The sequence below is a fragment of the Pseudoxanthomonas sp. F37 genome (genome assembly GCF_022965755.1).
In the GTDB taxonomy this organism is placed as follows: Bacteria; Pseudomonadota; Gammaproteobacteria; order Xanthomonadales; family Xanthomonadaceae; genus Pseudoxanthomonas_A.
The window spans coordinates 1,078,891-1,136,171 of sequence record NZ_CP095187.1 but is presented as its reverse complement, the minus strand read 5'-3'; the positions used below and the strand labels follow the sequence as shown (position 1 = coordinate 1,136,171).

Below are 57,281 nucleotides of genomic sequence, written 5' to 3'. Positions count from 1 at the left end.
AGACCGAATCAGGCATTACGGATTGACCCCACCGGCGCGCGGGAGGACCCTACCCCGGTTCTCCCTGGAGGTGTGCTTATGAAGGGTCTGTCCAAGCTCGGCTGGGCATTGCTTGCGGTGGCGGGCGCGTTCGCGCTGGGCACGGTGGCACTGCGGCGCGGCGAGCACATCAACGCGCTGTGGATCGTGGTCGCCGCGGTGTCGATCTACCTGATCGCCTACCGCTTCTATGCGATGTTCATCGCGCGCAACGTCATGCAGCTGGACCCCCTGCGCGCCACGCCGGCCGTGCTGAACAACGATGGCCTGGACTACGTGCCGACCAACAAGCAGGTGTTGTTCGGCCACCACTTTGCGGCCATCGCCGGCGCCGGCCCGCTGGTGGGTCCGGTGCTCGCCGCCCAGATGGGCTACCTGCCCGGCCTGCTGTGGCTGGTCGTGGGCGTGGTGTTCGCGGGCGCGGTGCAGGACTTCATGGTCCTGTTCCTGTCCAGCCGGCGCAACGGCCGTTCGCTGGGCGACCTGGTGCGCGAGGAGCTGGGGCCCATTCCCGGCACCATCGCCCTGTTCGGCGCGTTCCTGATCATGATCATCATCCTGGCGGTGCTGGCGATGGTGGTGGTGAAGGCGCTGGCGGAAAGTCCCTGGGGCATGTTCACCGTCATCGCGACGATGCCCATCGCCCTGCTCATGGGCGTCTACATGCGCTACATCCGCCCCGGCAGGATCGGCGAGATCTCCGTGGTGGGCCTGATCCTGCTGCTGGGCGCCATCTGGCTGGGCGGCAAGGTGGGCGCGCACCCCACCTGGGGCCCGGCCTTCACCTTCACCGGTACCCAGATCACCTGGATGCTGATCGGCTACGGCTTCGTCGCCTCGGTGCTGCCCGTGTGGCTGCTGCTGGCCCCGCGCGACTATCTGTCCACCTTCCTCAAGATCGGTACCATCGTCGGCCTCGCCATCGGCATCCTGATCGTGATGCCCGACCTGAAGATGCCGGCGCTGACCCAGTTCGCCAGCACCGGCGATGGTCCGGTGTGGAAGGGCGGCATCTTCCCGTTCCTGTTCATCACCATCGCCTGTGGCGCGGTTTCGGGCTTCCATGCGCTGATCTCGTCGGGCACCACGCCCAAGCTGCTGGCGAACGAGTCGCACATGCCGTACATCGGCTACGGCGGCATGCTGATGGAATCGTTCGTTGCGGTCATGGCGCTGGTCGCCGCCGCCATCCTGGAACCGGGCATCTACTACGCGATGAACAGCCCGGCCTCGGCGATCGGCACCGACGCCGTCGCCGTGGCCGCCAAGGTCAGCGAGTGGGGCTTCCACATCACGCCCGAGGTGCTCGAAGCGACCGCCCGGGACATCGGCGAGCACACCATCCTTTCGCGTGCCGGCGGTGCGCCCACGCTGGCCGTGGGCATCGCGCAGATCCTGCACCAGGTGCTGCCCACCGCGAACAGCATGGCGTTCTGGTACCACTTCGCCATCCTGTTCGAGGCGCTGTTCATCCTGACCGCGGTGGATGCGGGCACGCGCGCCGGCCGTTTCATGCTGCAGGACCTGCTGGGCAACTTCATCCCGGCGCTGCGCAGGACCGAATCGTGGACCGCCAACATCATCGCCACCGGCGGCTGCGTGGCGCTGTGGGGTTATCTGCTCTACACCGGCGTGGTGGACCCGTTCGGGGGCATCCAGACGCTGTGGCCGCTGTTCGGCATCTCCAACCAGATGCTCGCCGGCATCGCCCTGATGCTGGGCACGGTGGTGCTGTTCAAGCTCAAGCGCGACCGCTATGCGTGGGTGACGGCCGTGCCCGCCGTGTGGCTGCTGATCTGCACCAGCTACGCCGGCCTGATCAAGCTGTTCGACAAGAACCCCGCGCAGGGCTTCCTGGCGCAGGCGGACAAGTTCAAGACCGGCATCGCCCAGGGCGAGATCCTGGCGCCGGCCAAGAACATGGAGCAGATGCAGCAGATCGTCACCAACGCCTACGTCAACACGGGCCTGACGGCATTGTTCCTGTTCGTGGTGTTCAGCATCCTGGTCTTCTCGATCCGGACCATCCTGATCGCCCGCCGCCATCCGCAGCGCACCGACCGGGAAACGCCGTACATCGCGCTGACGGCGGAGCAGCAGGCCGCGCAGGCGGGCCTGTAGGCCATGGGCACGCAACTCGTCCCGCTCTCGCACTTCGCCACGCACAAGCGCGTGTGGCGCAGGCTGGTGCAGACCGCGCGCCTGTGCTGCGGCATCCCGGACTACGACAACTACGTCCGGCACGTGCTGGAGAAGCATCCGGACCGCGAACCGATGGACTACAAGACCTTCTTCCGCGAACGACAGGAAGCGCGCTTCGGCGGCAGGAGCGGGTTCCGCTGCTGCTAGCCGCGTAACCGCGAAGACACTAGGAGGCGGGGCCCGAGGGCCTCGCCTTCTTGTTGCCATTCATCGCCAGGACCATTTCTGTTGGCCGCTGCGGCCTAGGCGCGGCGTTGTTCCCTGCACGGCTTGCCTTGCGCAGCCATCCAACACCGCACCGCAAGGGGACACCATGAAGATCGCAAACACCATCCGCGGCCGTATGCGGCTGCGTACCCTGCTGGGCTCGGCAGGCGCCAGCCTGCTGCTCTGCCTCGGCCTGAGTTCCAGCGCCCTCGCCAACGGCACCATCGGCACTCCGACGCCGGTCGACGCCGGGCTCAGCTGCAAGGATTTCGACACCGCCGGCATCCTCACCGAAATGGTGATCAATCCATTGCCGGTCGGCATCCAGGCGCACACCGACGGGACGCTCACGGTGGATACCATCCACTTCGAATCCACCAGTGGCTGGCTGCTTTACTGGGAGCAACTCAGCACCGGCCAGTCCATCCACAGTGTGTCCATCAGCGGTGGCGGCAGCGCCATGCTCTACACCTACGACCCGCCCGTGACCGCGGACGCCGGCCTGCACCTGCCCGGTTCCAGCACGCTGGTGTCGATCTCCACCACTAATCCTTACCCACAGATCAACCAGGCCACGTTCTGCTACAGCACGCCGGGCGAAACCGGCTTCGAGGGCTGCACGCTGGGCTACTGGAAGGTGAAGAAGCACCACGACTCGTGGCCGTCGCCGTACGCGACCTACAGCAACCTGCAGAACTACTTCGGCCTGGATGCGCCCGACGCCAGCCTGCTGACCGCTCTGAGCTTCCAGGGTGGTCCGGGTGTGGATGGCGGCAAGCGCATCCTGTTGAAGCAGGCGGTAGCGGCGCTGCTCAACTCCGCTTCAGGCGGCGTGGACTACCCGCTCACCACCGCACAGGTCACCAGCCAGGTGACCGCGGCGCTGGCCACCGGCGATCGCGAAATCATGCTGTCGCTGGCCACCACGCTCGATGCCTACAACAACCAGGGTTGCCCCCTGAACTGACCCCTGATCGATCCGCACGCGGAGAGCGAGCGGGAGGAGACGATGCGCATCCTCCCGCTCCGCGTGCGTCCAGCCCGAGCCTATGCCATGCCGCGCAGCAGGATGCCGGTGATGTACGCGCAATATGTGCCCAGCGCATAACCGAACACCGCCAGCAGCACCGCCACCGGTGCCAGCGAAGGATGGAATGCACTGGCCACGACGGGCGCCGACGCCGCCGCGCCGATGTTGGCCTGTGAACCCACCGCAGCGAAGAACAACGGCGCCTTGATCAGTTTGGCGACGATGAAGAGCAGCAGGCCATGGGTCAGGATCCAGATTGCGCCCAGCAGGAACAGCCACGGCTTGTCGACCAGCGCCTTCAGGTCCATGTGCATGCCGATGGTGGCGATCAGCACGTACAGCATCGCGGTGCCGACCTTCGACGCACCGGCGCCTTCCATCTGCCGCGCGCGGGTGAAGCTGAGCAGCAGGCCCACGGTGGTGGCGATCACCACCATCCAGAAGAACGTGGAGGTCAGGCTGAATTCTTCCAGTTTCCATTCCGCCGGCAATGTCTTGATCCACTCGACCAGCGGCGTGGCGAGGAAATGCGCCAGGCCCGTCGTGCCCAGGCCGATGCCCAGGATGATCATCAGATCGGTCAGCGTGGGGTTGCGCGCATGCTGGGCGTGGTAGCTCTCCATGCGCTCGCGCAGGTCATCGATCACGCGGGTGTCGGCCCCCATCCAGCGATCGATCCTGGCGGCCCGCGGTATCAGGAACAGCAGGAACGCCATCCACACGTTCGCGACGAGGATGTCGACCGCGACGAACTGGCCGAACAGGGTGGAATCGACCGCGAAGACTTCCTTCATCGCCGCCTGGTTGGCACCACCGCCGATCCAGCTGCCCGCGAGCGTGGCCATGCCGCTCCAGGTATCGCCGGCCACGGTCTCCGGGTGGATGATGCCCAGCGCGATGAACGACACGAGGGCGCCCAGCATCACGCCTGCCGTACCGGTCAGGAACATGATGATCGCCTTCGGTCCCAGCCGCAGGATCGCCACCAGGTCGATGGCGATGCAGAACAGCGCCAGCGAGCTGGGCAGCATGTAGTCGCGCGCCATCTCGTACAGGCCGGACGCATTGCCATCGATCAGGCCGAAACTGTTGTAGATCGCTGGCAGCAGGTAGCACATCAGCAGTGCCGGCACGACGGCGTAGAACTTCTTCCAGGCGCCGGCCGGACGCGAGGCGCCCCAGAAGACGAAGGCCAGCGTGGCGGCCAGCAGGCCCATCACGACGGCGTCGTTCTGGATCAGTGCGGTGGATGGTGCGGCGGCTTCGATCGCCATCGGTCAGGACTCCCCTGCGGACTTCGGAAAAGGCGATGGCCGGCGCACGGCCGGCCATCGCGCGACACTCAACGGCCGATATGCCGCTTCAGCCAGTCGTTGACGGTGTCGTGCCACAGGATGCTGTTCTGCGGCTTGAGCACCCAGTGGTTCTCGTCGGGGAAGTACAGCAGCTTGGATTCGATGCCCTTGCGCTGCAGCGCGGTGAACGTGGACAGGCCCTGGTCCACGGGCACCCGGTAGTCCTTCTCGCCCTGCACCACCAGCATCGGCACGCGCCACTTAGCGACGTGATTGACCGGATTGAACTTCTCGTAGTTCTCCGGCTTGTCGAACGGCGTGCCGCCGTTCTCCCATTCGGTGAACCACAGCTCTTCGGTCACATAGCCCATCGAACGGGTGTCGAACACGCCGTCGTGGTTGACCAGGCACTTCCACGGCTCGTTCCAGTTGCCGGCGATCCAGTTGATCATGTAGCCGCCATAGCTGGCGCCCAGCGCGCAGGCGTTCTTGCCGTCGAGGAAGGCGTACTTCTGCTGCGCCGCGGCCCAGCCCTTCTGCAGGTCTTCCAGCGGCCGGTCGCCCCAGTGCTGGCTGATCGCGTCGGTGAAGGCCTGGCCGTAGCCGGTGGAACCATGGAAGTCGATCATCACCACCGCGTAGCCCTGGCCCGCGTAGGTCTGCGGGTTCCAGCGGTAGCTCCAGCCGTTGCCGAAGCTGCCCTGCGGGCCGCCGTGTATCAGGAAAGCGACCGGGTACTTCTGGCCTTCCACATAATCGTGCGGCTTGACCACGTAACCGTGCACGGTCTCGTTGTTCCAGCCGGCGAAGTCGAACTGTTCGAAGTCGCCGAAACTGACATCCTTCAGCACGTCCTGTGCGCTCGGCGTGATGGCACGCAGCGGCGCGCCGGCCAGGGTGGTGGTGAACAGCTGGTCGCCCGTCTTCAGCGTGTTGCGGGTGAAGGCCAACGTATCGCCGGCGATGTCGAAGGCCGAGATGCTGCCCTCGGCGACCACCGGCTTCGCCGTGCCGCTGGCGACATCGACGGCGAACAGCGGGTGCTGGCCCACGTCCTGTGCGGTGGTGTAGATCGTCGCGCCGTCCTTCGACACCACGATGCCGTCGGCGGAGCGGTCCCATGAAGGTGCGATCTCGCGCACCTGCTTCGAGGCCAGGTCCATCGCCATCAGGCCGAAGCGGTCGGCTTCGAAGCCCGGGCGCTTCATCGCGCGGTAGTACAGCGTCTTGCCGTCTGCGCTGAACACCGGGCCGGTGTCCCAGGCGGGATTGGACGCCGTCAGGTTGACCGGCGCGCCGCTGCCGTCCGCGGCGACCTGGTACAGGTCGAAATTGGTCGACCAGGCCTCGCCCTTGCCGGCCACGCGGATGGCGGCAACGACCGACGAACCGTCCGGCGACCAGGTGTACTCGTCGGCGCCACCAAAGGGCTTGGAAGGCGCATCGCCATCCAGGCTGTCGGTCAGCGAGGTGGCGCTGGCAACCGGCTTCGCCTTGCCTTCCGGCAGCGTGGCGACGAACAGGCGGCTGCGGCGGCCATCGGCCCAGGTGTCCCAATGACGGACGAACAGGCCGTCGTACACCACGCCGCTGCTCTTCTTCGCCGCGGTGTCGTCCAGCTTCTTCTTCGTGCAGGCGAAGTCGGCCTTGCAGTCGGCGAAGGTGTCGGTGCTGAACAGCACGCGCGTGCCGTCCGGCGACAGCTTGTAGCCGGCCACGTCCAGCGCGAACGCCGTCAGCTGGCGCGGCGTGCCGCCGCCCAGCGGCATCGCATACAGCTGCTGGGTGCCGGACTTCGCACTGAGGAAGTACACCGTCTTGCCATCCGGCGAGAACGAGGGCGAGTTGACGTTCCACCCTTCCGGCGTCAAGCGCTTCGGCGGCCCCATGTCGCGGGTCAGCAGGTTGCGGACCCACAGGCTGCTGCTGGCCTTGACCACGTCGGCATCGACGATGCGCTTGGCGAAGACGACCGTGCCCCCATCCGGCGACAGCACCGGCGAGGACACGCGGTCCAGCTTCTGCAGGTCGCGCACATCCAGACCGCGCGCGGCGGCGAGCGACGGCAGCGCCGCCAGCAGACAGAGGGGCAACAGGGCGGATCTGAGGTTCATCCGGGGCTCCGGCGACGGGAAAACCTCGATGTTAGGCGCTAAACGCGGCGCGGCGCAAAGGCGTGAAGTCACGCCCCTGCGCCGTGCAGCCGCTCAATGCGGGCCGGACCCGGCCTCACCCAGTGCCTTGGACCTGGCACCGGTGCGGTACAGCAGCCAGCCCACGATCGCCAGGACCACCAGGCCGACGATCTCGCCCTGCTGGAAGGCCTCCGGCAGCACCAGCACGTCGCGGTCCTTGGTGGCATAGATGGCGACGCCCACGGCGATGCCCATCAGCGCCTCGCCGGTGATCAGGCCCGCGGCGAACAGCGTGCCGGGGCGATGGATGCGGTCGCGCGCTTCCTCGTCCTTCGTGCCCACCATGCCGTGGCGCTTCTCCACCAGGTAGGCCAGCAGACCCCCCAGGAAGATCGGCACCATCAGTTCCAGCGGCAGGTAGATGCCGATGGCCGCGGCCAGCACGGGCACGCGGAAGCTGCTCTTGCGGGCCTTCAGCATCTCGTCGATCGCGATGATGACCGCGCCGATGACGGCACCAATGCCGATGATGCCCCACGGCAACTCGCCACCGAACAGGCCCTTGGCCACCGACGCCATCAACGTGGCCTGCGGCGCGGACAGCGGATTGGGATGTTCGGCCGTCGGCGCACCGATGCCGTAGGCCTCGGACAGGATGTTCAGCACCGGCGCCATGATCAGCGCGCAGGAGAACGCACCGATGCCGAGCATCAGCTGCTGCTTCCACGGCGTCGCGCCGACCAGGTAGCCCGCCTTGAGGTCCTGCAGGTTGTCGCCGCCCACCGCCGCGGCGCAACACACCACCGCGCCGATCATGATCGCGGCCACGGCCCCCAGCGGCGCCCCGCCCGCCCCCACGGCCATGCGCCCGCTCTCGCCCAGCAGCAACAGCAGCACGACCGAAGCGAACAGGATGGTGGCGATGGTGATGCCCGACACGGGATTGTTGGACGACCCCACCAGGCCGGCCAGGTAGGCCGACACCGACACGAACAGGAAGCCAGCCACGATCATGATGATCGCCATCGGGATGCTGACGTGCCACATGCCGACGATGGCCTGGTACAGCAGCAGCAACGGCAGCACGAAGACGACCAGGGCCACCAGCATCCACTTCATCGGCAGGTCGCGCTCGGTCTCGGCGACATCGGCGCCACCGGAACCGGCACGCGCGGCGGCGATGCCGCTCTTCACGCCCGACAGCAGCGACTTGCGCAGCGAGAACAGCGTCCACACGCCGCCGATCAGCATGGCGCCCACGCCCAGGTAGCGGATCTTGGCCGACCAGATGGCGCCGGCGATGTCCTCGGGGCCCGCACCCGCGATGCTCTGCGCCAGCGCGGGATCGGTGCCCAGGAAGGCCATGTGGTACAGCGGAATGGCGATGTGCCAGGACAGGATGCTGCCGGAAAGCACCACGATGCCGATGTTCAGGCCCACGATATAGCCCACGCCCAGCAGCGCCGGCGACAGGTTGGTGCCCATGTAGCCGAGGTATTTGCCGAAGAAGCCGGCGCCCGCCGCGGTATCCGGGATCAGGCGCATGCCGCTGTGGGCGGCGACCTTAAGCACCGCGCCGATGGCGGCGGAGAAGGCCAGGATCTTCAGGCCGGGGCCGGGGTTCTCGCCGGCCTTCAGCACTTCGGCCGCGGCCTTGCCTTCGGGAAACGGCAACGGTTCCTCGACGATCATCGAGCGGCGCAACGGTACCGAGAACAGCACGCCCAGCAGGCCGCCGAGACCGGCGATGGCCAGCACCCAGGAATACTGGAAATCCTGCCAGTAGCCCAGGATGATCAGGGCGGGGATCGTGAAGATCACGCCTGCCGCGATCGACGAGCCGGCCGAAGCGCCGGTCTGCACGATGTTGTTCTCCAGGATCGTGCCGCCGCCCAGCAGGCGCAGCACGCCCATCGAGACGACGGCCGCCGGGATGGCGGTGGCCACGGTCAGGCCGGCGAACAGGCCAAGGTAAGCGTTGGCGGCCGACAGCACGACGGCCAGCACGATGGCCAGCACGACGGCGCGGAAGGTGAGTTGCGGGGTCCCCTGCGGGCTCATTGCACGTTCCCGGATTGCGGAAAGCCGACACGCTAGCGTCCGCTGCCCGGCAAGTCCAGCCGGGAGAGGCCTGCCGGGCCGTCGCTATACTGCGGCCCGGACCCCCGCCGGAGCGGCCCTTGCAATTCCCTGCCCCCGCGGCCGCCGGCCGCGACGACTTCCTGGGCCACCCCAAGGGCGTCTACGTCTGCTTCTTCACCGAGATGTGGGAGCGCTTCTCCTTCTACGGAATGAAGGCGCTGCTGCTGCTGTATCTGACCAAGTACCACCTGTTCGCCGACGGGGCCGGCTACGACCTGATCGGCGCCTACGGCGGACTGGTCTACTGCGTGCCGGTGATCGGCGGCGTGCTGGCCGACCGCTGGCTGGGCATGCGCAAGGCGGTGGTCTTCGGCGGCCTGCTGCTGGTCGCCGGCCATGCCGGCATGGCGTTGGAAGGCGCGGCGGCGACAATGGTCGGTGGCGTGGTCACGCGCGATGAGGGCGCGCTGCGCACCATGTACCTGTCGCTCGCGCTGATCGTCATGGGCGTGGGTTTCCTGAAGCCCAACATCACCGGCATCGTCGGCCGCCTGTATCCGGCCGGCGATCCGCGCCGGGATGGCGGCTTCAGCCTGTTCTATGCCGGCATCAACCTGGGCGCCCTGCTGGCCTCGCTGGTGTGCGGCTACCTGGGCGAGACGCTGGGCTGGAAGTACGGCTTCGGCGCCGCCGGCATCGGCATGCTGCTGGGCCTGGCGATGTTCCTGTGGGGTCAGCGCTACCTGCACGGTCATGCCGAGCCCCCCTCACCCCCTGCGCTTCGCGCGCCGGTGCTGGGCGTTCCGCGCGAATGGCTGATCTACGCCGGTGCCGCCACCGGCGTGCTGCCCGTGGCCTGGCTGATGTGGGCAGCCGCGAACGGCGCGTTCGCGCTGGGCGGCGAGTTCTCGCTGGCGCTTGCGCTGATGCTGCTGGTGCTGGTCACGGTGCTGGCGTGGTTCGCCTGGTTCATCGCCACCCAGTGCACCCCGGTGCAACGGCGCCAGATGCTGGCGCTGATGGCGCTGATCTTGATGTGCCTGGTGTTCTTCACCCTGTACGAGCAGACCTACGGCTCGTGGGTGATGTTCACCGACAGGCTGCTGACCAAAGACCTGTTCCCGTCGCTGGTGCAGCCCACGTCGGTGGTGGTCTGGTCGGACAGCCTGGCGGCGAACATCGGCCTGTTCCTCGGCAGCGCGCCGTGGTCCACCTGGGCCCTGGTGGCGATGCCGGTGTCGTTCGTGGTCGCCACCCGCTGGTCGGAGCGCAGCGCGCGCCCCGGTCCGCCGCAGGCGCTGTTCCTGGCCAGCACCGCGTTGATGGTCGTGCTGGTGTTGCGCGATTCGCTGGTCCTGCAGCAGACCGCCGGCTCGCTGACGTACTTGGGCGCGCTGTTCCTGGTGGTGCTGGCGCCGGTGTTCGCCTGGCTGTGGTCGACGCTGGGGAGTCGCGGCCTGGACCCCTCCAAACCGGTGAAGGGCGCGCTGGGCCTGCTGTTCGGCGGCCTGTCCTTCATCCCGCTGGCACTGGCCGCGCAGCAGGTGGGCGACACCGGCGCGGTCGCCAGCGTGTGGTGGCCGGTGCTGGCCTATCTGCTGCTCGAGATCGGCGAGATGTGCCTGGCGCCGGTCAGCCTGGCCGCGGTCACCGAGCTTTCGGTGCCGCGCGTGGTGAGCCTGATGATGGGCATGTGGCTGCTGGCCACTGCGTTTTCCGAGACGCTGGCGGCACAGTTCGGCAAGCTTGCAGCGATGGACGTTCCCGCCGACGGAGCCCTGGACATCGCCCACGCCGCCACCGGCTTCGCCGACCTGTTCTGGCTGATGATGTGGATCGGCCTGGGCTGCGCCGCGGTCGCGCTGCTGGCATCGCCGTGGTTGATGCGGGCGATGCGCGCTGCGGACTGAGGCATCAGGCGCGGTAACGGGCCGCAGTCGGCCGCCCGTTGCCGCTCATCACTTTGCGGTCGCGCCGCCCAGGTGGCGGCTGAAGAACGCCAGCAGCTTCGTGTAGTAGTCGCGCTGGTTCTCTTCCTTGTAGTAGCCGTGGCCTTCGGTAGGGTAGTAGACAGCCTCCACGGGCACGCCGGCGGCCTTGAGGCGTCGCTCCATGAGCTCGGTATGCTGCACGGGCGCACGTTCGTCCTCACCGCCAGCGGCAAGGAACACAGGCACCTTGATACGGCCTGCCATGTGGGTGGGGGACGCCGATGCAAGATCCTTGGCTTCGCCTATCCAGTCCCTGAGGTAGGTCCGCCCTCTCCTCCTTTCCCGGGTATCGCCACGGGTGTGCATCATGGGCAGGTCATAGACACCCACATTGCCTGCGGCGCACCGGTAAAGGTCTGGCTCCTTCGCAACACCCGTCAACGCGGCATAGGCACCGTAGCTGGCGCCGTAGATGCAGATCCTCCGTGGATCCGCCACCCCGGTATCGATCGCCCACCGGGTCGCATCGGTGAGATCGTCCTGCATCGCGCCGCCCCATTCTCTCGCCCCCGCCTGACGGAAGGCGCGCCCGTAACCCCCGGACCCACGGAAATTCACCTGCAGGACGGCGTATCCCGCGGCAGCGAGCATCTGCACGTCGCCGTCGAACCCCCAGCGATCACGGATACCATAAGGTCCGCCATGGGGGTGGACGATCAAAGGCAGTTGCTTGCCCGTGCTGCCCTTCGGGGTGGTGAGATATCCATGCAGCAGCAGGCCGTCACGCGCCTTGATCTGGACGGGCGTGGAGGATGAGAGCTGCTCCGGGTCGAACCAATCCCGCCGGCTGAGAAGATAGCCCATCTTCTTTGCCGGGACATCGAAGAGATAGAAGTCGCCCGGATTCGTGTCCGAGGACACTTCCACCAGCGCCAGCGCACCATCCTTGGTGACCGACGTGATCTGCACGTAGTCGTTGGGGAAGGCGTCCTGCAAGCTACGCAGCAGCCGGCCATCGGGATGGTCGCTTCGAAGCAACTCGATTCTGGGCTTGCCATCCCAGAAGACCGCGGCTACCGGAATACCCTTGCCATCCCGCGAATACACGATGTCTTCAGGATCGACCCGGGGATCGCGCAACAGTTCGGTCCGCTGACCGCTCGCAAGATCCAGGGCCACGATGGCGTCGGTCCCCTTGGCCTGCTCCACACTCAGGTAGGCGACCCGCTGATCGGCGCTGAATCCCAGCGGAAGTTCGACCCGCTCAGTGACGTCTTCGTCGTTGAGCATCTTCCACTCCTGGCCTTCGCCAGCGCGGAGGTACAGCTGATTCGCGTTGTTCGCCGTAGCGCCATAGGCAAAGCGCACGACTCCACGGGCATCCGTGAGGAAATCGGCTTCCGTCACGGGCGAACGCGCCAGCACGGTCCGCCGCCCGGTGTAGACGTCCAACAACTCCGCACTGGTGTAAGGAAGATCAGCGAACGGACGCACCATCACCACGATGTTGCGGTCGTCGTCGGGCAGCGTATCGACAAGATATCCCGCAACGAAACCCGCCTTCTTCGGCTGGATCCGCGTCCCCGGGCCCGCGCCTTCGACCCGATAGCCCAGCAGGTTCTCCTTCTTGGAGCCATCCGCGTTCATGGCGAAGAGCTCACCGGTCAGCTGGGGCATGTCCAGCATGCCCAGCTTCTGTGCCACAGAAAACACCACGCGTTCGGGGTTGACCCACCAGAAGTCATGCACGTGGTTGTGCCTGCCCAGTGAAATCGACCCGGTCACCTTGTTGTCGCTCCGGCGAAGCACCACCAGCGAAGTCCTGTCTTCCTGTTGCACGGTGGCGGCCAGGAAGTCGCCATTCGGAGACAGCTTGATGTCGGTAAACGCATCCTTGCGGATGTAGGGGCCCAGATCCAATTCCGCCGCGCGCGTCATCGCAGGGCTCGCGATGCACAGCCCCAGCACGACGGCCATGGCGGCCATGCGATTCCATTTCCCCATACTGCCTCCCCAAGCGGCTCAAGCGTCCATCGTTCCACACTGGGCAGCCGCATTCAACGCACCTGCGGCGCCATGCCGCGCGCGCGGGTCGGCTCAGCTCGTCAGTACGCGCCGCAGGCTGTCGCTCCAATCCGGCAACCTGCGTCCCACGTGCGCCTCCACTTTGCCGATGTCCAGGCACGAGTACGCGGGACGACGGGCCCGGGTCGGGTATTCGGACGTGGCGATGGGAATCACCTTGGGCACGCGCGCGATCAGTCCGCGCGCCACGGCCTCTGCGAAAATGGTTTCGGCGAACCCATGCCAGCTTGTCTCGCCCCGGGGCGTGAGGTGGAACGTTCCCGATGGCGCATCCTGCAGGCGCAGCAATTCCGCCGTCACGTCCGCGATCAGCGCCGCCGGCGTGGGCGTACCCACCTGGTCGGCGACCACGCGCAGTTCGTCGCGGTCCGCGCCAAGGCGCAGCATCGTTTTCATGAAGTTGTGGCCGTGCCGGCCGTAGACCCACGCCGTGCGCAGGATCAGGTGCTGGCCACCCGCGGCACGGATGGCGTCCTCACCCGCCAGCTTGCTGGCGCCGTAGACGCCCAGGGGGGCGGTCGGATCGTCCTCTCGGTAAGGCCGCGAGCCCTGCCCATCGAATACGTAGTCGGTCGAGTAATGGACGAATGGGACGCCTCGCGCGGCACAGGCGCGTGCCAGCACGCCCGGTGCCTCCGCATTGGCGCGGAAGGCGGCCTCCGCATCGTCCTCGGCCTTGTCCACCGCCGTATACGCCGCGGCATTGACCACGATGGCCGGCGCCACGCGCGCGACAAGTTCCGCAAGAGCTTCCGGCCGGTCGAAGTCGGCCACTTCGCAGCGCGTATCGTCGGGCAGTTTGCCGGAACGCGTGGTGACCACGATGTCGCCCAGCGCACGCAGACTTCGCCTCAGCTCGTGCCCGACCTGGCCTTTACCACCGAACAGGAGAACGGTCATGCCGCGTACGTCGGCAGCCGGTCCGGTGCCACGTCCGCAAGCAGGGGCGCCACGGCATCCTTGGCCGACAGCTGCGGCTCGGTCACCGGCCAGTCGATGCCGATGGCGGGATCGTCCCAGCGCACACCGGCATCGGCCACCTTGTCGTACACGGCCGTACACAGGTAGCTGAACACCGCGCGCTCCGAGACGACGGCGAACCCGTGCGCGAACCCTTCCGGAATCCAGAACTGCCGCTTGTTCCCGGCGCTCAGCATGACGGCCGCCCATCGTCCGAAGGTGGGCGAACCGCGGCGGATATCGACCGCGACGTCGTACACCTCCCCTTCCAGCACGCTGACCAGCTTGCCCTGGGGATTCGGCCACTGGTAATGCAGGCCGCGCACAACGCCGCGCGCCGATGACGATACGTTGCTCTGGACGAAGGCGGTCGGCAGACCGTGCTGGCCGTAGCGCTCCGCGTTCCATGCCTCGAAGAAGAACCCGCGCCCATCGCCGAAGACCGCAGGCTCGATCACCACGCAGCCCGGCAGTGACGTCTCGAGCACCTTCATCGCACGACTCCGCGGGATACCAGGGACAGCAGGTACTGGCCGTATCCGTTCTTCGCCAGCGGCGCAGCCAGCCTCTCGACCTGGGCGGCATCGATCCAGCCATTGCCGAACGCGATCTCCTCGGGGCAGCACACGCGCAGGCCCTGGCGCGCCTCGATGGTCTCGATAAAGTTGGAGGCTTCGAGCAGCGACTGGTGGGTGCCGGTGTCGAGCCAGGCATGACCGCGCCCCAGCGGCTCCAGATGCAGCGCCCCGGCTTCGAGATACCGTCGATTGAGGTCGGTGATCTCCAGTTCGCCGCGCGGCGATGGTTTCAGCTCGGAGGCGTAGTCGCTGGCCAGGCCATCGTAGAAATACAGACCGGTCACCGCGTAGTTGGAGCGTGGCTTGGCCGGCTTCTCCTCGATGCCGACCACCCGCCCGTCCGGGTCGAACTCGGCAACGCCATAGCGCTGCGGATCGTTGACCCAGTAGCCGAAGATGGTGGCGCCTTCCAGGCGCTCGTCCGCACGGCGCAGCATGCCCGTGAGTCCATGCCCGTAGAAGATATTGTCGCCCAGCACCAGGCAGCTCGGCTGCCCGGCGACGAACTCTCTGCCGATCAGGTACGCCTGCGCCAGGCCATCGGGGCTGGGCTGCACCGCATACTGGATATCCATGCCCCATTGCGACCCGTCGCCCAGCAGCGCCTTGAACAAGGCCTGCTCATGCGGCGTGTTGATCACCAGCACTTCGCGGATACCCGCCAGCATCAGCACGCTGAGCGGGTAATAGATCATGGGCTTGTCGTAGACCGGCAGCAGCTGCTTGCTGATCGCCTGCGTCAACGGATAGAGGCGCGTACCCGAGCCGCCTGCGAGGATGATGCCCTTGCGCTTCGTCATCGCATCCACCTCAGGCCGCCGCGCCGATGCGTTCGAGGCGGTAGCTGCCGTCCAGCACGCGCTTCACCCAGGCCTGGTTGGCGAGATACCAGTCGACGGTCTCCGCGATGCCCTGCTCGAAGGTGTATTCCGGTTCCCAGCCCAGTTCGTCGCGCAGCTTGGAGGCATCGATCGCGTAGCGGCGGTCATGGCCCGGGCGATCGGCCACGAAGGTGATCTGGCTGCTGCGCGGCTTTCCATCGGCGCGCGGCACCCGTTCGTCCAGCAGCGCGCAGATCGCGTGGACCACCTCGATGTTCTGCCTCTCGGCGTTGCCGCCGACGTTGTAGGTCTCGCCTACCCGTCCCTTCTCCAGGACGGTGCGGATGGCCCGGCAATGGTCGCCGACGAACAACCAGTCGCGCACGTTCTTGCCGTCGCCATAGACCGGCAGCGGTTCTCCGGCGAGCGCCCGCGCGATGATCAGCGGGATCAGCTTCTCGGGGAAATGGTAGGGGCCGTAATTGTTTGAGCAGTGGGTGGTCAGCACGGGCAGACCATACGTATGGTGGAACGCGCGCACCAGGTGGTCGGAAGCCGCTTTCGACGCCGAATACGGCGAGTTGGGCGCGTAGGGCGTGGACTCGGTGAAACTGCCGGTATCGCCCAGCGAGCCGTAGACCTCGTCGGTGGACACGTGCAGGAAGCGGAACCGCCCGCGCGCCTCTCCTTCCAGTCCCTTCCAATGGTCGCGGACCGATTCCAGCAGGCCCAGGGTACCCACCACATTGGTCTGGATGAAGGCACCCGGACCCTCGATGGAACGATCGACGTGGCTCTCGGCCGCGAAGTTGATCACCGCCTCGGGCCGGTGCTCCGACAGCAGGCGACCCACGAGGGGGCGGTCGCCGATGTCGCCTCTAACGAACAGGTGCTGCGGACTGCCTTCGACGGCTGCCAGCGTGTCGAGGTTGCCCGCGTAGGTCAGGGCGTCGAGGTTGATTACCCGTACCCCGCTTGCCACGGCACGCAGGACGAAATTGCCCCCGATGAAACCGGCCCCGCCGGTGACGAGCCATGTCGGCACGTGCTTCTCCCGTCGCATCAGTTCTTCAGCGGATCGGGCACTCAGAACGGAATATCGTCATCCGCGAAGTCGTCCATCGGTGCCGGCTGCGAAGCCGGTGCGGGCGCCGGACGGCGCTGGCCGCCGCCCTGGTTGCCGTAGTCCTGCCGCGGGGCCCGCGCCGGGCGGTCTCCGCCCGCGCCACCACCGCCGCCTTCACGGCCGCCCAGCATCTGCATCTCGTCGGCGATGATGTCGGTGGAGTACTTCTCCTGTCCGTCCTGGCCGGTGTACTTGTCGTAGCGGATCGAACCTTCGACATACACCGAGCTGCCCTTGCGCAGGTACTCGCCGGCGATCTCGCCGAGCTTGCCGAAGAACACCACGCGGTGCCATTCGGTGCGCTCCTGCTGGTTGCCGTCCTTGTCCTTGCGCACGCTCGTGGTGGCCAGGCTGATCCGGGTGATCGCCATGCCGCCCTGGGTGTAGCGGGTTTCGGGGTCGTTGCCGAGATTGCCGACCAGGATGACTTTGTTGATGCCGCGGGCCATATCGATATCCGTTCAGGGATGCCCGCCGAGCGCGGGCAAAGACCAGTGGAGTATACCCGCCTGGCCCACGCCATCGGCCGCCGCCCCACCGGCCTGTAGGGCATTGCCGCACCCAAGCCCCTATAATTGCGCGACTTTCCGGCCCGCCGCCCCATGTCCGTCGTCGAATCCCCCCGTCCCTCCCTCGCCCTGCCCGGCATCCAGTCGCTCGCCCTGGCCGACATGACGGCCGTCGACGCCCTGATCCGGGCCCGCCTGGCCTCGGACGTGGTGCTGATCAACCAGATCGCCGACCACATCATTTCCGCCGGCGGAAAGCGCCTGCGGCCCATGTTGGTGGTACTGGCGGGCCAGGCCTGCGGCCCGACCACGCCGGACCACCACCAGCTGGCGGCCATCATCGAATTCATCCATACCTCCACCCTGTTGCACGACGACGTGGTGGACGAATCCGACCTGCGCCGCGGCCGCAGCACGGCCAACGCCCTGTGGGGCAACGCGCCCAGCGTGCTGGTGGGCGACTTCCTGTATTCGCGCAGCTTCCAGCTGATGGTGGAACTGGACCGCATGGACGTGATGCGCCTGCTGGCCGACACCACCAACCGCATCGCCGAAGGCGAAGTGCTGCAATTGCTGCACGTCCACAATCCCGACACCGACGAAGCCGCCTACCTGCGCGTGATCGAACGCAAGACGGCCGTGCTGTTCGCAGCGGGAACGCAGTTGGGGGCGATGGCATCGGGTGCCGATGCCGCCAGGCAACGCCGTCTCCACGACTACGGCATGGCGCTGGGCCATGCCTTCCAGATCGCCGACGACGTGCTCGACTACACGGCCGATGCCGATGCGCTGGGCAAGAACCTCGGCGACGACCTGGCCGAGGGCAAGGCCACGCTGCCCCTGATCCACGCGATCCGCCATTCCGATACCGCCACCGCCGAGCGCCTGCGTGCCATCGTGCAGGAAGGCGATGCGGGCGCCATGCCCGAGGTGCTGGCGGCCATCCGCGCGACCGGCGGGCTGGACTACAGCCGCGAGCGCGCGCGCCATTACGCGGCGATGGCCGAGCAGGCCCTCGATGGCCTGCCCGAATCGGATGCCCTGGCAGCCCTGCGCGGCCTGGCCCGCTACGCGGTGGAACGCGGGCACTGACCCGCGCCGCGCCTCACTTCGCGAACACCTCCTCGAAGAAGTCCGCCATCAGCCGGTAGGCGCGCCTGGCCGAGGGTTCGTGGTAGACGCAACCCGGTGGATTCTGCGCATCGGATTCGGCGAAGCAGTGCACCGCACCGCCGAAACTGACGAACTGCCAGTCGGCGCCGGCCTTGCGCATCTCGTCCTGGAAGGCGGTGATCTCTGCGGCCGACACATAGGTGTCGTCGCCGCCGTTGAGCACCAGCACCGGCGCCTTCACCGGACCGGCCGCCGGCAGGTCGGTGGCAAGCCCGCCGTGCAGGCTGACCACGCCGGCCAGGGGATCGCCCGCGCGCACGAGTTCCAGCACCGTGCTGCCGCCGAAGCAGTAACCGAACGCACCGATGCGCTTCGCGTCGACCAGCGCTCCGGGTTGCTGCCTCAGCACCTCGACCGCCTTCTGCACGCGCGCCCGCAACTTCGGCCGATCCGCGCGCATCGCCGTGGCCACCGGCCCGGCCTCGGCGTCGGTCCTGGGGCGGATACCCTTGCCGTACACGTCGGCCACCAGCACCACGTAGTCGTCGCCGGCCACCAGGCGCGCCTTCTCGATCGCCGACTCGTTCACGCCCTTCCAGTTGGGCACCATCACCAGCCCCGGGCGCGGCTGCGTCACGCTGTCGTCGTACACCAGATACCCGGAGAAGGTATCGCCGCCCAGCTTCCATTCGAGCGGTCTGGCGACGGGTGCCGCCAGCAGGACGGGCGACCAGAAAAGCGACAACAGGCCGGACAGCAGCAGGCGGTGGCGCATGGCGGACTCCTCGGGGGCAGGTGACGGACCCAGTCTACGCCGCCGCGCCGAAAACGGATCCGCCCGCCGGGCGGTCAGGCGATCCCCAGGCCCGGGATCGCCGTGATCGCATCGGGATCGAATCCGGCCAGCGCCGCGAAGTGGCGTCCACGCGCCACGTAGTCCTTGTACTGGCCGAAGCTGGGCGCGCCGGGCGACATCAGCACGACGCCTTCGCCATCCAGCGCCGCACGTGCGGCGGCAACCGCCTCAGGCAGGGTGTCCGTGGCGGCCAGCGCGAACCCTGCCTCGCGCGCAACGGGCGCGAGCAGCGCGTGGATGCGCGGGCCGTTGGCCCCCATCGTGATGATGGCCGCCGGCGCCCCGCCGCGCATGCGATGGGCGAAATCGGACCAGTCCACGCCCCGGTCGTGCCCGCCGACCAGCAGCGCGATGCGGCGCCCGGCGAAACACTCCAGCGCGGCCAGCGTGGCGTGCGGCGTGGTGCTGATGGAATCGTTGACCCAGGTGATGCCGTCGCGCACCCCCATCGTCTGCAGGCGGTTGGGCAGCGGACGGAAGGACTGCGCCTGCGCAGCCAGCGGAAGCGCATCGATGCCGCGCGCCTCCAGCGCCGTCAGCACGGCGCACAGGTTGCTGCGGTTGTGGCGTCCCGGCAGTGGCAGCGGGCGGGTATCCATGACGAACACGTCGCCCCGGTACAGATCGTCCTCGCGCAGGTGCCAGCCGTCGGCACGGTTGAACCAGCGCACATCGCTGTGCGGCAGGACGAGCGCGGCCAGCCGCGGATCGGCCGCGTTGAGCACGGCGATGCGCGGGTGTGCGCCCGTGACCAGCTTCAGCTTGTCCTCGATGTAACGCGTCTCGCTGCCGTGCCAGTCCAGGTGCTCGGGGAACAGGTTCAGCACGATCGCCACGTCCGGGCGTGCGCCGCTGTCGGCGACATCGCCGGTCTGGTAGCTGGACAGCTCGATGGCCCATTCGTCGGATGCCGGCTGAGGATCCAGCACCTCCAGCATCGGCAGGCCGATGTTGCCCGCCAGGACGGTGCGCTTCCCCGCCGCGCGCAACAGGTGCGCCAGCAGCGAGGTGGTCGTGCTCTTGCCCTTGGTGCCGGTGACGCAGAACGTATGCGCGACCACGCCGTCGTCGCCCGCGTGTTCGCCGAACCACAGGCCGGTGCCCCCGATGAAGCGTGTGCCTGCCGCGGTCGCGGCAACGGCCACCGGCGTATTCGGACTGATCCCGGGCGACTTGATGACGATCTCGAACGCGGAAAGGCGTTCGGCGCTCGCTTCGATCTCCACCGATAGCAGCGGGTCGCCCAGCGCCGCGGCGTCCGCGGCTTCCTGTTCGTTGCAGAACAGCGTCAGCGGCAGCGAGGGCAGCCGCCCGCGCACGGCATGATGGGCGGCGCGGCCTTCACGCCCCCAGCCCCACAGCGCGACACGCCGGCCCTCAAGCTGCGAAATTCGCACGCAGGCGCTCCCACAGCGCGGCGGGAATGCGGTGCTCGCCGCCGATTTCCAGCAAGGGCGCCACGGCCAGCTCCGACGCAGCCAGCTGCGGGCGGATCTCGCCATTGAAGCGCGCGACAATCACATCCTCCCGCCATTCCGGCCGCTCGCCCAGCGTCGCCATCGCCGCACGCGATTCCTGGCCTTCGCCGACGCATTCGAACGGTTTGTGGTCCTGGTATTCCAGCAAGGCGTCGAAGCCGGCGGTCTGGTTGGCGTCGTCGAGCAGGTTGCGGCCGAAGATGCCCACCAGGCGCGGCTTGGGCATGAACGGTGCCAGCGCCAGGAATACGAAGTGGCATTTCGGGCACACGCCGCACCAGCGGTTGGTCGGTCGTTCGCCCAGCAGATGGAAGTTGCGGTTGCAGCTGGAGAAATGCGCGTCGTAATGGTCGGTGCGGGCGAACTGCCGCGCCACCGCCAGTTCCGACAACGGCCGCAGCAGCGAGTAGTACTGCAGGTCCGCGGCCACATGCGATTGCACGTACTCGCCGAACGCCTGTTCGAAGGCCCAACCCTTCGACCACTGGTGGTTCACCTCGCCGGTGCCCGGGATCATGCTGCCGTAGCTGGCCGAGCGCTCGTTGGAAAACACCACCTGGTCCACGCCGTGCAGCAGCGCCGCCAGCACCATGATGGCCGAGTTGATGGCGGTGACCGGGATGTGGCCGTTCCAGGCGCCCTGGCGGTTGTACTCGAACAGTTCCGGCGCCAGCGCACGGCCGATGTTGAGCGTCGGCAGCCCGGTACGGGCCGCGCAGGCGGCGATCAGCTGCGAGCCGCCGATCCAGGTGACGGTCTGGTCGGTGCCCGCGCCCCGCAGCGCTTCGATGCTGACCAGCGAGTCCTTGCCGCCGCCGATGGCGACCAGCGCGTGCGCGCGCAGCCCCGCCGGCGGCGCAGCCGACGGCGCCTGGGCACCCACCGGGAAGCGTACCCGGCCATGCAGGCTCAGGCCGTTCCGGTAGGCGAATTCACCCAGACCGTGGACGTATACCTGTTCCATCAGCACCGCGGTGGCGGCATCGATGGCATAGCCCTCGATGCGGATCTCGTTGGGCACGGCGGCCTTGTAGTAGCTCACACCGGTGATCAGGTGCAACAGGCGCACCGCCTGTTCGACGGCCTGCGCGCGCGCGGCATCCAGCACGAACGGCGCACCCGGAACCGTCACGGTCTCGGTCAGTTCGGGGCCATCGTCGAAGGCGTACACCAGCCGCGCGATGCCGCTCTGCGCATCGAAGGAACAGCGGACGAAACGGAAGGCGCGGATGCTGGATTTGTCGAAAGTCGTCATGCGTGATCCGTGGAAGGAACGGCCTGGCGGCGCAGGTAGCGGCGGCAGGCGAAGTATTCGAGAACGAACAGCGGCGCGGCGCCGAACAGCAGGGCCGCGAGGGAACCGTAGAAGACGATGACCGGCAACCAGGCCAGCGCCTGCGCGAATCCTGCCGGACGGCTGGCCGCCACCTGGTCGATCCCGGTGGCCGCCACCGCCCAGGCGGCGATCGCGAACGGAAACAGCAGGAAAACCACCAGCAGCACGCGCAGGGTCATGCCGCCGGCCTTCCACCGATGTCCCGCGGCGCTGGCACGCGCATGCCAGCGGGCGACGAACCACGCGCCCGGCCCGGCCGCCAGCATCGCCGCCGGCATGAGGCGCAATGCCGATGCCAGCTCCGCCATGCCGGGCGTACGCCGGTCCGCATCCATGAGCAGCACGACCGCGACGGTCAGTGCCGCGGCGGCCGTCAGGCTGGACACGATGAGTTCAGTCCGCGGCGACATCGCCGGACACTCCTTCCATCACGTCTTCCGCCGGCAGGCCGCGCAGGTTGTAGTGGCTGGCCATCACGTAGCCGTAGGCGCCCGCGTCGGAGAACAGCAGCACGTCGCCCTCGGCCGTCGCCGAAGGCAGCTTGCGGCGCTTGCCGAAGATGTCGCTGGATTCGCAGATCGGACCCACCACATCGAACGGTTCCTGTTCCGTGTCGTCCAGGCGCGACAGGTTGGCCACATCGTGCCAGGCGTCGTACAGCGCGGGGCGTATCAGCGTGTGCATGCCGGCATCGCTGCCCACACGGCGGATGCCCAGCTTCTCCACCACCTGGGTGACCTGCGCCAGCAGCACCCCGCATTCGGCCACCAGATAACGACCCGGCTCGATCACCAGTTGATAGCCGGGATACGCTGCCTTGATCGCCGCGAGGCCTTCGCCCCAGGCCGCCAGATCGAAGGGTTCGTCCGTTTCCGCATAGGGGATGGGCAAGCCGCCCCCGATGTCGATGGTCTCGATGGTGCCTATCTGGTCCGCCAGCCCGCCCAGTTCGTCGGCGATCTGGTTCCAGTGCTGCGCGCTCTCCACGCCGCTGCCCAGGTGCGCATGCAGGCCGACGACGCGCGCGTCCAGCGCACGCGCAGCGGACAGGAACTCCTCGAGCTTCACCAGCGGCAGGCCGAACTTGGATGTCTTGCCGCCGGTCTTCACCTTGTCGTGGTGGCCGTCGCCGCGCCCCAGGTCCACCCGCAGCCACAGGCGCCGCCCGCGGAACACCTCGGGCCAGTGCTGCAGCGCTTCCACATTGTCGAGGGTCACGTTGATGCCGCGCTCCAGGGCGAAGGCATACTCCTCGCGCGGCGCGAAGCTGGGCGTGAACAGCACGCGCTCCATCGGCAGCGCCGGCACCACTTCGAAGACGCGCTCCAGCTCGCCGCGGGAGACGCATTCCAGGCCGAAGCCCTCCTCCACCAGCGTCCGCAGGATGTCCGGGTGCGAGTTGGCCTTGATCGCGAAGAAGCGCCGGTCGACCGCCGCGATGCCCGCCAGCGCGCGGGCGCGGGCGCGCACCACGTCCAGGTTGTAGGCGTAGCGCGGCGTGCCGGCCCGCGCCAGCGACAGCAGCTGCCGGCGCGCGGCGGGCGCGCTCCACCAGCGCACGCCGCGATGGCGCACGGCCCCGTTGATCTCGCGCCAACTGGGACCGAACACGCTGGCCTCGTCGGTCGGCATGGCACCGCTGTCGATCAGGGCCTCGTGCAGCAACGGCAGCATGCCCTCGGCATCGGCCTCGTCGATCACGAAGGTCAGGTTGAGGTCGTTGGACGACTGCGAGATCAGGTGCACGCGCTCGCGGCCGAACATCGCCCAGACGTCGGACAGCTTGTGCAGCAGCGAACGCATGCCGCGACCGACCAGGGTGATCGCCGTGCACGGCGCGATCACCTTCACCCGGCAGATCTCGGCCAGGTCGGCCGACAGCGCGGCCAGCACATCGGTGCTGACCAGGTTCTCGCTGGGGTCCAGCGACACGGTGACGTTGGTCTCCGAGGAGCCGATCAGGTCCACCGACAGGCCATGCTTCTTGAAACGCGCGAACACGTCGGCCAGGAAGCCGACCTGCTGCCACATGCCGATGCCTTCCATCGACACCAGCACGATGCCGTTGCGGCGGCTGACGGCCTTCACCCCGGGCACCGTGACCGCGTTGCCGTCGATCGTGGTGCCCGGCAGTTCGGGGCGCTCGGTATCGAGGATGGCCATGGGCACGCCGGCATCGCGGCAGGGCTTGATGGAACGCGGGTGCAGCACCTTCGCGCCGGTGGTCGCGATTTCCTGCGCCTCGTAGTAGTCCAGCCGCGTCAGCAGGCGCGCATCCGGCACTTCGCGCGGATTGGCGCTGAACATGCCCGGCACGTCGGTCCAGATCTCCACGCGCTGCGCACCCAGCAGTGCGCCGAAGTAGGCGGCGGAGGTGTCCGAGCCGCCGCGGCCGAGGATGGCGGTGCCGCCGTCGGCATGCCGGGAAATGAAGCCCTGCGTCAGCAGCATGGCCGTCGGCTGGCCGGCGAACGCGCGGCGCCAGTCCTGGTCCGGCGCCGTATTGCAGGATACCGACAGCCGTTGCGCCCACGGGCTCTGGTTGGGCAGGAAGTTGGCCTGCAGCCAGTGGCGGGCGTCCACCCAGCCGAAATCCAGCCCCTGCGCGCGCAGGTAGGCCACACCGAGGGTGGAGGAGAGCAGTTCGCCCTGCGCCAGCACCTCGGCCTGCCAGTCGAGCGTGCGGGCGGCGGCACGGGGGTCGGCCAGCAGGTTGCGCAGCGCCGCCAGGCGATCGCCCAGCACCGCGTCGGCATCCAGTTCCAGCTCGGCGAGGAACTGGCGGTGGCGCTGCTCCAGTTTCGCCACGCGCTCGGCGCTGTCGGCCGCGCCGTCGGCGATGGCGGTCAGCTCGTTGGTGACGCCGGACAGCGCCGACACCACCACCAGCACGCGCGCGCCCCGTTCGTCCGCCCGCTGTTTCGCCAGTTTGCCGATCGTGTTCCAGCGATGGCGGCGCGACACCGAGGTGCCGCCGAACTTGAGGACGATCCAACGATCGGACGCGGGAGTGGCAGAGGGCATGGAGAGTGGGGTGAGGATGCCCGAACCCTTCGGGCGTGAACCGTCGATTCTAGCCCAAGGCCCCGCATGCGGCCCGGACCGTACCGCATGCAACGAACCGTCCCCCATGCCCGGAAAGCGGCGTGTTCTCCTGCCGTGCGGGTGCGGGTGCGGACGGAGGATGGGCGAGCTGAAGCTTCGCCCGCCAGCGGGCGGGCGGCGGTGGTGCGGCCCGCCATCGGCCGCCGCGCGACTTGGTAAGCTGCCCGGCCCCCACGCGAATCCCCCCATGACCTCTCGCCGCTACGTCCAGCTGGACGTGTTCGCCGACCGCCCCGGCGCGGGCAATCCGCTGGCCGTCGTCCTCGACGCCGCCGGGCTCGATGATGCCGCCATGCAGGCCATCGCCCGCTGGACGCGGCTGCCGGAAACCACCTTCGTCTTCGCGCCCACGCGCCCCGGTGCCAGCTACGCCGTGCGCATGTTCAGCCCGCGCCGCGAGGTGCCGTTCGCCGGCCATCCCAGCGTCGGCACCGCGCACGTGGTGCTGGATGCGGGACTCGCCGCGCCCGTCGACGGCCTGCTGATGCAGGAAGGCGCGGCCGGCGTGCTGCCGCTGCGCGTCGAGGGCGAAGGCGCGGCGCGCACGATCGCCGTGCGCACACCGCGCGCGACCGTGGTGAAGGAAGGCGATCCCGCGGGCGATGCGCTGCTGGGTGCCGCTCTGGCGGCCCTGCCCGCCGGCGCGCTGCCCCCCGCCCTGGTCGATGGCGGCCGCCGCTGGTGGTTGGCCGAGGTGCGCGACGAAGCCGCACTGCGTACCGCCACCCCCGACTGGGATGCGATCGGCGCCCTGGCGCGCGCCACCGACAGCATGGGCGTGTGCGCCTATGCACGCACACCGGGTCGTGACTACGACCTGGCCGTGCGCGCATTCGTGGGTGCGCCCGCCGCGTTCGAAGACGCGGCTTCGGGCGCCGCCAACGCGACCCTGGCGGCCTGGCTGAAATCGCGCGACGCGCTGCCGGGCCGCGACGGCCGCTACGTGGTCAGCCAGGGTCGCGAGGTCGGCTACGACGCCCGTCTGCAGTTGCGCGTCGACCCGGCCGGCGATGTCTGGTCCGGCGGCCACGTGCGCACCATCGTGACCGGCCGGATCGACTGGTGACGATGGCAACGTCGTGTGGGAGCGACGTCGGTCGCGAAAGCGCGATTCTCGAATGAGCCCAAGGGGCAGGCACCCCATCCCGGCGAGCCATCGCGACTCACCTCGCTCCCCCACAGGCAGAAAACTACTCCGCCTCGTAGACCGGTTTCCCATCCACCCACGTCGAGCGGACGCGCAGGTCATCGAGCTGCGCGCCCGGCACCGCCAGCGGATCCTCGTCGAGCACGACGAAGTCCGCGCGCAGGCCCGGGGCGAGCCGTCCCACTTCGCCCTCGTCATGCGCCGCCCATGCCGCATCGGCCGTGAAACCGCGCAGCGCCTCGGCCGCGCTGAGGCGCTGGTCGGGCATCCAGCCCCCCACCGGCGCACCGTGCCCATCCTGGCGCGTCACCGCCGCATGCAGGCCACGACGCGGATCGACCGACTCCACCGGGAAATCCGATCCCAGCGCCAGCTTCGCGCCACTGGCCTGCAGGCGCTGCCACGCATAAGCGCCCTTGATGCGTGTCGGGCCCAGGCGGTCCTCTGCCCACGGCATGTCCGAGGTCGCATGCGTGGGCTGCATCGAGGCGATCACGCCCAGTGCGGCGAAGCGCGGGAATTCTTCCGGCGCCACCACCTGAGCGTGTTCGATCCGCCAGCGGTGGTCGGCCTTGGCCGCATCGCCCAGCACGCGGACATAGGCATCCAGCACCATCCGGTTGCCACGGTCGCCGATGGCGTGCGTCGCCACCTGCACGCCGCAGTCGCGCGCCTTGCGCATCGCCGCTTCCAGCGCCGCCGGTTCGGTCACCAGCAGGCCACGGTTGCCGGGGTCGTCGCTGTAGTCCTCCAGCAGGGCGGCACCCCGGCTGCCGAGCGCGCCGTCGGCATACAACTTCACGCCCCGCATCTGCAGGCGGCCGCCGGCATGGCGGTACAGACCCTCCGCGCACAGGTCCGCCAGTGCCCCACCATCGCCATCCGCATACGTGTCGATGCGCAAGGGCAGGCGACCTTCATCGGCGAACCGCTTCATCAGCGCGAGGTCCTCGCGCGATACGCCCATGTCATGCACACCGGTCAGGCCGTGGCGCACGGCCGCCTGGGTGGCCTTCTCCAGCGCCTGCCGGCGGTAAGCCGCATCGGGCGCCGGCACCACCGCATGGACGAGCGACATGGCCGCATCCACGAACACGCCGGTGGGGCGCCCGCCCGCCCGCTCGATACGGCCGCCATCCGGTTGCCACTCGCCGTCCAGCGGTCGCGACGCCTTCGCCGAGGCCGCGCGCAGCGCCGCGCTGTTGGCCCAGCCGGCATGGCCGTCCACACGCTCGAGCCACACGGGGCGATCGGGAAAGGCGGCATCCAGGTCGGCAGCCGTGGGAAACACCTTCTCCGGCCAGTCGTTCTGATCCCAGCCGCTGCCCAGCAGCCATGCATTGGCCGGCAGCTGCTTCTCGTACTCGCGCAAGCGCGCGATCACGTCGGCCTTGTCGCGCGCATCCACCAGGTCCGCGCGCATCAGCGCGTAGCCCAGGCCCATCACGTGGCCGTGCGCATCGATCAGGCCGGGAATGACGGTCCTGCCGGGCGCCTCCACGCGGCGAGCGTCGGGATAACGGGCGCGCAGGTCATCGGCGCCGCCCACGGCGAGGATGCGGCCCTGCGCATCCCATGCGATCGCCTGCGCGACCGGGCGCGCCGGATCGGAGGTGTGCACGCGCTCGGCCGTCAGTAGGTGGACCTGCGCCTGGGCCAGGCCCGCGACCACCACACACCCCACGCCGAACCCCGTCAACCACGCCAGACGCCGCATGCCGCGCTCCCCTCCCGGTCCAGGGCGCGACTATGCGCAATGGCGCCGCGCACCGCAACAAGAAAGGGGCCTTGCGGCCCCTCGGTTGCGGCATACCCGTTCCTGCGAAGCTGCCTGCGCACCAGAACCGGCGCCAAGGCCTATTCGGGACGAACATCCACCCGGACGCGGATGCGGTCGCCGGGGTGATGGTCGGTGCGGGTGTGATAGGTGCGATTGCCGTATTCGTAGGTCACGTCGTAGCCGCTGACACGGCCATCACCGTAGTAGTCGTCGCCGTAGCGGCCATTGCCGACGGGCACCGGATCGCAGACGCGGACCTGGCCGCGCTGTACGGTACGTTCGCGCTGCGCGTTGTCGTAGATCGAACGCCCGGCCATGCCCCCCACCATCGAGCCCACGGCGGTGCCCACATAGCGCCCGCTGCCGTCGCCGATCTTGCTGCCCAGTACCGCGCCGGCGATGCCGCCGATCACGGTGGCGACGGTGCGGCCCGATTCCGTGCCACGGTCGGGATAGCGGCGATCGCCGTAGTAGCCGTCATCGCGGTAAGGATCGCCGTTGTAACCATCGTTGCGGTCACCATCGCCGTAAGCGTCACGCGCGTAGACGTCGTCGGCGTGGCGGTAGTAGCAGCGCTGCCCCGTCGCCGTACCGGCATAGCCTTCGTTGCGGCCGTACCCGTTGTCGATGATCGGATCCACGCGCACCACCCGCGCATAGTCGTAATAGGGTTCATCGCCATAGCGGTCTGTCGTGCCGTAGTAGCGCGCGGACTGTGCGGATGCCACGCCGGAGGCGAGCAGGCCGAGGGCCAGCACGGTGGCGGATGGACGCTTCATGTCGGGTACTCCCCCACGCCGGATTGGCGTGCAGGCATGCTCGGCCGATGCGGGTGAAACATGGCTGAACTCAGCGGGATGAAACGGTCCGGTTTAGCCACTCGACAGCTTGGGTGGCGATGCGCGCCGCCTCGCGTCCGAGCAGGGGACCGACGTGCGAACCCGAAACCGTTTGCAGCACGTCCGCGCCCCAGGCCTGGCCCATGGTCCGCGTGATCGCCGGGGGTACGTCGTCGTCATGATCGGACACCACGCACAACATCGGGCATGCGGGACGCGACACCGCGATACCGGATCGCGCTTCGCGCAGCACCGCACCGGATTCATCGCGCCAATGACGGAACGCGAACAGGGCAGTGGCCTCATCCGCTCCGGGCAATGCCCGGCGCGTACCCGACAGCCGCGCATCGCGCCGCCACGGCACCACGTCCGGCCAGTCGCGCTCGGGCATCCCGGTATGCCATGGGGAAGGTGGCAGCGGATTGACCAGTACCACCGCAGCCGCATCGTCGGCAGCACCCAGGGCCAGCAGGCCGCCCAGGCTCGCGCCGACCAGAACGCGCGGCCCGGGTAGCGCCGCGAGCGCCGCGCGGACCTGGTCCTGGTAATCCTGCAGGCAGGTCGCCGCCAATCCCTCATGCGCAGGCATGAGATCGGGGGCCTCCACGCGGAAGCCCGCCGCCTCGAACACGCCACGCCACACGTTCCATTCCCAGCCACCACCGCCCGCGCCATGCACGAGCAGGGCGGCACGCGAATCCGTCAAAGCAGGGTCGCCTCCAGCGAGACCGGCACCGACAGCGCGCGCGAGATCACGCAGCCGGCCTTGGCCTGCTGGGCGATCTCCTCGAACTGCGCCGCGCTGATCCCCGGCACGCTGGCCGAGACGGTCAGCTTGATCGCGGTGATCGTCGGGCCCGGATCCATGCCCGGCTCCATCGTCGCCTCGGCGCGCGTCTGCAGCTTGTCGGGCGTGAAGCCCGCCTTGCCCAGCACCGCCGACAGCGCCATCGTGAAGCAGCCGGCGTGGGCGACCGCCAGCAGTTCTTCCGGGTTGGTGCCCTTCTCGTCGCCGAAGCGGGTCTTGAACGAATAGTTCTGGCCCTCGAACAGGCCGCTCTGCGGCGTGCTCAGGCCGCCCTTGCCGGACTGCAGGTCGCCGGCCCACACCGCATCGGCGTAACGCTTCAAAGCCATGGTCGTGCTCCTCGGGTCAGGGGAGATGCAGGGTACACCGCCGGATGTTCACGCCATGTACCGCAGTGCGACTTGACCCCTCCCCCGCGCACGCCGGATGCTGAGCCCCCGCCATGACCGCCCGCCGAGCGCCACGCTCACGGGACGCGCTCTGCCCGGACAGCCATGACGGCCCTTCGACCCCATCCACGGGAGGAACGGCCTCATGTCGTACAGCACGCAACAGATCCGCAACGTGGCCCTGGCAGGCCACCCCGGCGCCGGCAAAACAACGCTCTTCGAAGCCCTGCTGCATGCCGGCGGCGCCCTCCAGGTGGCAGGCACCATCGAACGCGGCACCACCGTGTCCGATCACGACCCCCTCGAAAAGAGCCGCGGCCATTCCATCGATACCGCCATCGCCAGCACCGACCACGGCGGCATGCACGTCAACCTGATCGACACGCCCGGCTACCCGGAATTCCGCGGCCCCGCCCTGTCGGCGCTTTCCGCGGTGGAAACCGCCCTGATCGTGGTCGACGCCGACCAGGGCGTCGCCCATGGCACGCGCCGGCTGATGGAACGCGCCGCCCAACGCCACCTGTGCCGCGCCATCGTCATCAACAAGATCGACCACGAAGGCGCCAACTGCGCCGGCGTGCTGGCGGCGCTGCGCGAGGAATTCGGCGCCGAAGTGCTGCCGCTCAACCTGCCCGCCGATGGCGGCAAGGCGGTCGTGGACTGCTTCCGGCAATCGACGGGCACCTCCGACCTGGGCGATGTGGCCGACTGGCACCAGAAGATCATCGACCAGGTGGTGGAGATCAACGAGACGGTGATGGAACATTACCTGGACCTGGGCGAAGGCGGCCTGTCGGGCGAGGAACTGCACGATGCCTTCGAACAATGCCTGCGCGAGGGCCATCTGGTGCCGGTGTGCTTCGCCTCCGCGCGCACGGGCGTGGGCGTGAAGGAACTGCTGGACGTGGCCGAGCGCCTGTTCCCCAATCCGGCCGAAGCCAACCCGCCGCCCTTCATGAAGTCCGACGGCAGCGGTCCGCAGCCGATCGAGGCCGTGCCCGACCCGCGCGCGCACGTCATCGCCGACGTCTTCAAGATCGTCAACGATCCGTTCGTCGGCAAGCTGGGCATCTTCCGCGTGTACCAGGGCACGCTGAAGAAGGACTCGCAACTGTTCGTCGACGACGGCAAGAAGCCGTTCAAGGTGGGCCACCTGTTCAAGCTCAAGGGCAAGGACCACGTGGAGATCGAACAGGCCATCCCCGGCGACATCGCCGCGGTGGCGAAGGTGGAGGACCTGCACTTCGACGCCGTGCTGCACGACAGCCACGACGAGGACCACATCCACCTGGCGCCAATCGATTTTCCCAGGCCCATGTTCGGCCTGGCCATCGAGGCCGCCAGCAAGGGCCAGGAACAGAAGCTGTCCATCGCCCTGCAGAAGCTGGCCGAGGAGGACCCCGCCTTCGTGGTCGAACACCAGCCCGAATTGAACGAGACCGTGATCCGCGGCCTGTCCGACCTGCACCTGCGGGTCATGCTGGAGCGGCTGAAAGAGCGCCACGGCGTGGAGGTGAAGACACGCCCGCCGCGCATCGCCTACCGCGAGACCATCGCGGCGAAGGCCGAGGGCCACCACCGCCACAAGAAGCAGACAGGCGGCGCCGGCCAGTTCGGCGAAGTGGCGCTGCGCGTCGAACCGCTGCCGCGCGGCGCCGGCTTCGAGTTCGTCGACGAAGTGAAGGGCGGCACCATCCCCGGGCAGTTCCTGCCGGCCGTGGAGAAAGGCGTGCGCCAGGTGCTGTCGGCGGGCGCGGTGGCCGGCTATCCGCTGCAGGACCTGCGGGTGATCGTCCATGACGGCAAGCACCATCCGGTGGACAGCAAGGAAGTGGCCTTCGTCGCCGCCGGCAAGAAGGCCTTCCTCGATGCCGTCGCCAGGGCCAGGCCGCAGGTGCTCGAGCCGGTGGTGGACCTGGAAGTCGCGGTGCCGGAAGCGCAGGTCGGCGACGTCACCGGGAACCTGGCCGGCAAGCGCGCACGCATCAACGGCACCGACACCGTGCGCGGCGAGATCATGGTGAGGGCGCAGGTTCCGCTGGCGGAACTGGAAGGCTATGCCGCGGAACTGAAATCCATGACCGCCGGCCAGGGGCGCTACAGCCTGGATTTCAGCCATTACGAGCCCGTGCCGCCGGCGGTGCAGCAGAAGTTGATGGAGGCCTATCGGCCGAGGCACGACGAGGACTGAGCGGTGGCGCAGGGTGCGGCGTCCTGTCGCGCAGGCGCGCAAAGGACGCCGCATCCGGCGCATCTCCCCGCGCCGATCCGGTCGCTGCGCCGGTGATTTCCGACGTGCGGTGGAGGCGAAACAGGAAAAAACCGAAAAAAAAGGCGTTTTGGGGCCTTTCCGCTCTTGGCGCCGCCAGTTCTTTGCCCTACATTTCGCATGCCGACGCGATCGGCCCGATTACCCAACCACTCGACCGTAGAGACAGGACACATGGCAAAGAGCACCAAGAAGGCCGCGCCGAAGAAGGCCGCCAAGAAAGCCGCACCGAAGGCCGCCGCCAAGCCGGCCGCGCCGAAGCCGATCAAGGAAGCGCTGAGCAAGTCGGGCCTCGTCGCCCACATCGCCGAAGTCACCGCCGTGGCCGCCAAGGACGTCCGCGCCGTGCTGGCCTCGCTGGAAAGCGCCGTGCATGCGTCCATCAACAAGAAGGGCGCCGGCTCCTTCACCCTGCCGGGCCTGCTGAAGATCACCGCCGTCAACGTGCCGGCCAAGCCGAAGCGCAAGGGCATCAACCCGTTCACCAAGGAAGAGCAGTGGTTCGCCGCCAAGCCCGCCTCGGTGAAGGTCAAGGTGCGTCCGCTGAAGAAGCTGAAGGACGCCGCGGCCTGATCGCCGCGCATCTTGCGTGACCCGAACGGGACGGCCTGGCCGTCCCGTTTTTTTTGCCTGCGCGCGCCACCCTGCCGGAGGTCACCCTTGCGATCGCCCACCGCCGCCCGCAGGTCCGGGGTATCCCTCCCGAACAAGGCGCGCCAGGCATGAAGATCCAGGGTTTCCTCGACCACCTGCTCAAATCCTCCAGCGGCAACGGCAGCGTGCTCAATGCCGACTTCGGCAAGGGCGCCATCACCGGCGGCGCGCTGGGCCTGCTGCTGGGCAAGAACAAGACCTCGCGCAAGCTGGCCACCTACGGCGGGCTGGCGGCGATCGGCGTGATGGCCTACCGCGCCTACAACGATTACAAGCAGCAGCAGGGCGGCTTCGCCGCCGGCGCGGGTCCGCAGACGGTGGACCGCCTGCCGCCGCCGCAGGCGGAACTGCACAGCCAGGCCATCCTGAAAGCGCTGGTGGCCGCCGCCAAGGCCGACGGCCATATCGACGCCCGCGAGCGTGACGTGATCGAAGGCGAATTCTCGCGCATCGGCACCGACGGCGAACTGCAGCAGTGGCTGCATGCCGAACTGGAAAAGCCGCTGGACCCGGCGGAAGTCGCACGCGCCGGCAGCACGCCGGAGATCGCCTCGGAGATGTACCTGGCCAGCCTGATGGTGGCCGACCAGCAGAACTTCATGGAGCGCGCGTATCTGGACGAGTTGGCGAAGCAACTGCGGCTTGAGCCCTCGCTGAAGGCGCAGCTGGAGCGCCAGCTGGCGCAGCCGCAGCCGCCGGCACTGCCCTGACCCGCCATGCGGTCTGCCGCGCGCCGCGGGCGACGCATCGCCGGGTGGCTGCTCACGCTGTCGTTGCTCGGCCTCCTGCTGGCATGGGCATGGAACCGACCGTTCATGGCGCCGCCACGCATGCTGTGGGACATCTCGCGCGCGCCGCCGCCGGATGCCCTGCCGGTACCGGTGGACGGCGTGCGCGCACGGCAGATCGCCGACACGTTCGGCGCACCCCGCGGCGCGGACCGCACGCACCAGGGCGTGGACATCTTCGCCGCGCGCGGCACGCCGGTGCGCAGCGCCACGCGCGGCATCGTGGTCGCCGTCCGCGACGGCGGCCTGGGTGGCCGCCAGGTCTGGGTGCTGGGTCCCGGCCGCGAGCGCCATTACTACGCACACCTGGACGACTGGGCCCCCGGCCTGGCCACCGGCCAGGCGATCCAGGCCGGACATGCGCTGGGCGTCGTCGGCACCACCGGCAACGCACGCGGCACGCCGCCGCACCTGCACTACGGCGTGTACGGCGCCCAGGGCGCCTACGACCCGCTGCCGCTGTTCAGGGCAGGCGCATCGCCGCGCGCACGCTGAACCACGCCGGCCGGCGGAACAGTCCATCACGGAACGCCCCCTCGTCCGCCCTTCCGCACGGGCCTATCGTGGCGATGGTTCCCACCGCGCCACCTGCGTACGCCCCATGCCCACCGACACCCATCGCTACCGCATCACCGTCACGCCCATCGAGGACGACGGCCTGCAGTGCAGCGGCCGCTGCACCATCGAGTTCGAACACGCCTGCCACGACGACTGGATGCGCATTCTCGAGAACGTCCAACGCCAGCGCGGCCTCAGCGGCGACGAGCGCGCCGCGCTGGTCGTCGGCACCAAGCTGCTGAGCGGGCTGATGCTCGCGCACCGCAAGGACGCCGACGACCTGTTCGCACCGCTGCGCCCGCACATGGGCGAGTTCGTCCGTTCGTTGAAGGAGCGCGGCCGCGACGCCGGCTGAGCGCGACGTGGCGGGGGTAGACTCCGTGCGATGAAGGCCCGCCATGCCGCCGAAGCCGCCACCCTCGAGGACATCCCCAACATCGGGCCGTCCATCGCCGGCGACCTGCGCGGCATCGGGATCGCCACGCCACAGGCGCTGGTGCGCCAGGACCCGTATGCCCTGTACGAACGGGTGAACGCCGCCACCGGCCAGCGCCACGACCCCTGCCTGTGCGACTGCTTCATCGCCGCCGTGCGGTTCATGGAAGGCGGCGCGCCCACGCCGTGGTGGCACTACACCGCCGAACGCAAGCGGCATTTCGCCGACCCCGCCGGTTAGCGTCCGGACAGGCACGCCCGGCTATGGTGCGCCGACGCCTCCCGGAGCCCGCCATGCGCCGCACACGACGCCAGTTCTTCACCCTCGCCCTTGCCGCCGGCGCCACGCTCGCGCTGGCGGGTTGCAGCACGATCAATGCGGTCACCGGCCTGCTGGGCAACCAGATCAACTTCACCCAGCCGCAATTGCAGCGCTATCTCAACCAGAGCTTCCCGCGCGAGTTCGACAAGCTGGGGGGCCTGGTGTCCGCCACGCTGACCAACCCGCGCCTCAGCATCCCCTCCGGCGACGACCGGCTGCGCCTGGACTTCGACATCGGCGTGAGCGCCCTGGGTGCGCGCGATGTCAGCCGCGGGCACTTCGCGCTGGCCAGCCGCCTGCGCTACGACCCTGCCACCCGTGGCCTGCACCTGGACAACCCGGAAATCCTCTCCGTGGACGTGCCCGGCGCGGGCTCGCTGATGTCCGGCGGCACCCGCCAGCTGGTCAACACCGTGCTGCAGGAATATGCGCGCAGCGAGCCGGTCTACAGGATCGACAGCGACGTGCTGCGTCGCCTGCCGGCCAGCAAGCAGATCGGCGCGCCGCGGATCGAAGGCGGCCACGTGGTCATCCCCCTGCAGTGAGAGACGACACCATGATGAAGCCGCTCTTGGCCCGCCTTGCCCTGCTCGCCTTCCTGGCCGCGCCTGTCCTGGCATCGGCGGCCACGCCTCCGGTACTGCGGTTCGATGCCGGACAGCTGCAGACCGCCGCGCGCGCCGGCTTTCCGCTGCAGGAATCGTTGCTGGAGGGTTTCGCATCGTTGACCCTGAGCGATCCGGGCGTCAGCATCCCGCAGCCCGGCGAGCGCGTGCACTTGCAGATGAACTACGACATCGCCCTGGCCACCGGCGAGCGCCTGGAATACGGCAACGTGACCGTCAGCAGCGGCCTGCGCTACGACCCCGGCACGCGCGGCCTGCACCTGGTGGATCCGCAACTGGAGCACCTGGGGTCCGGCGCGGGCGGGCGCGGCCTGCCCGGCGGCTCGCGCGACGTACTGCAGGACCTGATCCGCGAGTACGCCCGCACGCGTCCGTTGTACCGGTTGAGCGCCGATGACCTGGCGCAGTTGCCCGGCACGCTGACGGCCGATTCGCTGCGGATCCGCGATGGCCACGTGGAACTGCAGTTGCCGGCGGACCCGGCACGCTGAGCCCACCACCCCGCATGCACGCGTGCCGTCGAGCCTGCTCGACTGCCCTCCGGCCCGGGCCGCCCATGCCGTGAAGAGAAGCGGGGAAAGGTCCGCACTGCGGGCGCGTGGCCGCCCGGTGGACGGGCCGGCAGCACCGCATCGGCTTCCGGGCGGTGCCGTTACAGTTCGAAGCGGTAGCTCAGCTTCACCACCAGCTGCTCGTCGTTGCGCAGGCTGAAGCTGTCGCGCAGCGCCTCGTCGGTGCCTTCCGTCCCGGCCAGCTGCTCATAGCCGCCGCGGGCGTACACCACGTACAAGTAGGACAGCGGGGCGAGCTCGTAGCGGTAGCGCACCTGGAAGCCCAGGTTGCGCACGTTGAAATCGTCCACCGGATCGCGGGCGGCGATGGCATGTCCGGACGGATCGAAGCGCCAGGCATCGTGTACGCGCGCGCTGATGGCGATCGCTTCCAGCTTCACGCGAAGCTCCTGCCGTGGGTCGATGTTCCAGTCCAGGCCGGCGCGCAGCTTGGTCTCGCGGCCGTCGAATGCGCCCACCAGGTCGCCCTGCGCGGCGCCTTGCCAGATCAGCCAGTCCGGGCGCCTGACGACGTTCAGGCCCGCGTTGAGGCTGAAGGCATCGTTGATGAAATACGTGGCGCCATACCAGAAGGCCGAGCCCAGCTTGCGGTTGCCCGCCAGGCCGCCGCCGAAGGCTTCCACCTCGACTTCATGCGCCCAGTTGCCCTTGCGCGGGCGTTCGTACTCGAAATACGCATTGGTGTTGGCCGGCAGGCGCACGATGCCGTTGCCGCGCAGCAGCGTGTCGCTGATCCCCGCGCTGTTGACGTTGATCTGCGCATACTCGTAGCTGCCGTCGCGCAGCTGGCCTTCGCGGCTCATGCGGAACTGGTCGTTGAGCTTCTCGCCGTGGTTGTTGTGGCTGCTGCTGACGCGCCAGCGCCAGTCCTTGGACGCATAGCGCGACGCCTCCGGCAGGCCGGTGAAGCGCTTGCGCGCCTCCCAGTGCAGGTAGTTGGTGCTGTTGCGCGACAGGTAGCCGAAGTCGTTGAGCTGCAGGTCGTTGCCGAAATGCATGGCGATCCACTGCTGGCGCCAGCCGTGGTCCATCTCGTAGTCGGCCCAGACGGTGGCGCCGTAGTCCTGCTGCGCGTCGCCGGCCTGGTGGATGCGGCTGCCCAGCAGGCGCGTGCGGATGTTCCAGCGCGCGCTCGGCCGCCAGTTGTGGTCCACCCCCAGCACGCTGGCCTCGCGGTCGCGCCCGGGATCGTCGACGCGGGTCAGCATGGCGCCCAGGTTCTGCGTGTCGAAATCGCGCACCAGCCGCAGCGCGTGGTAACGGCGCCCGCTGGCGCCATCCTCGTCGGCGGAGAACAGGCCGAAGTTGGCCCTGCCCAGGCTGCCGTTCAACTTCACCGCCGCGGTGATGTCGCCGGTACTGCCCACGCGGCGCGTGTACAGCTGCTGGCTGTCGTCCGACGGCGTGGTCAGCTCGAAGATGCCCTGGTTCTCGGTGAAGAACGGACGCTTGTCGCTGATGAAGGTCTCGGTGGCGCTGAAGTTCACCACCAGGTCGTCCGCCTCCACCTGGCCGAAGTCGGGATTGACCGTGGCCGACAGCTGGAAGCGCCCGTTGGGCTTCCAGAAGATGTCCGCGCCGCCGTTGAAATCGCTGCGCCCGCCCACGTCGTCGTACAGCCCGGACACGTAGGGCGTCAGCGCGAGCAGCGACTGGTCGTACTGCGGCACCGTGATGGCGGCGAAGTCGGACAGGAAGCGCGGGCGCTCGAAGCTGGCCTGCGGCCAGGCCATGCGCTCGCCGGTGGAGCCGATCACGCGGGCCAGGAACACCTTCAGCGTGCGCTGCCCGTCCGTGCCGTCGCGCATCGGCGCGGTATGCCACGGAACCAGCAGCTCGACCGACCAGCCCTGCGCATCCTCGGCGACCGCGTGCCGCCATTGGCCGTCCCAGTCGTCGCTGAACTGGTTCTCGTTGGTGATGATCTCGTCGGCGATGCCGCCGGTGGAACTGACGGTGAAGGCATAACCGGTGCGGCCGTCGCCGTCGAAATCGACGAAGGCGTTGACGCGGTCGACCTGTTCGTCGAAGTCGCGCTGCACCTTCTGCCGCGTGCGCGGCACGTGCGGCGGCTGGGTGTTGCGGAACGCGATGGCCAGGCCGTCCGGAGTGGCGAGCACCCAGGCCTCGGTGGCGAGCGAGCCCGGTTCGCCGGTCAGCGGCTGGGTCTTGCGGAAGCCGGCCACGTGCTGCGCGTCCTGCCATTCGGCGGGGTGGATGCGGCCGTCGATCTCGACGGCCTGGGCCGTGGCGCAAGGCAGGGCCAGCACGAGCAGGCCGGCGAATCGGGTCAAGGTCATGGCGGGCGGGTGGTGGTCCGGAGCGCGCACGGTATCGAGGCGGCGCGCATGCCACACCTGCCTTCGGTCATTTCAACCTTCCGGCATCCCGCGGCATCCGTGCCTGGTGAAGGTCAGCGCCCTTTCTTGGGCTGCAGCATCGTGCCCGTGCACTTCTTGCTGCCGCAGCGGCAGGCCCAGATCTTCTTCAGGCGCGCGGTATGCGGCTCGTCCAGGGTGATGCCGTAGTTGTAGGTCAGTTCCTCGCCGGGCTTGATGGCGCGGATGGCCTCGATGAACACCTTGTCCTTCTTGCGGTTCTTGCCGTCGTGCTCTTCGATCACCGCTTCGCAGTTGGGATCGCAGCTGTGGTTGATCCAGCGCGCCTTGTTGCCCTTGTGGTTGGCGTCGATCACGTACTCGTCGTTGAGGGTGAACAGGAAGGTATGGCCGGAGTCCACGTCGCCGGTGTCGTCGGCGTCCACTTCCTCGTGCGTGCGGCGCTTGCCCTTGTACTCCACCACCCGCTCGCCCTTCTGAATCGGTGCGATGGCGAACACGCCGTTGCCGTGGATGTCGGATTGGCGGGCTTCGATCTTGCGGGGCATGCGGGGGTCCGGCGGGAGGGAGGAGCGACGATTCTCACCCAACGCGCGGCGTTTCCCAACTTTCCGCTGCCTGAACGCTTCCGCGCGGGCGCGTGGCCGGTCCGTGCAGGGCGGCGCGTTCGATGCCCGTTCCCCTCATTGCGACCGCCTTCATGCGCGCCCACCCGATCCTGTTCGCCACCGCCCTGTGCCTTGCCCTGTCGGCCTGCCAGCCCTCCGAAACCCGCACCACCTCGCGTCCGCCGCCGTCCACGGCCAGCGACGCCGACCTGCTGGCCCGGGGCGAATACCTGGTGCGGACCACCGGCTGCAACGACTGCCACACGCCGGGCTATGCCGAATCCGGCGGCACCACCGACAAGGCCGGCTGGCTGGTGGGTTCGCCGATGGGTTTCCACGGTCCGTGGGGCACCACCTATCCGAGCAACCTGCGCCTGCGCATGCAGCAGCTGACCGAGGCGCAATGGCTGGAATACAGCGCCAACCTGCGCACCCGACCGATGATGCCGGACTTCGCCGTGCGCGCGATGACCGAAGAAGACCGTCGCGCGATCTACCGCTTCGTCCATTCGCTGGGCGCGGCCGGCCAGCCCGCGCCCGAAGCCCTGCCGCCGGGCCAGACGCCGCCGGCGCCGTACCTGGGCCTGGTGCTGCCCACCCCGCCGGCCGACACCGCAGCGGAACACTGAAATCCCACCGCCACCTCACCCGAGGTGGCCATCGAACATCCAGAACAGGCCCAGCGCCAGGCCGAAGACGGTCCAGAACAACTGGCCCAGGCCGCGAAACAGCTTCACGGCCAGGTAGACGCCGCCAAGGGCGAGCAGCACGCGCCAGACGAAACCCTGGTCCAGGCCGCGGGCGGACGAAGCGGAAGAGGCGTGGGAGGTGTTCATGGTGCGGATCCTGGGAAAGAGGCCGTCCGGAGTGGACGACGGCCATCTTCCCTGCACGCCGACGGCCGCATCAGTCGCAGCCGTCAGCCGTCGCGGGTGACATCCGTCAACCTCGCGGCACCGGCCTGAACGGGGAAAATCCCCGCATTTGAGCCCGGCGGACCAAAAGCGTACAATTTCGGTACGTTTTATGGATTGCCCGCCCCATGCTCCGCGTCACCAAGCTGACCGATTACGCCACCGTCGTCCTGACCGTGCTCGCCGCCCGCCCGGGCGAGATCCTCAGTGCGTCCGACCTGGCCGAGCATTCCGGCCTGGAAACGCCGACCGTCAGCAAGGTGCTGAAGCCGCTGGCGCAGGCCGGGCTGGTCGAAGGCCTGCGCGGCGTGCACGGCGGCTACCGCCTGAGCCGCGACGCGGCCGACATCAGCCTGATCCAGATCGTCGAGGCCATGGAAGGACCGCTGGCGATGACCGAATGCAGCCAGAGCGAGAGCCAGTGCGGCATCGCCCACCAGTGCGGCGCGCGCGCCAACTGGCGCCTGATCAACGATGTGGTGGCCGACGCCCTGCGCGGTTTCACCTTGGCGCAGATGATCGCCCCTACCCCCTCCTCTTCCGACGACGTGCGCAGGCGACCCATCGCCGTGCAGGTCGCCACCCGCTGAACCGCAGGCAGCCCCATGGCCACCGAGAACGCTGAAATCCTGGAACAGCTGGGACGTCGCTACGACGCCGGCTTCATCACCGACATCGAATCCGATTCGCTGCCGCCGGGCCTGGACGAGGACGTCGTCCGCGCCCTGTCGGCGAAGAAGAACGAGCCGGAATGGATGACCGAATGGCGCCTGGCCGCCTACCGCCACTGGCTGACCATGCCGGTGCCGCACTGGGCCAAGCTGAAGATCGGCCCCATCGATTTCCAGGCCATCAGCTACTACAGCGCGCCGAAGGCGAAATACGCCTCGCTGGACGAGGTGCCGCAGGAACTGCTGGACACCTACGACAAGCTGGGCGTGCCGCTGCACGAACGCGCCAAGCTGGCCGGCGTGGCGGTGGACGCGGTGTTCGACTCCGTCTCCGTCGGCACCACCTTCCGCAAGGAACTGGCCGAGAAGGGCATCATCTTCTGCTCGATGTCCGAGGCCATCCACGAGCACCCCGAGCTGGTGAAGCAGTACTTGGGCACCGTGGTGCCGGTGGGCGACAACTATTTCGCCGCGCTGAATTCGGCGGTGTTCTCCGACGGCAGCTTCGTCTTCATCCCCAGGGGCGTGCGTTGCCCGATGGAGCTGAGCACCTATTTCCGCATCAACGCCGGCCATACCGGCCAGTTCGAGCGCACGCTGATCGTCTGCGAGGACAAGGCCTACGTCTCCTACCTGGAAGGCTGCACCGCGCCGATGCGCGACGAGAACCAGCTACACGCCGCGGTGGTCGAGCTGGTGGCGCTGGAAGACGCCGAGATCAAGTACAGCACGGTGCAGAACTGGTACCCGGGCGACGAGGAAGGCCGCGGCGGCATCTACAACTTCGTCACCAAGCGCGCCGAGTGCCGCGGTGCGCGCAGCAAGGTGACCTGGACGCAGGTGGAGACCGGCTCGGCGATCACCTGGAAGTACCCGTCCTGCGTGCTGCTGGGCGACGACTCGGTGGGCGAGTTCCACTCGGTCGCGCTGACCCACCACCGCCAGCAGGCCGATACCGGCACCAAGATGATCCACGTGGGCAAGCGCACCAAGTCCAAGATCGTCAGCAAGGGCATCAGCGCCGGCCGTGGCCAGAACACCTACCGCGGCCTGGTGAAGGTGGACCGCAACGCCGACGGCGCGCGCAACTACACCCAGTGCGACAGCCTGCTGATCGGCAAGAAATGCGGGGCGCACACCTTCCCCTACATCGAAGTGAAGAATCCCACCGCCACGCTGGAACACGAGGCCACCACCTCCAAGATCAGCGACGACCAGCTGTTCTACTGCCGCGCCCGCGGCATCGGCCAGGAAGACGCCGTCAGCATGATCGTCGACGGTTTCTGCAAGCAGGTCTTCCGCGAACTGCCGATGGAGTTCGCGGTGGAGGCCAAGAAGCTGCTGGAAGTGTCGCTGGAAGGCAGCGTGGGATAACGGCGCGGTGATCCGCGACCCGGGACTGGCGATACGCCGGATTCCGCCCACCCATGAATCCCTCCGGGTGTCTCCGACCCATCACAAATGACAAACCACTAATCACATGCTCAAGATCGACAACCTCCACGCCCGCGTCGCCGGCAAGGACATCCTCAAGGGTCTTTCGCTGGAGGTGAAGCCCGGCGAAGTGCACGCCATCATGGGCCCCAACGGCGCCGGCAAGTCCACGCTGGGCAACATCCTGGCCGGCCGCGAGGGCTATGAGGTCACCGCCGGCACGGTGGAGTTCGAAGGCAGGCCGCTGCTGGAACTGGAACCGGAAGCGCGCGCCGCCGCTGGCGTGTTCCTGGCGTTCCAGTACCCGGTCGAGATCCCGGGCGTGAACAACACCTATTTCCTGCGCGCCGCGCTCAACGCCCAGCGCAAGGCGCGCGGCGAGGCGGAACTGGATTCCATGCAGTTCCTCAAGCTGGTGCGCGAGAAGCTGGCCGTGCTGCACCTGAAGGACGAGCTGCTGCACCGTGGCGTCAACGAAGGCTTCAGCGGCGGCGAGAAGAAGCGCAACGAGATCTTCCAGCTGGCCGTGCTGGAGCCGAAGCTGGCGATCCTGGACGAGACCGACAGCGGCCTGGACATCGACGCGCTGAAGAACGTCGCCGATGGCGTCAATGCGCTGCGTTCGCCGGACCGCGCCTTCGTGGTCATCACCCATTACCAGCGCCTGCTCGACTACATCAAGCCGGACGTGGTGCACGTGCTGGCCGGCGGCCGCATCGTGGAGACCGGCGGCCCGGAACTGGCGCTGGAGCTGGAACAGCACGGCTATGCATGGATCAAGGACCGGGTCGCCCCGGAGCAGGCCGCCTGATGAGCGCGTTGCTGGATTCCCTGTCGGCCACTTTCCATGGCGACGCCGCCCGCCGCAGCGTGCTGGACGAAGCGCTGCGCGACGGCCTGCCCGGCCCGCGTACCGAGGCGTGGAAGTACACCTCGCTGCGGCAGCTGGAGCGCCGCAGCTTCGCTGCCGTCGACGCGCTGCCGTCGCTGGACCCGTTGCTGCTGGCCGATATCCCGGCGCCGCGCGCGGTCTTCGTCAACGGGCGCTACTCGGTGGCGCTGTCGCTGACCACCGACCTGCCCGATGGCGTCAGCCTGCAGTTGCTGTCCGAGGCGCTGGCCGAGGGCGGCGATGCGGCGCGCTTCCTGCAGCGCCGCTTCGAGCGCTCCGACGAGGTCTTCGCCCGGCTCAACGCCGCACTGGCGACCGAAGGCCTGCTGCTGCGCGCCGAGGCCGACGTGCGCAGCGAACAGCCGTTGCACCTGGTGTTCATCGGCACCGAGGACGGCGCCGACCGTGCCTGGCACCTGCGCAATCTGATCGAGCTGCGGGCAGGCGCCGCGCTGACGGTGGTGGAGCATCACTTCGCCGCCACGCCGCACGCGCACTTCATCAATGCCCTGAGCCACGTGCACCTGGCCAAGGGCGCGACCCTGTCGCACGCACGCGTCCAGGCCGAGGGCGAGCGCGCAACCTCGCTGCTGCGTACCGATGCGGTGCTGGCGCGCGATGCCGACTACCGGCGCGTCGACCTGGAACTGGGGGCCGCGCTGTCGCGCCACGAACTCAACGTTCGCCTGGAGGGCGACAACGCGCGCCTGACGGCGAACGGCGTGCTGCTGGCCGGTGGCCGCCGGCACATCGATACCCGGCTGGGCATCGACCACATCGGCCGCGACACCGCCTGCGGACTGACCTGGCGCGGGCTCGGCGCGGGCCGCGCGCGCGCGGTCTTCCATGGCGGCATCCTGATCCGCGAGGGCGCGGATGGCACCGACGCCGCACTGTCCAACAAGAACCTGCTGCTGTCGGACAACGCCGAGATCGACACCCAGCCCGTGCTGGAGATCCACGCCGACGAAGTGAAGGCCGCCCATGGCGCCACGGTCGGGCAGCTCGACGCCAACGCCCTGTTCTACCTGCGCTCGCGCGGGTTGACCCAGGCCGAAGCCCGGCAGCTGCTGACCGCCGCATTCTGCCGCGAACCGCTGGGCGTCATCGCGCATGCCGGCGTGCGCGAGGCGCTGCTCGCCCGGGTGGACGCCGCGCTGGCGGCGCTGGAGGCGCCATGAACCGCGAAGCCCTGCCTGGCGCCGGCACCTCCGTCGACTGGGCGCGCGTGCGCGGAGACTTCCCGCTGCTGGCGCGGCAGGTGAACGGCAAGCCGCTGATCTATCTGGACAGCGCCAATACAGGCCAGAAGCCGGCATCGGTGATCCAGGCGGTCGATGACTTCTACCGCCTGCACAACGCCAACGTCAGCCGCGCCGTGCACACGCTGGGCACCGAGGCGACGGACGCGTACGAGGGCGCGCGCAGGAAGCTGGCGCGCTTCCTCAACGTGCGCGCCGATGAGCTGGTGCTGTGCAGCGGCACCACGTTCGCGATCAACCTGGTGGCGTACTCGTGGGCGCTGCCCCGCCTGAAGGCGGGCGACATCATCCTGGTGTCCCGCATGGAGCACCACGCCAACATCGTGCCATGGCAGCTGGTGGCCCAGCGTACCGGCGCGACGATCCGGGTGGCGGAGATCCACGCCGACGGCACGCTCGACCTGGACGCGCTGCACGCCGCGATGACCGGCGAGGTGAAGCTGCTGGCCATCACCCATACCTCCAACGTGCTGGGCACGGTCAACCCGGTGCGCGAGATCTGCCGCGAGGCCCGCAAGCGCGGCATCGTCACCGTGGTGGACGGCTCGCAGGCGGTGCCGCACCGCGCGGTCGACATCGCCGCCATCGGGTGCGACTTCTATGCGTTCACCGGCCACAAGATGTGCGGCCCCACCGGCACCGGTGCGCTGTGGGCACGCAGGGAACACCTGCAGGCCATGCCGCCCTTCATCGGCGGCGGCGAGATGATCAAGGAAGTCAGTTTCGACGGCACCGTGTTCAACGACCCGCCGCACAAGTTCGAGGCCGGCACGCCCAACATCGCCGGCTTCATCGGGCTGGGCGCGGCGGTGGACTACCTGGACGCCGTGGGCATGGCGCACGTGGAAGCCCGCGAAGCCGAACTGCTGGCGCATGCCACCGAGGAACTGGACCGGATCGACGGCCTGCGCATCGTCGGCCGCGCGCCCGAGAAGGCGGCGGTGATCTCGTTCCTGATCGACGGCGCGCATGCGCACGACCTTGCCACGCTGCTGGACCTGCAAGGCGTCGCCGTGCGTTCCGGCCAGCACTGCGCGCACCCGCTGCTGCAGTTCTACGGCGTCGCCGCCACGCTGCGGGCCTCGTTCGCGTTCTACAACACGCATGAGGAAGTGGACGCCTTCGTCGCGGCCCTGAAGAAGGCGCGCACCCTGCTGGCCTGACGCTGCGGGCATGCCCGCAGTCGCCCTACAATGGGCGGCATGGATACCCTCAGCTTCCGCCGCGCCACCCACGCCGACATCCCGGCCCTGGTCGCCCTGGTCACTTCCGCCTACCGCGGCGACGTCAGCCGGCAGGGCTGGACGACCGAAGCCGACATGCTGGACGGCCAGCGCATCGACCCCGATGTGCTGGCGCGCGACATCGACCGCGGGCGCAGCCGCATCGTGGTCGCCGAGCGCGCCGGCGTCCTGCTGGCATGCGCGCACGTGGCCGAGGAAGAGGGCGCGGGCTACTTCGGCATGTTCTCTGTACGCCCCGATCTGCAGGGCGGCGGCGTGGGCAAGGCCGTGCTCGCCGAAGCCGAACGCATCGCCGGCGAGGAGTGGCGGCTGCCGGTCATGCGCATGACCGTGATCGACCTGCGCGACGAACTGATCGCGTTCTACGAGCGCCGCGGCTACACACGCACCGGCATCAAGAAGCCTTTCCCCTATGGCGACGAGCGCTACGGCATCCCCAGGCGCGACGACCTGCGTTTCGAGGTGCTGGAAAAGCCGCTGGCAGGAGCGACCGCATGAGCGAGGCCTGGACGTTCGTCTGCGCCACCGGTGAGCTGCTGCCCGGGGAAATGAAGACCGTCTTCGACGAGGTCACCGGCACGCCCATCGTGGTCGTCAACCACGACGGCGAGTTGTACGCCCTGGAAGACAAGTGCAGCCATGAGGACTTCGAACTGTCCTCCGGCCACTTCGATCCGGCGGACGCCAGCATCGAATGCGTCCTGCACGGGGCGCGCTTCGATGTCCGCGACGGCCGTGCCCTGTGCGCGCCGGCCTACTCGCCGGTGGCCAAGTTTCCGGTGCGGCTGGAGCACGGCGGCATCTGGACCCGGGACGACCGGGACTGAGCCCGGCCCACGCGCCCTCCTGTTGTAACCGCAAATCATTCTCATTATCCTGTCGCAGCCCTGCGGCAGGTTGTCGCAGCCCGCCCCCTCCGAGGCTTCCGGTGCCGCGCGCATTCCGTCCCTTCCTGTCGACGTTCGCCAGCCTGCTCCTGGCAGGGCTGGTGTCGTCCGCGGGCATGATGTTGGCCGTCGTTCCCGCCCTGGCGGGCCATAGCGTCAGCGCTGCGTCGAGCCAGGCTGCGGCGAAGGCCGATCCCACGCTGACGGCGGCCGACCGCCCTGGCCTGCATGCCGCCGTGCCGGCGACAGCCGAGTACGACCCGGCGACAGGCCACGCGCCTGCCGCTGTCTGCGCGCCTGCCGGCGCCGCGCGCGAACGCACCCCGCCCGCGACGGTGGATCCGCGCACACGGCACCACGCCTACAGCGGGCGCGGCCCACCGCGCTGACGCACCCCGCGCCACCCGCCCCGCCGCGGCGCGTGCCTGCACGCCCCATGCCGCAGAGGGCGCGCATGCCTTCCGTTTCCCTTCCAGTCCCGCAGCCATCGCCACCGGGTCCATCCAAACACCCGAGGATGTCCATGAACCTTCGCCCTTCCCCGCTCGCCACCGCCCTGCTGATGACGATCGCCACCCCCGCACTTGCGGCGCCGGTCGGCGATGCCCCCGCCGACGCCGCCATGCAGGCCAAGGAACTGGACACCGTGGAAGTGCACGGTGAGCGCGTGCGGAAGGCCAGTTCGCCCAAGTACACCGAGGCCCTGGTCGACACGCCGCAGACCATCACCGTGGTGACGAGCGAGGTCATGGCGCAGCAGAACCTGCTGGGCCTGAAGGACGTGCTGAGCACGCTGCCCGGCATCACCTTCGGCGCGGGCGAAGGCGGCGGCGGCTACGGCGACAGCATCAACCTGCGCGGGTTCACCGCCAGCAGCGACATCACCACCGATGGCGTGCGCGACAGCGCGCAGTACACGCGCAGCGACACCTTCAACCTGGAATCGATCGAACTGGTCAACGGCGCCAACTCGGCCATGTCCGGTGCCGGTTCGGTCGGCGGCACCATCAACCTGGTCAGCAAGGCCGCGCGCGAAGGCGACTTCAGCACGTTCACCGTCGGCGCAGGCACCGACAACTACGGCCGGGTGACCGCCGACAGCAACTTCGACTTCGAGAACGGCGTCGCCGTGCGCCTGAACGCCATGGGACACACCCAGGACGTCCCGGGCCGCGACGAGGAGTTCAAGCACCGCTGGGGCTTCGCGCCCTCCATCGCGTTCGGCCTGGGTTCGGACACCCGCTTCACCCTGAGCTACCTGCACCAGCACGACAACAACATGCCGCAGTATGGCGTGCCCTTTGCGCTCAGCCCGTCCAACGACGGCCCCTTGCCCGGCGTGGATCGCGAAACCTATTTCGGCTACCGCAACACCTCGCGCCAGGAAAGCGACGTGGACATGCTGACCGGCGTGCTGGAGATGGACTTCGGCGACCGCGTCGGCCTGCGCAGCCTCGCGCGCCTGCAGCGCGTGGAGCAGTACACCAACGCCACCGCACTGCAGGGCACATGGTGCCTGGCGAACGGCACCAATCCCTACACGGGGGGGCCTGCGCAACCCTGCCGGCCGGTCCGGGCGTCCCCGCCGGCACCGTCCAGCCACCCGGCACCTGGTCCCCGACCGGCGGCCCGCGCGGCCTCGTCCGCGATACCGAGAACTTCATCGCGCACAGCCAGACGGACCTGACGATCGGCTTCGATACCGGCAGGGTAGGCCACGATGTCGTCGTCGGCGTGTCGTTCAGCAAGGAGGATTTCGAACTCGACAGCGGCTCCGGCTTCCGCAATGCGGACGGCAGCGAACTCGCCAACAACAACGCCAACTATCCGCTGCAGGACCTGGACAACCCCTACAACGTCTGGACGGGCCCGAGGAACTTCGTCCGCACCGGCCGCACCGAGGGCAGCCTGGAGAACCAGGCCCTGTATGTGTTCGACACGTTGAAGTTCGGCGAACGCTGGCTGTTGAACCTGGGTGCGCGTTACGAACACAACGAGGGCGACACGGTCACCTATGGCGTGACCGATGGCCGGATCACCGGGGTGAGCAACCGCTTCGAGAACGAAGACGACCTGTTCTCGTACCGCGCCGGCCTGGTCTACAAGCCGATGGACAATGCGAGCGTCTACCTGTCCTACGCCAACAGCAGGACACCGTCGAAGACATCGGTCAACGGCGCCTGCAACGCCAACACCTGCAACGTGGATCCCGAGACCGCCGTCAACATCGAGCTGGGCGCCAAGTGGGACGTGCTGGAGAACCGCCTGGCCTTGACCGCGGCGCTGTTCCGCAACGAGCGCCAGAACTACAAGGTGGCCAGCGCCGATCCGGCGGAGCCGGAGCAGGTGCTCGACGGCAAGGCCCGCGTGGATGGCGTCGCGCTGGGCGTGGCCGGCAACATCACCCGCGAGTGGGCGGTGTTCGCCAACTACACCTTCCTGGACAGCGAAGTGCTGCAGAACGCGGCAGACGAAGCCGCGAGCGACCCGGTCAAGGGCCGCGAACTGACCCAGACGCCGCGCCACGCGGCCAGCCTGTGGACCACCTACGCACTGGGCGACTGGACCTTCGGCTACGGCGCGACCTACCAGGGTTCGTTCTATCCGAACAACACGAACGAGGCCGTGTACCGGAAGACGGACGCCTACTGGGTCCATCGCGCCATGGTCGGTTACCGGATCAGCCAGCGGATCGGCCTGCAGCTCAACGTCAGCAACCTGTTCGACGAGGAGTACTACACCGGCATCCGCAACAACCTGACCGTCGATGCCGCAGGCGCAGTCACCGCCGGCAACGGCTGGGCCAATCCCGGCGAAGGCCGCTCGGCGGTGCTGACGGCCACGTTCCGCTTCTGAGGCAGGCACCGCCGGCACCCTGCCCATGCACAATGGGCAGGGTGCTCCATTCGAGGTCATCGACCATGCTGCTCGCCATCCCCGAGGTGTTGACGCCGGAACAGGTCGCGCAGGCACGCGCGCTTCTCGACGCCGCCGACTGGGCGGACGGGCGCATCACCGCGGGCTACCAGTCGGCCAAGGCCAAGGACAATGCCCAACTGCCGGAAGATTCGCCCGCGGCCCGTGACGTCGGCGCACTGATCCTGGACGCACTGTCGCGCAACAGCACCTTTTTCTCCGCGGCGCTGCCCAAGCGCATCTATCCGCCGCTGTTCAACCGCTACGGCGGGGGCCAGTCGTTCGGCTACCACGTGGACAACGCAGTCCGCTACGACCGCAGCCGCGGCGGCGTGGACCCCATCCGCACGGACCTGTCCGCCACGCTGTTCCTGAGCGCGCCGGAAGACTACGACGGCGGCGAACTCGTCATCGAGGACACCTTCGGCACGCAGCGCGTGAAGCTGCCCGCCGGCCACATGGTCCTGTATCCGGGCACCAGCCTGCACAAGGTGACGCCGGTGACCCGCGGCGCGCGCGTGGCGTCGTTCTTCTGGATGCAGAGCATGGTGCGCGACGACGGTCGCCGCCGGCTGATGTTCGAACTCGACCTGTCCATCCGCCGCCTGACAGCGGACGTGCCCGAGCATGCCGCCCTGGTCCAGCTGACCGGCGTGTACCACAACCTCCTCAGGCAGTGGGCGGAGACCTGAACCAGCCAAACAAGAGCCGACCTTGTTTGCACTTGATAAGTATTCTCATTTAGAATGTCCCGCGCTGGCCCGCCTGCATGGCGTGCCCCGGGGACCTTCTTGAACCAGCCGTCTGACAACCTTTCCGGCCTGCACGCACAGGGACCGGCACGCACCCGCTGGCGGTCGGCGCTCGGCATCGCGGCCGTCGTGATCGCTCTGTCCGTGCTGCTGGGTTTCCGCTTGCCGGTTCCATCCGGCACGGGTCGGGCGGTTGCCGCTGCACAGACGACACCCGCGCTGGTCGCAAGGGAATCCCGCGGCCACGCCGGGGGAGCGCGCGAGGAGCGCCATCGCGACGTCCCCGCAAAAAAGGCGCGGCTGACCGCCCTGAAAGTGCAAAGCACCCGCGCGCCAGGACATGCCCGCCACTCCGTCTCGCTCCTGCCTTCGTCACGGCCGCGACATTCCCGTCCGCAACCGAACCCGGGCATGCCAGACGCCTCTGGCGCCCTGCGCCGCCTCGATCCGTCATTGATCCTGCATCACGGCCAGGCACCTCCCGCCGCCTGATCCGCTCCCCTGCCCGCCCGATCCAGGACGCTGCCTTCTTCCGATCGCGCGACCGCGCGACCGCGCGACGGGACCCTGCTGCCAACTTCTTTCCGGATCCCATGAACGTCATCCGTACGTCCGTGCGCGCCTCGCTGCGCCGCAACCGCCTTGCCCTTGCCCTGCTGTCCATCGCCGCCGCTCCCGCCATCGCAATCCCCCTGCCCGATGCCGCCGACGCCAGCACCCTCGACACCGTCGTCGTCACCGCCTCCGGCTTCGAGCAGAAGATCACCGACGCGCCCGCCAGCATCAGCGTGATCGCCGCGGAGGAGCTGCGCCAGCGCCCCTACCTCACCCTGATCGACGCCGTGCGCGACCTGGAAGGCGTGGACGTCGGCGAAACCTCGGACAAGACCGGCCAGAAGACCATCAGCATCCGCGGCATGGGTCCGGACTACACGCTGATCCTCATAGACGGCAAGCGCCAGAACAACCACGGCGACATCTACCCCAACTCGTTCGGCGGAAACCAGTTCAACCATGTTCCGCCGCTGGACATGATCCAGCGCATCGAAGTGATCCGCGGGCCGGCGTCCACCCTGTACGGCGCCGACGCGCTGGGCGGCGTGATCAACATCATCACGCGCAAGGTGTCGGACCGCTGGCAGGGCTCGGCCACGCTCGGCCACGGCATCCAGGAGAACAGCGATTTCGGCAGCGACAGCACCTTCGACTTCATGTTGATGGGGCCGCTGGTGAGGGATCGCCTGGGCCTGGGCGTGCGTGGTTCGCGGTACGAGCGCGACGCTTCGACGCCCGAATACGAAGCGATCACCGCGCCGGACGGCACCGTGTTCGAACGCGCGTTGGGCTTCGGCGGCGGCGGCAAGACCGTGGACAACACCAACACGAGCGCGGGCCTGACCCTGAGCTGGACGCCGGCGGACAACCAGAGCGTGGTCTTCGACTACGACACGTCCAGGCAGGTGTACGACAACACGCCGTACATCAACAACCTGGGCACCGAAACGTATCCGCTGGGCACCGTGGACGGACTGGACGGCATCTGGCGCGCGGCGCCACGGGTGGGATACGCGGCCGACCAGGAATTCACCCGCGACCAGTGGTCGGTCACCCACAACGGCCAGTGGGCCTTCGGCGACAGCTTCGTCTCGCTGGCGCACATCGATACCGGCAACCACGGCCGCACGCTGCCGTTCACCGTCGCCGAGCGACTGCTGCACCAGGACCTCTACTGCAGCAACGCCGCTACCTGCGCCACCGGCCCCTATGCCGGACTGACGCGTGCCCAGCGCCAGCAGCTGGCCATGGACGCCTTCCTTCCGCGACCGAAGCGCACCATGGAAAGCCGCCAGTACACGCTGGACGCCAAACTGGATTTCGCCATCGGCCAGGCGCACCGCTTCGTCGTCGGCGGCCAGCTGATCGACGGTGAACTGGAAGATGGCGTGTTCGGCATGGAAGGCGGCGGCGACGGCGGTGGCACCGTGCAGGAACACAGGATGTGGTCGCTGTTCGCGGAGGACAACTGGAATCCGCTCGATGCACTGACCATCACCCTGGGCCTGCGCCACAACGATCACCGCGTGTTCGGCAGCCAACTCAGTCCGCGCGCCTATGCCGTGTGGGACATCGACGGAGCGTGGACGCTGAAGGGCGGCGTCAGCACCGGCTTCAAGACGCCCAAGACCACGGACCTGTACGACGGCATCACCGGCTTCGGCGGCCAGGGCACCACGCCCTTCGTCGGCAACCCGGACCTGCAGCCCGAGACCAGCGTCAACAGCGAGATCGCGGTCTACTGGACCTCGGCCGACGACGCGCACACCTTCAACCTCACGGTGTTCCGCAACGACTTCGACGACAAGATCGCGCGCGGCGAAACCAGCCTGAGCTGCGAGCAGACCGGTGGCGTGCACCCCTGCGCGAACCTGGGCGACTACGCGCAACTGGGCTACACCACGTATGCGCAGAACATCAACATCGATGAAGTGCGCATCCAGGGCGTGGAGGTCGCCGGTCGTTGGGGCATCACCCGGACGCTAGTCGCTGCGCGGCAACTACACCTATACCGACAGCGAACAGCTGAGCGGCGCCCAGCAGGGCCTGCCGCTGACCAATACCGCCAGGCACATGGCGAACACGAGCCTCGACTGGCAGGCGACGGAGAACTTCAGCCTGCAGCTGCTGGCGGAAGCGCGCTCGAAGCGCTATCGCGACGTCATCGACGGCGTGCGCCGCGACTACCGGGACTACACCGTCCTGCACCTGGGCGCGCAGTACCGGTTCAACGAGCACGTCTCGCTCTCCGGCCGCATCAACAACCTGCTGGACGAGGACTTCACCACGTTCCAGACCATCTGGACGCAGGATGCCAGCGGCGCGTACGCGCCCAGCTACCTCGACGACTACAACAACAAGGACAAGTCGCGGAACCTGTGGTTGAGCCTCAACGTCAACTTCTGAGGCCCTGGGACGTTCCCCTTCCCGCGGGAAGGGGAACCCCCTGCAATTGAGAGGCATTCTCATCTGTGCTGTAATGGCCCGCCTGCGCCCCCTGCCTTCGAGACGCCGTTGTCCCCATCCGCCTCCCCCGCCCTGCAACAGCAACGCCGCGGCTTCTGGCTGCGCACGCTGCACCAGTGGCACTGGATCAGCTCGGCGGTGTGCCTGATCGGCATGCTGCTGTTCGCGGTCACCGGGATCACGCTGAACCACGCTTCGAAGATTGAAGCCGACCCCGACACCACCCGCGTCACGGCCACGATGCCCGCCTCCGTCCTGGCCACGCTCGGTGACCGCCGGCAGGGCAACGCGCCCTTGCCTGCTTCCGTCAGCCACTGGCTCGAGCAGGCGCTTTCGATACCCATCGGCCGGCGACCGGCCGAATGGTCGGACATGGAGCTCTATCTCTCCATGCCGGGCCCCGGCACCGACGCATGGCTGAGCATCGATCGCGAAACCGGCGCGGTGGAGTACGAAAGGACGGACCGCGGCTGGATCTCCTATTTCAACGACCTGCACAAGGGCCGCAACGCCGGGCCGGCGTGGGGATGGTTCCTGGACATCTTCGCCGTGGCCTGCCTGGTGTTCTGCATCACCGGCCTGTTCCTGCTCTACCTGCACGACCGGCAACGCCGCATGACCTGGCCGATGGTCGGCCTGGGCCTGCTGGTGCCGCTGCTGATCGCACTGCTCTTCATCCACTGACCCTGTTCAACGAACCCGCGAGTGACCGCATGTCGAAGATCGCCGTCCACACCACGCTGACCATCGCGCTCAGCGGCCTGCTGGCCACGCCGGCCTACGCCGCCACGCTGGATGTCAATGTCGAGATTCCCAAGCTCAACGTGGCCGAGTACCACCGTCCTTACGTCGCCGTCTGGATCGAAGGCGCCGACCAGAAGGTCGCCGCCAACCTTTCCGTCTGGTACCAGCAGACCCGCAATTCCGAAGGCCACGGCACCAAATGGCTGCCCGACCTGCGCCAGTGGTGGCGCAAGTCCGGCCGCTCGCTGAAGGTGCCGGTGGACGGAGTGACGGGGCCCACCAAGCCGGCTGGCAGGCATGCGTTGAGCTTCAGCGACAAGCAGCACCTGGCCGGGCTGGCTCCCGGCCAGTACACGCTGGTCGTCGAAGCCGCACGCGAAGTCGGCGGCCGCGAGCTGCTGAAAATCCCCTTCACCTGGCCCGCGAAAGGCGCGCCGCAGTCGGGCAAGGCGCAGGGCGCCACCGAACTGGGCGCCGTCGCGCTGACCGTCAAGCCCTGATCCTCTTCCACCTTTCCCGCTGGAGATTCCGATGAAGCGTTCCCTTGCCGTAGCCATCGCCCTGGCCTGCGCCATCCCCGCCACCGCGCTGGCGCACAAGGCGTGGCTGCAGCCCTCGCAGACCGTCATCGCCGGCGCCGATCCGTGGATCACGGTGGATGCGGCGGTGTCCAACGACCTGTTCTACTTCAACCATGTGCCGCTGCGCACCGAAGGCCTGGCCATCACCGCGCCGGACGGCAGCACGGTCCAGGCGCAGAACCTGGCCACGGGCAAGTACCGCACGGTGTTCGACGTGGAGCTGAAACAGCAGGGCACCTACCGTATCGCCACGGTCAACAAGGGCCTGATGGTCCGCTGGGAGGGCGCCGACGGCAAGCCGGGCGGCCTGCGCGGCGCCAAGCCGGAAGACCTGGCCACCAAGGTGCCGAAGGATGCGAAGAACCTGCAGGTGTCGCAGTCGATCGGCCGCATCGAGACCTTCGTGACCAATGGCGCGCCGAACGACACCGCGCTGAAGAGCGTGGGGGAAGGCATCGAACTGGTGCCGGTGACGCACCCGAACGACCTGTTCGCAGGTGAAGCGGCCACCTTCCGGATGCTGGTCGACGGCAAGCCGGCGGCCGGCCTGGAATTCGAGATCACCCGCGGCGGCACGCGCTATCGCAACGCGCAGGACGAGATCAAGGTCACCACGGACGCCCAGGGCGAGTTCAGCGTCACCTGGCCAGAAGCCGGCATGTACTGGCTGGAAACCGGTACCCAGGACGACAAGACCACCGTGCCGCAGGCCACCCAGCGCCGCCTCAGCTATGTCGCCACGCTGGAAGTGCTGCCCCAGTAAATCGGCACGCCGCCGCCGGACGCGGTGCCGGCGGCATGCATCGGCATGAACATCACCCCTCCCTCCCCCTCTGCGCCGGCGGCGCCCGTGCATGCGCTGCACGGGCAGACCATGGGCACCACCTGGTCCGTCCAGTACGCCGGCCCGGCGAGCATCGATCCGCATGCCCTGCATGACGCCATCCAGGCGCGCCTGGACCAGGTGGTCGCGCAGATGAGCACGTGGGAGGCGGATGCGGACATCATGCGTTTCAACCGCTGCGCCGCAGGCGAATGGTTCGTCCTGCGGGACGACCTGCTGCAGGTGCTCACGGCGGCGCTCGACATCGCGGCACGCAGTGATGGCGCGTTCGACCCCACCGTGTCGCCGCTGGTGGCGGCATGGGGGTTCGGTGCGCATGCGCGCGGGCGGGGTCGTCCCACCCCCGCGGCGCTGGTCGAAGCCCGCTCCCGCATCGGCTGGCAGCATCTGCGGTTCGATCCGGCGCAGCGCCGCGTCCGCCAGCCCGGAGGCGTGATGCTGGACCTTTCGGCCATCGCCAAGGGCTACGGCGTGGACGTGGTGGCCGCCCTGCTGCGAAGTCGCGGCATCGGCGCCGGCCTGGTCGAAGTGGGCGGCGAACTGTATGGCTACGGTCGCAAGGCCGACGGACAGCCATGGCGTGTACTGGTGGAGTCCTCGCCGGAGGAGGAAGCCGACAGCGAGGGGCTGGAGCCGCGCGTACTGCTGCTGGACCGTGTCGCCGTCGCCACCTCGGGCGACCGCTGGCACGCGTATGCGCTGGATGGGCGCCGCTACTCGCACACGATCGATCCGCGCAGCGGCGAGCCGGTGACCGATGCGGCCGCCGCCGTGACCGTGGTCGCCCCGGAGGCGATGCACGCCGATGCCTGGGCCACCGCCCTGACCGTCATGGGAGCGGAGAAGGGCCATGCGTTCGCGACGCGTCATGGCATCGCGGCGAGGTTCCTGCAACGCACCGGGGAAGCGATGCGCGAAACGATGACGCCTGCCTTCGCGCAGTACCTGGCGGCATGAGCACATCAGGCTCCCCACGGCAGCGCTGGAACCCCGCCTTCATGGGCAACGCGTTGGTGATGCTGGTGCTGGCCGCCAGCGCCTGGCTGTTCGCCGGATTGCACGAGGGCGACGGCTGGCAGGCCAGCCCGTCCAGGGACCGCGTCTGCATCGCCGTCGCAGCCGTGGTGGCATACGCCGGACTGGTGGCGGGTTGCCTGTACCGCGCACGCACACGCGACAGGGCGGGACACGCGGTGATGCACGCCGGACAAGACGCGGTGTGGGTCGTGCATGCCAGTCAGACCGGTTTCGCGATGGAGCTGGCCGACATGACTGCCGCCTCGCTTCGCCAGGGCGGCGTTGCCGTCCAGCGCGCGGGGCTGGAGCGGTTGGATGCGGCGCAATTGCAGGCCATCGAGCGAGCCGTCTTCGTGGTCAGCACCACCGGCGAAGGCGATCCACCCGATCCAGCGCTCGGCTTCGTGCGCCACGTGATGTCGCAGATGCTCGTGCTGCAGAAGCTGCGCTACGCGGTGCTGGCCCTGGGCGACCGCGAGTACGCGCAGTTCTGCGCTTTCGGTCACCAGCTCGATGACTGGCTGCGGCGCCAGGGAGCTCAACCGCTGTTCGACCTGGTGGAAGTCGACAACGCCGACGACAGCGCCCTGCGCCACTGGCAGCACCATATCGGCCAGTTGGGCGACGGTCGCGGCGCGCAGGACTGGGCCACGCCACGCTATGAATCCTGGCGACTGCGCGATCGCGTCGAGCTGAATCCCGGCAGCATCGGCGGCCCCGTATTCCACCTGTCCCTGACACCCGGATCCGGTCCGCTGCCCGATTGGATCGCCGGCGACATCGCCGAGATCGGACCGTGCCGCGTCATGGCCGAGGTCGATGACGTCCTGCAGCGTACCGGCCTGGCGGGCGACGTCCGCGTGCAGTGGCAGGGCCAGTCGCAACCGCTGGCGCAGATGCTTGCCCGCAGCCAGTGGCCCGTCGCGGACCATGCGCTCTGGCGCGGCGGCGCGCAGGCGCTTGCCGACGCCTGCACGCCCCTACCGCACCGCGAATACTCCATCGCCTCCCTTCCCGGCGATGGCGCGCTGCATCTGCTCGTGCGCCTGATGCACCACCAGGACGGTACCGCCGGCCTGG

The 57,281-nt window shown here is 68.4% G+C and carries 52 protein-coding genes and 2 pseudogenes (1 of these 54 running past the window's edge); 33 read left to right on the top strand and 21 right to left on the bottom strand.

What is annotated here, in order from left to right:
- Positions 1-78 precede the first annotated feature (78 nt).
- The 3 genes from MUU77_RS05235 (at position 79) to MUU77_RS05225 (ending at position 3,415) form a co-directional block, all read left to right on the top strand.
- A complete protein-coding gene (locus tag MUU77_RS05235; protein WP_245092357.1) occupies positions 79-2,160 on the top strand; it encodes a carbon starvation CstA family protein in 2,082 nt (693 codons plus the stop codon).
- A 3-nt stretch (positions 2,161-2,163) separates the two neighbouring features.
- A complete protein-coding gene (locus MUU77_RS05230) occupies positions 2,164-2,388 on the top strand; it encodes a CstA-like transporter-associated (seleno)protein (RefSeq protein WP_245092355.1) in 225 nt (74 codons plus the stop codon).
- 166 nt (positions 2,389-2,554) lie between these two features.
- Positions 2,555-3,415, top strand: coding sequence for a hypothetical protein (locus MUU77_RS05225; protein ID WP_245092353.1), 861 nt, complete (start codon positions 2,555-2,557; stop codon positions 3,413-3,415).
- 80 nt (positions 3,416-3,495) lie between these two features.
- Here MUU77_RS05225 and MUU77_RS05220 read toward each other — a convergent pair whose 3' ends face one another.
- The 3 genes from MUU77_RS05220 to MUU77_RS05210 form a co-directional block, all read right to left on the bottom strand.
- A complete protein-coding gene (locus tag MUU77_RS05220; protein WP_245092351.1) occupies positions 3,496-4,752 on the bottom strand; it encodes a DUF819 family protein in 1,257 nt (418 codons plus the stop codon).
- 68 nt (positions 4,753-4,820) lie between these two features.
- Positions 4,821-6,887 (bottom strand): S9 family peptidase, encoded by a 2,067-nt coding sequence (locus MUU77_RS05215; protein ID WP_245092349.1) that lies wholly within the window; start codon positions 6,885-6,887, stop codon positions 4,821-4,823.
- Between the two features lie 93 nt (positions 6,888-6,980).
- Complete coding sequence (locus MUU77_RS05210; RefSeq protein ID WP_245092347.1) at positions 6,981-8,969, bottom strand: oligopeptide transporter, OPT family; 1,989 nt, start codon at positions 8,967-8,969, stop codon at positions 6,981-6,983.
- Between the two features lie 119 nt (positions 8,970-9,088).
- On the opposite strand from MUU77_RS05210, the gene MUU77_RS05205 reads away from it, so the two are divergent.
- Positions 9,089-10,900 (top strand): peptide MFS transporter, encoded by a 1,812-nt coding sequence (locus MUU77_RS05205; protein ID WP_245092345.1) that lies wholly within the window; start codon positions 9,089-9,091, stop codon positions 10,898-10,900.
- Positions 10,901-10,948: 48 nt separating this feature from the next.
- Here the strand turns inward: MUU77_RS05205 and MUU77_RS05200 are convergent, their stop codons facing one another.
- The 6 genes from MUU77_RS05200 to MUU77_RS05175 all read right to left on the bottom strand — a co-directional run bounded on the left by MUU77_RS05200 (position 10,949) and on the right by MUU77_RS05175 (position 16,940).
- Positions 10,949-12,898: a S9 family peptidase gene (locus MUU77_RS05200; protein ID WP_245092343.1), complete on the bottom strand. Its 1,950-nt coding sequence runs from the start codon at positions 12,896-12,898 to the stop codon at positions 10,949-10,951.
- Positions 12,899-13,018: 120 nt separating this feature from the next.
- A complete protein-coding gene (rfbD, locus tag MUU77_RS05195; protein WP_245092341.1) occupies positions 13,019-13,906 on the bottom strand; it encodes a dTDP-4-dehydrorhamnose reductase in 888 nt (295 codons plus the stop codon).
- Complete coding sequence (rfbC, locus tag MUU77_RS05190) at positions 13,903-14,460, bottom strand: dTDP-4-dehydrorhamnose 3,5-epimerase (RefSeq protein WP_245092339.1); 558 nt, start codon at positions 14,458-14,460, stop codon at positions 13,903-13,905. Before rfbC ends, rfbD begins: the two co-directional genes overlap by 4 nt.
- A complete protein-coding gene (gene rfbA / locus MUU77_RS05185) occupies positions 14,457-15,344 on the bottom strand; it encodes a glucose-1-phosphate thymidylyltransferase RfbA (RefSeq protein ID WP_245092337.1) in 888 nt (295 codons plus the stop codon). The genes rfbC and rfbA overlap by 4 nt, the downstream gene beginning before the upstream one ends.
- 10 nt (positions 15,345-15,354) lie before the next feature.
- Positions 15,355-16,410 carry a dTDP-glucose 4,6-dehydratase gene (gene rfbB / locus MUU77_RS05180; protein ID WP_245092335.1) on the bottom strand — a complete coding sequence of 352 codons (1,056 nt, stop codon included), beginning with the start codon at positions 16,408-16,410 and terminating at the stop codon, positions 15,355-15,357.
- Between the two features lie 41 nt (positions 16,411-16,451).
- Complete coding sequence (locus MUU77_RS05175; protein ID WP_187573221.1) at positions 16,452-16,940, bottom strand: single-stranded DNA-binding protein; 489 nt, start codon at positions 16,938-16,940, stop codon at positions 16,452-16,454.
- Between the two features lie 153 nt (positions 16,941-17,093).
- Here MUU77_RS05175 and MUU77_RS05170 point away from each other — a divergent pair, with 153 nt between their 5' ends.
- The gene (locus MUU77_RS05170; protein WP_245092333.1) at positions 17,094-18,092 is read left to right on the top strand and encodes a polyprenyl synthetase family protein; all 999 of its coding nucleotides are present in this window, start codon (positions 17,094-17,096) and stop codon (positions 18,090-18,092) included.
- A 13-nt stretch (positions 18,093-18,105) separates the two neighbouring features.
- Here the strand turns inward: MUU77_RS05170 and MUU77_RS05165 are convergent, their stop codons facing one another.
- The 5 genes from MUU77_RS05165 to MUU77_RS05145 form a co-directional block, all read right to left on the bottom strand.
- The gene (locus tag MUU77_RS05165; RefSeq protein ID WP_245092331.1) at positions 18,106-18,888 is read right to left on the bottom strand and encodes a dienelactone hydrolase family protein; all 783 of its coding nucleotides are present in this window, start codon (positions 18,886-18,888) and stop codon (positions 18,106-18,108) included.
- Positions 18,889-18,962: 74 nt separating this feature from the next.
- Positions 18,963-20,366 carry a UDP-N-acetylmuramoyl-L-alanine--D-glutamate ligase gene (gene murD / locus MUU77_RS05160; protein WP_245092329.1) on the bottom strand — a complete coding sequence of 468 codons (1,404 nt, stop codon included), beginning with the start codon at positions 20,364-20,366 and terminating at the stop codon, positions 18,963-18,965.
- On the bottom strand, positions 20,347-21,702 hold the full coding sequence (gene murL / locus MUU77_RS05155) for a UDP-N-acetyl-alpha-D-muramoyl-L-alanyl-L-glutamate epimerase (protein ID WP_245092327.1): 1,356 nt from the start codon (positions 21,700-21,702) through the stop codon (positions 20,347-20,349). Before murL ends, murD begins: the two co-directional genes overlap by 20 nt.
- Positions 21,699-22,193: a hypothetical protein gene (locus MUU77_RS05150; RefSeq protein WP_245092325.1), complete on the bottom strand. Its 495-nt coding sequence runs from the start codon at positions 22,191-22,193 to the stop codon at positions 21,699-21,701. The genes murL and MUU77_RS05150 overlap by 4 nt, the downstream gene beginning before the upstream one ends.
- Positions 22,177-24,807, bottom strand: a complete 2,631-nt coding sequence (locus tag MUU77_RS05145) for a bifunctional aspartate kinase/diaminopimelate decarboxylase (protein WP_245092323.1) — start codon at positions 24,805-24,807, stop codon at positions 22,177-22,179. Before MUU77_RS05145 ends, MUU77_RS05150 begins: the two co-directional genes overlap by 17 nt.
- Positions 24,808-25,075: 268 nt before the next feature.
- Between MUU77_RS05145 and MUU77_RS05140 the strand changes: the two genes are divergently transcribed.
- Positions 25,076-25,954 (top strand): PhzF family phenazine biosynthesis protein, encoded by an 879-nt coding sequence (locus MUU77_RS05140; protein ID WP_245092321.1) that lies wholly within the window; start codon positions 25,076-25,078, stop codon positions 25,952-25,954.
- Positions 25,955-26,078: 124 nt separating this feature from the next.
- Here the strand turns inward: MUU77_RS05140 and MUU77_RS05135 are convergent, their stop codons facing one another.
- From MUU77_RS05135 to MUU77_RS05120, 4 genes are all read right to left on the bottom strand, one after another.
- Entirely contained in the window at positions 26,079-27,752 is a 1,674-nt protein-coding gene (locus MUU77_RS05135) for an amidohydrolase (RefSeq protein WP_245092319.1), read from the bottom strand.
- Between the two features lie 140 nt (positions 27,753-27,892).
- Complete coding sequence (locus MUU77_RS05130) at positions 27,893-28,594, bottom strand: glycine zipper 2TM domain-containing protein (protein ID WP_245092317.1); 702 nt, start codon at positions 28,592-28,594, stop codon at positions 27,893-27,895.
- 70 nt (positions 28,595-28,664) lie between these two features.
- Positions 28,665-29,360 carry an alpha/beta fold hydrolase gene (locus MUU77_RS05125; protein WP_245092315.1) on the bottom strand — a complete coding sequence of 232 codons (696 nt, stop codon included), beginning with the start codon at positions 29,358-29,360 and terminating at the stop codon, positions 28,665-28,667.
- On the bottom strand, positions 29,357-29,791 hold the full coding sequence (locus MUU77_RS05120) for an OsmC family protein (protein WP_245092313.1): 435 nt from the start codon (positions 29,789-29,791) through the stop codon (positions 29,357-29,359). The genes MUU77_RS05125 and MUU77_RS05120 overlap by 4 nt, the downstream gene beginning before the upstream one ends.
- 205 nt (positions 29,792-29,996) lie before the next feature.
- Between MUU77_RS05120 and fusA the strand changes: the two genes are divergently transcribed.
- From fusA to MUU77_RS05080, 8 genes are all read left to right on the top strand, one after another.
- The gene (fusA, locus tag MUU77_RS05115) at positions 29,997-32,042 is read left to right on the top strand and encodes an elongation factor G (RefSeq protein ID WP_245092311.1); all 2,046 of its coding nucleotides are present in this window, start codon (positions 29,997-29,999) and stop codon (positions 32,040-32,042) included.
- Positions 32,043-32,294: 252 nt separating this feature from the next.
- Positions 32,295-32,693: an HU family DNA-binding protein gene (locus tag MUU77_RS05110; protein WP_245092309.1), complete on the top strand. Its 399-nt coding sequence runs from the start codon at positions 32,295-32,297 to the stop codon at positions 32,691-32,693.
- Positions 32,694-32,842: 149 nt separating this feature from the next.
- A complete protein-coding gene (locus MUU77_RS05105) occupies positions 32,843-33,484 on the top strand; it encodes a tellurite resistance TerB family protein (RefSeq protein WP_245092303.1) in 642 nt (213 codons plus the stop codon).
- A 6-nt stretch (positions 33,485-33,490) separates the two neighbouring features.
- Complete coding sequence (locus MUU77_RS05100; protein ID WP_245092302.1) at positions 33,491-34,057, top strand: M23 family metallopeptidase; 567 nt, start codon at positions 33,491-33,493, stop codon at positions 34,055-34,057.
- 106 nt (positions 34,058-34,163) lie between these two features.
- Positions 34,164-34,475, top strand: a complete 312-nt coding sequence (locus MUU77_RS05095; RefSeq protein ID WP_245092300.1) for a DUF3861 domain-containing protein — start codon at positions 34,164-34,166, stop codon at positions 34,473-34,475.
- A 30-nt stretch (positions 34,476-34,505) separates the two neighbouring features.
- Positions 34,506-34,796, top strand: a complete 291-nt coding sequence (locus MUU77_RS05090) for a helix-hairpin-helix domain-containing protein (protein WP_245092298.1) — start codon at positions 34,506-34,508, stop codon at positions 34,794-34,796.
- Positions 34,797-34,849: 53 nt separating this feature from the next.
- Positions 34,850-35,422, top strand: coding sequence for a DUF1439 domain-containing protein (locus MUU77_RS05085; RefSeq protein WP_245092296.1), 573 nt, complete (start codon positions 34,850-34,852; stop codon positions 35,420-35,422).
- A gap of 14 nt (positions 35,423-35,436) precedes the next feature.
- Positions 35,437-35,994, top strand: a complete 558-nt coding sequence (locus MUU77_RS05080; protein ID WP_245092294.1) for a DUF1439 domain-containing protein — start codon at positions 35,437-35,439, stop codon at positions 35,992-35,994.
- 161 nt (positions 35,995-36,155) lie between these two features.
- Here the strand turns inward: MUU77_RS05080 and MUU77_RS05075 are convergent, their stop codons facing one another.
- Both MUU77_RS05075 and MUU77_RS05070 read right to left on the bottom strand, forming a co-directional pair.
- Positions 36,156-38,375 (bottom strand): DUF5916 domain-containing protein, encoded by a 2,220-nt coding sequence (locus MUU77_RS05075; protein ID WP_245092292.1) that lies wholly within the window; start codon positions 38,373-38,375, stop codon positions 36,156-36,158.
- Between the two features lie 113 nt (positions 38,376-38,488).
- Positions 38,489-38,962, bottom strand: coding sequence for an SET domain-containing protein-lysine N-methyltransferase (locus MUU77_RS05070; RefSeq protein ID WP_245092289.1), 474 nt, complete (start codon positions 38,960-38,962; stop codon positions 38,489-38,491).
- A 122-nt stretch (positions 38,963-39,084) separates the two neighbouring features.
- Between MUU77_RS05070 and MUU77_RS05065 the strand changes: the two genes are divergently transcribed.
- The gene (locus MUU77_RS05065) at positions 39,085-39,651 is read left to right on the top strand and encodes a c-type cytochrome (protein WP_245092287.1); all 567 of its coding nucleotides are present in this window, start codon (positions 39,085-39,087) and stop codon (positions 39,649-39,651) included.
- Positions 39,652-39,666: 15 nt separating this feature from the next.
- Here the strand turns inward: MUU77_RS05065 and MUU77_RS05060 are convergent, their stop codons facing one another.
- On the bottom strand, positions 39,667-39,858 hold the full coding sequence (locus tag MUU77_RS05060; protein WP_245092285.1) for a hypothetical protein: 192 nt from the start codon (positions 39,856-39,858) through the stop codon (positions 39,667-39,669).
- 206 nt (positions 39,859-40,064) lie between these two features.
- Here MUU77_RS05060 and MUU77_RS05055 point away from each other — a divergent pair, with 206 nt between their 5' ends.
- The 18 genes and pseudogenes from MUU77_RS05055 to MUU77_RS04975 all read left to right on the top strand — a co-directional run.
- A complete protein-coding gene (locus MUU77_RS05055) occupies positions 40,065-40,526 on the top strand; it encodes an SUF system Fe-S cluster assembly regulator (RefSeq protein ID WP_245092283.1) in 462 nt (153 codons plus the stop codon).
- 15 nt (positions 40,527-40,541) lie between these two features.
- Entirely contained in the window at positions 40,542-41,981 is a 1,440-nt protein-coding gene (sufB, locus tag MUU77_RS05050; RefSeq protein WP_245092280.1) for a Fe-S cluster assembly protein SufB, read from the top strand.
- A 106-nt stretch (positions 41,982-42,087) separates the two neighbouring features.
- Positions 42,088-42,852: a Fe-S cluster assembly ATPase SufC gene (gene sufC / locus MUU77_RS05045; protein WP_245092268.1), complete on the top strand. Its 765-nt coding sequence runs from the start codon at positions 42,088-42,090 to the stop codon at positions 42,850-42,852.
- Positions 42,852-44,114, top strand: coding sequence for a Fe-S cluster assembly protein SufD (gene sufD, locus MUU77_RS05040; protein ID WP_245092266.1), 1,263 nt, complete (start codon positions 42,852-42,854; stop codon positions 44,112-44,114). The genes sufC and sufD overlap by 1 nt, the downstream gene beginning before the upstream one ends.
- Positions 44,111-45,358 (top strand): cysteine desulfurase, encoded by a 1,248-nt coding sequence (locus MUU77_RS05035; RefSeq protein ID WP_245092264.1) that lies wholly within the window; start codon positions 44,111-44,113, stop codon positions 45,356-45,358. The genes sufD and MUU77_RS05035 overlap by 4 nt, the downstream gene beginning before the upstream one ends.
- A 39-nt stretch (positions 45,359-45,397) precedes the next feature.
- A complete protein-coding gene (locus tag MUU77_RS05030; protein ID WP_245092262.1) occupies positions 45,398-45,937 on the top strand; it encodes a GNAT family N-acetyltransferase in 540 nt (179 codons plus the stop codon).
- Entirely contained in the window at positions 45,934-46,266 is a 333-nt protein-coding gene (locus tag MUU77_RS05025) for a non-heme iron oxygenase ferredoxin subunit (protein WP_245092260.1), read from the top strand. The genes MUU77_RS05030 and MUU77_RS05025 overlap by 4 nt, the downstream gene beginning before the upstream one ends.
- 101 nt (positions 46,267-46,367) lie before the next feature.
- Positions 46,368-46,715: a hypothetical protein gene (locus MUU77_RS05020; protein WP_245092258.1), complete on the top strand. Its 348-nt coding sequence runs from the start codon at positions 46,368-46,370 to the stop codon at positions 46,713-46,715.
- Positions 46,716-46,849: 134 nt separating this feature from the next.
- Positions 46,850-49,182 (top strand): annotated as a pseudogene (locus MUU77_RS05015) (TonB-dependent siderophore receptor).
- Between the two features lie 65 nt (positions 49,183-49,247).
- A complete protein-coding gene (locus MUU77_RS05010) occupies positions 49,248-49,934 on the top strand; it encodes a Fe2+-dependent dioxygenase (RefSeq protein ID WP_245092256.1) in 687 nt (228 codons plus the stop codon).
- A gap of 99 nt (positions 49,935-50,033) precedes the next feature.
- On the top strand, positions 50,034-50,486 hold the full coding sequence (locus tag MUU77_RS05005; protein WP_245092254.1) for a hypothetical protein: 453 nt from the start codon (positions 50,034-50,036) through the stop codon (positions 50,484-50,486).
- Between the two features lie 101 nt (positions 50,487-50,587).
- Positions 50,588-52,468, top strand: a pseudogene (locus tag MUU77_RS05000) (TonB-dependent receptor); the annotation flags it as partial.
- Positions 52,469-52,538: 70 nt separating this feature from the next.
- Entirely contained in the window at positions 52,539-52,955 is a 417-nt protein-coding gene (locus MUU77_RS18485; protein ID WP_345779072.1) for a TonB-dependent receptor, read from the top strand.
- 108 nt (positions 52,956-53,063) lie between these two features.
- The gene (locus MUU77_RS04995) at positions 53,064-53,699 is read left to right on the top strand and encodes a PepSY-associated TM helix domain-containing protein (RefSeq protein ID WP_245092252.1); all 636 of its coding nucleotides are present in this window, start codon (positions 53,064-53,066) and stop codon (positions 53,697-53,699) included.
- A gap of 29 nt (positions 53,700-53,728) precedes the next feature.
- The gene (locus MUU77_RS04990) at positions 53,729-54,259 is read left to right on the top strand and encodes a DUF2271 domain-containing protein (protein WP_245092250.1); all 531 of its coding nucleotides are present in this window, start codon (positions 53,729-53,731) and stop codon (positions 54,257-54,259) included.
- Positions 54,260-54,290: 31 nt separating this feature from the next.
- Positions 54,291-55,103, top strand: coding sequence for a DUF4198 domain-containing protein (locus MUU77_RS04985; RefSeq protein WP_245092248.1), 813 nt, complete (start codon positions 54,291-54,293; stop codon positions 55,101-55,103).
- A 45-nt stretch (positions 55,104-55,148) separates the two neighbouring features.
- Positions 55,149-56,141: an FAD:protein FMN transferase gene (locus tag MUU77_RS04980; protein WP_245092246.1), complete on the top strand. Its 993-nt coding sequence runs from the start codon at positions 55,149-55,151 to the stop codon at positions 56,139-56,141.
- Positions 56,138-57,281, top strand: partial view of a sulfite reductase subunit alpha gene (locus MUU77_RS04975; protein WP_245092244.1) — the 5' portion only. 503 nt of this gene lie beyond the right edge of the window; the window shows 1,144 of its 1,647 coding nt (coding positions 1-1,144); its start codon is at positions 56,138-56,140; its stop codon lies beyond the right edge, outside the window. Before MUU77_RS04980 ends, MUU77_RS04975 begins: the two co-directional genes overlap by 4 nt.

Bases quoted from the DNA above. Each gene is read 5' to 3' on its own strand.
- MUU77_RS04985 (WP_245092248.1), top strand. From the start codon at position 54,291: ATGAAGCGTTCCCTTGCCGTAGCCATCGCCCTGGCCTGCGCCATCCCC.
- MUU77_RS05165 (WP_245092331.1), bottom strand. From the start codon at position 18,888: ATGCGCCACCGCCTGCTGCTGTCCGGCCTGTTGTCGCTTTTCTGGTCG.
- MUU77_RS05230 (WP_245092355.1), top strand. From the start codon at position 2,164: ATGGGCACGCAACTCGTCCCGCTCTCGCACTTCGCCACGCACAAGCGC.
- MUU77_RS05150 (WP_245092325.1), bottom strand. From the start codon at position 22,193: ATGTCGCCGCGGACTGAACTCATCGTGTCCAGCCTGACGGCCGCCGCG.
- MUU77_RS05210 (WP_245092347.1), bottom strand. From the start codon at position 8,969: ATGAGCCCGCAGGGGACCCCGCAACTCACCTTCCGCGCCGTCGTGCTG.
- MUU77_RS05145 (WP_245092323.1), bottom strand. From the start codon at position 24,807: ATGCCCTCTGCCACTCCCGCGTCCGATCGTTGGATCGTCCTCAAGTTC.
- MUU77_RS05140 (WP_245092321.1), top strand. From the start codon at position 25,076: ATGACCTCTCGCCGCTACGTCCAGCTGGACGTGTTCGCCGACCGCCCC.
- MUU77_RS05170 (WP_245092333.1), top strand. From the start codon at position 17,094: ATGTCCGTCGTCGAATCCCCCCGTCCCTCCCTCGCCCTGCCCGGCATC.
- sufD (WP_245092266.1), top strand. From the start codon at position 42,852: ATGAGCGCGTTGCTGGATTCCCTGTCGGCCACTTTCCATGGCGACGCC.
- MUU77_RS05010 (WP_245092256.1), top strand. From the start codon at position 49,248: ATGCTGCTCGCCATCCCCGAGGTGTTGACGCCGGAACAGGTCGCGCAG.
- MUU77_RS05085 (WP_245092296.1), top strand. From the start codon at position 34,850: ATGCGCCGCACACGACGCCAGTTCTTCACCCTCGCCCTTGCCGCCGGC.
- MUU77_RS05060 (WP_245092285.1), bottom strand. From the start codon at position 39,858: ATGAACACCTCCCACGCCTCTTCCGCTTCGTCCGCCCGCGGCCTGGAC.
- MUU77_RS05025 (WP_245092260.1), top strand. From the start codon at position 45,934: ATGAGCGAGGCCTGGACGTTCGTCTGCGCCACCGGTGAGCTGCTGCCC.
- fusA (WP_245092311.1), top strand. From the start codon at position 29,997: ATGTCGTACAGCACGCAACAGATCCGCAACGTGGCCCTGGCAGGCCAC.
- MUU77_RS05055 (WP_245092283.1), top strand. From the start codon at position 40,065: ATGCTCCGCGTCACCAAGCTGACCGATTACGCCACCGTCGTCCTGACC.
- sufB (WP_245092280.1), top strand. From the start codon at position 40,542: ATGGCCACCGAGAACGCTGAAATCCTGGAACAGCTGGGACGTCGCTAC.
- MUU77_RS05105 (WP_245092303.1), top strand. From the start codon at position 32,843: ATGAAGATCCAGGGTTTCCTCGACCACCTGCTCAAATCCTCCAGCGGC.
- MUU77_RS05080 (WP_245092294.1), top strand. From the start codon at position 35,437: ATGAAGCCGCTCTTGGCCCGCCTTGCCCTGCTCGCCTTCCTGGCCGCG.
- MUU77_RS05120 (WP_245092313.1), bottom strand. From the start codon at position 29,791: ATGGCTTTGAAGCGTTACGCCGATGCGGTGTGGGCCGGCGACCTGCAG.
- MUU77_RS05090 (WP_245092298.1), top strand. From the start codon at position 34,506: ATGAAGGCCCGCCATGCCGCCGAAGCCGCCACCCTCGAGGACATCCCC.
- MUU77_RS05220 (WP_245092351.1), bottom strand. From the start codon at position 4,752: ATGGCGATCGAAGCCGCCGCACCATCCACCGCACTGATCCAGAACGAC.
- MUU77_RS05175 (WP_187573221.1), bottom strand. From the start codon at position 16,940: ATGGCCCGCGGCATCAACAAAGTCATCCTGGTCGGCAATCTCGGCAAC.
- MUU77_RS05215 (WP_245092349.1), bottom strand. From the start codon at position 6,887: ATGAACCTCAGATCCGCCCTGTTGCCCCTCTGTCTGCTGGCGGCGCTG.
- MUU77_RS05030 (WP_245092262.1), top strand. From the start codon at position 45,398: ATGGATACCCTCAGCTTCCGCCGCGCCACCCACGCCGACATCCCGGCC.
- MUU77_RS05110 (WP_245092309.1), top strand. From the start codon at position 32,295: ATGGCAAAGAGCACCAAGAAGGCCGCGCCGAAGAAGGCCGCCAAGAAA.
- MUU77_RS05225 (WP_245092353.1), top strand. From the start codon at position 2,555: ATGAAGATCGCAAACACCATCCGCGGCCGTATGCGGCTGCGTACCCTG.
- MUU77_RS05070 (WP_245092289.1), bottom strand. From the start codon at position 38,962: ATGCCCCGCAAGATCGAAGCCCGCCAATCCGACATCCACGGCAACGGC.
- rfbD (WP_245092341.1), bottom strand. From the start codon at position 13,906: ATGACCGTTCTCCTGTTCGGTGGTAAAGGCCAGGTCGGGCACGAGCTG.
- MUU77_RS05235 (WP_245092357.1), top strand. From the start codon at position 79: ATGAAGGGTCTGTCCAAGCTCGGCTGGGCATTGCTTGCGGTGGCGGGC.
- MUU77_RS05135 (WP_245092319.1), bottom strand. From the start codon at position 27,752: ATGCGGCGTCTGGCGTGGTTGACGGGGTTCGGCGTGGGGTGTGTGGTG.
- MUU77_RS04990 (WP_245092250.1), top strand. From the start codon at position 53,729: ATGTCGAAGATCGCCGTCCACACCACGCTGACCATCGCGCTCAGCGGC.
- rfbC (WP_245092339.1), bottom strand. From the start codon at position 14,460: ATGAAGGTGCTCGAGACGTCACTGCCGGGCTGCGTGGTGATCGAGCCT.
- MUU77_RS05035 (WP_245092264.1), top strand. From the start codon at position 44,111: ATGAACCGCGAAGCCCTGCCTGGCGCCGGCACCTCCGTCGACTGGGCG.
- sufC (WP_245092268.1), top strand. From the start codon at position 42,088: ATGCTCAAGATCGACAACCTCCACGCCCGCGTCGCCGGCAAGGACATC.
- murL (WP_245092327.1), bottom strand. From the start codon at position 21,702: ATGACGACTTTCGACAAATCCAGCATCCGCGCCTTCCGTTTCGTCCGC.
- MUU77_RS05100 (WP_245092302.1), top strand. From the start codon at position 33,491: ATGCGGTCTGCCGCGCGCCGCGGGCGACGCATCGCCGGGTGGCTGCTC.
- MUU77_RS05095 (WP_245092300.1), top strand. From the start codon at position 34,164: ATGCCCACCGACACCCATCGCTACCGCATCACCGTCACGCCCATCGAG.
- MUU77_RS04980 (WP_245092246.1), top strand. From the start codon at position 55,149: ATGAACATCACCCCTCCCTCCCCCTCTGCGCCGGCGGCGCCCGTGCAT.
- rfbA (WP_245092337.1), bottom strand. From the start codon at position 15,344: ATGACGAAGCGCAAGGGCATCATCCTCGCAGGCGGCTCGGGTACGCGC.
- MUU77_RS05130 (WP_245092317.1), bottom strand. From the start codon at position 28,594: ATGAAGCGTCCATCCGCCACCGTGCTGGCCCTCGGCCTGCTCGCCTCC.
- MUU77_RS05065 (WP_245092287.1), top strand. From the start codon at position 39,085: ATGCCCGTTCCCCTCATTGCGACCGCCTTCATGCGCGCCCACCCGATC.
- MUU77_RS05200 (WP_245092343.1), bottom strand. From the start codon at position 12,898: ATGGCCGTCGTGCTGGGGCTGTGCATCGCGAGCCCTGCGATGACGCGC.
- MUU77_RS05075 (WP_245092292.1), bottom strand. From the start codon at position 38,375: ATGACCTTGACCCGATTCGCCGGCCTGCTCGTGCTGGCCCTGCCTTGC.